The sequence below is a fragment of the Campylobacter sp. RM15925 genome (assembly GCF_012978775.1).
GTDB classification, from domain to species: Bacteria; Campylobacterota; Campylobacteria; order Campylobacterales; family Campylobacteraceae; genus Campylobacter_A; species Campylobacter_A canis.
Window position 1 is genome coordinate 1 of the sequence record NZ_LIWP01000011.1, and the last position, 56,748, is coordinate 56,748.

Below are 56,748 nucleotides of genomic sequence, written 5' to 3' on the forward strand. Positions count from 1 at the left end.
CCTTGTAAATTTAAAAGCTTGGCATTCTGTGATTTGTTATTTAAAAAGTTAAAAAATTCAACAAGACCGCTTTTGGTACTTTCTATATTCTTTATCAAATTTTTACCTATTATTATCGATATAACAAGAGGAATTATCAGACAAAAGGCTATCAAAACGGCACTTATCATAAGCTGATTATTGGCATTTTTTTCTATTGTGGAGGCTTGATTTTTCATGTTTTCAAGTAATTGTAATTCAAATTCTCTCATTTGATCTATTACCGCGGTAGCCTTTTCAAACCAAGCCGAAGGACTGTATTCAGGCGTGTATCCCGAGCTTATCTCTATAGTGTCTTTTACTATCTTGCCTACCTCTTTAAACTCACTTTTATCTCTTACTATTTGGTCAAATTCATCTCTAAAATTTTTAGGGTTAAAATCATCAAAATCCTTAGAAAATTTACCTATGACGCTATCAAGAGATACGACTTTATTGTAATCAATCTTGTCTATACTGCGCTTGGTAAATACTCCCACCAAAGTAGCGCGCAATATCCCGTAGGACTCTTTTATCTCGCCTATTATCAAACTTCTTTTAAGATCATCTACTAAATTCGGATCAATATGCGCACTATATCCGTTTATCGATATGATCTCATCTCTGATCATCTTCGTAAATTGCGCTAGCTGTCCTGCGTTTTGGCGACTATCTACACTTTTGCGAAGAGGCGTAAGCTTAGTTTGCATCTCGTCTTTTTCTTTAAGTCTTTCAAGTGCCGCATCGACAAGTTTTCTTTGCGCCAAGAGCTTTGCATTATCACCTCCTGCAAGCACTCCGGAGCTAAATCCGCGCTCTTTTTGCATCTCGTGAATAAGAGCGTTTTTATTTACGACTATATCAACAACTCGCTCGCTATATTCAGCTCTATCGCGCGTATCTAAAATCCCTTTAAAAAGATAAGCGCTTACGGCTATAAGCCCGATTAAACTGGCCACAACTATAGCCATTATCTTAAATTTTATCCTTATATTATTCAAAACCACTCCTTTTAGTTTTTAAACCCGCTAACTTTATCTTGCGCTTTTTTCCTGAACCCGCCTGATGAAATGTTTTGCGTTTTCAACAGGTATATCAGGTAAAATTCCATGCCCCAAGTTAAATATATGAGGCGCACCATTCATCACGCTTAAAATTTTATCAACTCCCTCATCAATCGCAGATTTTGAGTATAGTCTAGTCGGCTCCATATTTCCTTGAAGTACAAATTTCGGGCTTAGTTTTGCTTTAGCAAGCTCGATCGGAGTGCTCCAATCCACACCAAACACTTCAAAATTTCCATCTATCTTATCAAGATATCCGCTTATGCCCTTTGGAAATACGATCACCGGAATTTGCGGAAATTCGGCCTTAAGCGCATCAACTATAACCATGATATACTTCCAGCCAAACTCAAAATACGCACTCATCTCAAGCGCAGCCGCCCAGCTATCAAAAATTTGCACCGCATTTACACCCGCTTTAATCTGCTCTTTCATATAGCCGATAAGCGCAGCGGTAACTTTGGCTAAAATTTGATGCATAAATTCAGGATTTGAGTATAAAAGCTTCTTGCTAACGGCATAAGTTTTCGTCCCGCCGCCTTCAATCATATAAGTAGCTATCGTCCAAGGAGCGCCGCAAAAGCCGATTAACGCTTTATCCTGAGCCAAATTTTGGCGAGTTAGCTTGATCGTATCATAAACATAACTTAAATTTTTGATTGATTTTTGCACGTCAAGCCTGTCTAAATCCTCTTTTGTCTTGATCGGATCGCTAAAAATAGGCCCCTCGCCTTGCACAAATTTAAGATCCATACCCATTTCAAGCGGCACGACCAAGATATCGCTAAAAAGTATCGCCGCATCAACGCCTAAAATATCAACAGGCTGGATGGTTACTTCACTTGCCTTTTTATAGTCCTTGCAAAGTGATAAAAAATCTCCCGCCGACTTGCGAACCGCCATATACTCGGGCAGATAGCGCCCCGCCTGACGCATCATCCAAACAGGAGTATAAGGCGTAGGTCTTTTGAAACAAGCATCTACAAATATCATTAAATTTCCTTTAAATTTTTGCCGATTGTATCACATTTATTATTAAAGTATTTAAAATTTGACAATAAGCCGAGTATTATTTTTTCTGCGTATTTTAAAATTTCATTTACCAAATATTCATTCTATATCGGCGGTTTTAAAATTTAGTTTAACCTTATCTTGGTTGAAAATATTAACTTGCTAAAACAAAATTTTAAATCCCAAACTAAGAGCCTAAAACCCTTAGTTCGTCAAGTAAATTTTGTAAATTTATACAAGAGAGTTTGTTTTGCATAGCGTTTTGCGCAGCTAAAAAATGTCCGCTTAGCAAATTTTGAATTTGCCCGCCCAAAGGACAAGCGGCAGGGGATTTTTGATGTATTTTAAAAAGCTCTTTTTGATCCGAATTTACCGCGTTATAAATATCTAGTAGCGTAATTTCACTTGGCTGTTTTAGCAAGGATAGTCCGCCTACACCGGGAGAAGTTTTTATCAATTTAGCTTTTTTCAAAAGAGCAGTGATATTTCTTACTATTACGGGATTTACCCCTATACCTTCTGCCAGAAATTCGCTAGTGTTTTTATCCTCTTTAAAAAACTCGACACTCAAAAGAATATGAACCGCGATTGAAAATTTTTGCCCTATTTGCATTTTTACCTAAAAATATTTTTTCGTTATTCTAGCCAAAAATAGCAAATTTTACGGGCAAAAACATAAATTTCATCCACTTACCGCAGTTAGGCACCTGTTTATATGATTTTGGTTTTTTATCTCGTCGATTATCGCCAAGGCAAGGTCAGGATAGCTTATGTAGCTTTGGTTGTTTGAATTTAAAATAATCTTATCGCTTCCGATTTTATATTTACCCGTTCTAGCCCCGTTTTCATCGTAATTTAGAGCAGGCGAAACATAAGTCCAAAGTGTATCTTTTCTATCTTTTAGCTCATAAAACGATCCTGCGTCAGCCTTTGCTACATCTAGGTATTCAGTCGGGAAATCAGGCGCGTCCATTAGCATTACTTTGCGGTCGCTATCTACATAAAGAGTTCCCGCTCCGCCCACGATAAATAGCCTAGTTTTACTACTGCTAAGAAGATCGGCAAGATGCTTGGTGTGCTTTGCATGAAGATAAAAAGTCTCTTTAGTCCATACGGCAAATGCACTTATAACTACGTCAAATTCGCTTAAATCTTCTTTATTAAGCTCAAACACGTCTTTATAAACAATTTTCACTTTGTCGTTTTTATACTCTTTGTTTCGCACGATAGCGGTTACTTCATAACCTTGAAGCAAGGCTTCTTTGACCAACTCTTTGCCACTCTTTCCGTTTGCGCCTATGATAGCTATTTTTTTCATTCTAGATCCTTTAAAATTTTATTGTAATGTTTTTAATTACAACTTATGAGCGAAGTCTATCTAATTTTTATTGTAATGTCAATAGTTACAACTAATTTTAAATTTGACATCAAATTTAAAAGCCTATAAAATTTAGCTTAATTCAAACAAAGGAATTTCATGAAAAATAGCGCTTTTAAAACGCTAAAACTCATCGCCAAGCAAAATTTCAAAAAGCTATTTTTAGCATTTAGCTTGGTGCTTGCCGAAAATGGGCTGTTTCTTATATATCCACTGCTAGCAGGTATCGCCATAAACGCTATCATAGAAGGCAAAGTCTTGCTAGCGCTTACCTATTCGCTTATGGTGCTTATAGGTTGGTGTATAGGTACCGCAAGACGTAGGGTAGATACACAGGTCTTTACTAAAATTTATGCGGATCTTGCAGTAAAAGTCATAATGAGCGAGAAAAAAGACTCAAAAAACGACTCCGTAATAATAGCAAGAGCGAATTTGTCGCGGGAATTTGTGGATTTCTTCGAGCAGCATTTTCCTATGCTTTTTACTTCGGCGGTTTCTATTTTCGGCTCTGTGGCTATGCTATTTTTATCGAATTTTACGTGGGTCTAGCGACATTTATAGTAATCGTTATATTTGCTCTTTTGCTACCAAGATACATAAGCAAAAACGACAAACTCTACTTAAGACTAAACAACCAGATAGAAAAAGAGGTTAGCAGGATAAAAGAAGCTAGAGAAAACAAGCTAAAAAGGCACTACAAGCTACTTTCGCTGTTAAGAGTAAGGATATCAAACCGCTAAGCGATGAGCTTTTTAATCATCGGCATAAGTGCTGCTGTACTTTTTGGCCTAGCTATCATAACTCTTGCAAACAATAAAGCAACCGCAGGGCATATCTACTCGGTAATAACATACCTATGGACCTTTGCCATAAGCCTTGATGACGCGCCAAACCTCATCGAGCAGTTTTCAAAACTAAAAGATATAGGCAAGCGAGTAAATACTCAAATTTAGCGAAAAATAAAAGATTTTTTGGCAAAATAAGACAAATTTTAAACACAAGAGCAAATTTGAATGAAAAACATAAGAAATTTTAGCATCATAGCCCACATAGATCACGGCAAAAGCACTCTTGCAGACCGATTAATCCAAGAGTGCGGAGCGGTAAGCGACCGCGAGATGAGTAGTCAGATAATGGACACGATGGATATCGAAAAAGAGCGCGGTATCACGATAAAAGCTCAAAGCGTGAGGCTTGAACATAACCTAAACGGCGAAAAATATATCTTAAATCTAATCGACACTCCGGGACACGTTGATTTTAGCTACGAAGTAAGTAGAAGTTTAGCAAGCTGCGAAGGAGCCCTGCTTGTGGTTGATGCAAGCCAAGGAGTCGAGGCTCAAACCATCGCAAACGTCTATATCGCACTTGAAAACAACCTTGAAATCATCCCCGTGATAAATAAAATCGACCTTCCCGCGGCAGATGCCGAGCGAGTTAAAAACGAGATAGAGCACGTTATCGGACTTGACTGCGCAAATGCTATTGAAGTAAGTGCAAAGAGCGGCATAGGTATAAAAGAGCTCGCCCAAGCCATCATCACGCGAATTCCGCCACCGCACGGAGATATAAAAAGCCCGCTTAAGACGCTAATTTACGATAGTTGGTTTGACAACTACCTTGGTGCGCTGGCTCTTGTGCGCGTGTATGACGGCGAGTTAGCCAAAAACGATGAAATTTTGGTTATGGGCACAGGCAAAAAGCATATCGTGCTTGATCTTATGTATCCAAACCCAATCGCGCCGATTAAGACAAGCAGGCTAAGCGCGGGCGAAGTAGGCATAGTCGTGCTTGGACTTAAAAACGTAAGCGACGTGCAGGTAGGAGATACGATAACGCTTGCTAAAAATCCGCTTAAAGAACCGGTCGGTGGCTTTGAGCGAGCAAAGCCATTTGTGTTTGCAGGGCTTTATCCGATAGAGACCGACAAATTTGAAGATCTGCGCGACGCTCTTGATAAGCTTAAGCTAAACGACAGCTCCATAAGCTACGAGCCTGAGACTTCGGTCGCTCTTGGATTTGGCTTTCGCGTTGGATTTTTGGGACTGCTTCACATGGAGGTCATCAAAGAGCGTTTAGAGCGTGAATTTGACCTTGATCTGATAGCAACTGCACCGACCGTGACATACCAGGTTATCCAGACGGACGGGCAAATTTTAGAGATTCAAAATCCAAGCCAGCTTCCGCCTGTAAATAAAATCGAGATGATAAAAGAGCCTTACGTGCGCTCGACCATCATCACGCCGAGTGAATTTTTGGGCAATATCATCACGCTTTTAAACAACCGCCGAGCGATTCAGACCAAGATGGACTACATCACGCCAGAGCGTGTGCTACTTGAATACGATATACCGATGAATGAGATCGTAATGGACTTTTACGATAAGCTTAAATCAAGCACCAAAGGCTACGCAAGCTTTGATTATGAGCCTAGCGAGTACCGCGAGGGAGACCTAGTTAAGCTTGATATCAAGGTTGCGGGAGAAACTGTAGATGCGCTCTCTATCATCGTGCCCGAAAGCAAGGCGCAAAGCAAGGGGCGCGACTTCGTGAAAGCGATGAAGGAGATCGTGCCAAGACAGCTTTTTGAAGTGGCTATCCAAGCAAGTATCGGCAATAAAATCATAGCGCGCGAGACGGTCAAATCAATGGGCAAAAACGTCACGGCAAAGTGCTACGGAGGCGATATCACGCGTAAGAGAAAATTGCTTGAAAAGCAAAAAGAGGGCAAAAAAAGAATGAAAGCCATAGGCAAGGTAAATTTACCTCAAGAAGCGTTTTTAAGCGTACTTAAGATAGATTAAGGCTTAAATTCGGGCTAAATTTCGCAGGCGGAATAAAATTTGCTTTGATTAATATAAAATTTTAAGGATACAGAATGAAATTTAAGACGATTTTTTTGATGATAGCGGCGGCTTTTTTATTTTTAGGTTGCTCTTCAAAGACAAGCGATGGAGCTGTTGTAACCGGTAACTTTTCTAGCTCATCTTCAAGCGATGCTAAATTTCACTTCGAAGAGGTTATGAAAATTCCTATTGATTGCAGTTCTTGTAAAGGCTCAGGAAACACCGTAACTATAAACGGCACAAAATATAGAAGTGATGTTGCTATAAAATGTTGCCTCAAAAAAAATATGATAGACACAAAAGCCGCACTTAAAAAAGTATACATACACAGGATAACGGACGAGAGGGAAGATGCTCAAAGCATAAAATATATAAGACAAAACGGAAGCACTGTTGTATTTAATTCAAGCCCAAGACTTGAGCCACTATTTTATATGTTTTTAAAACAAGAGCTTCTTTCAAGAGGTATCCTTGTCGTAGAGAATCAAACATCTCCTTACACATATAGACTTGATTTTTCATTTACCGAGCTTAAAGGAGTTTATAGCAGAAGTCAAGAGCAGCTAAATTCACAACTTTTTGGAGTACTTAAAATTAAAAACATAAATTACGGCAGAATACTCAATATAACTACAAAACAAGAAGTAAAAAAGCTTGCAGTAAGCAGGACGGGACAATTTGACATATACGTATCTTTGCTAGTCAAACAAGCGGCCAACAAAGTCGCTGAAGAAATTTCAAAGCTATAAAGGAAATTCATGAAAAAATACATACTTATCGCCCTACTTCCTTTTTTATTTTTAGGTTGCGCACAACAAAGTTCGGTTCTTAATTTATCTCCTTATAACTCAACTTCAAATTCTTTAGGGTTTGCCAAACAGGTTCAGATAAACTCGGTCATAGACAATCGCCAAAACAAAAGCATAGTCGCAACGATAACGAATTCAAAAGGCGATGTTAGCGAATACGTTACACTTCAAAACGACATCTCCGTCTGGCTAAAAGACGCTCTTGAAAAGGAAATTTCAAGGCTCGGCGGGCAAGTTGTGAGCTTTTCTAGCGATATAATAGTTGATGTGCAGATCGTATGGCTTAAAGCGAATTTAAGCGGATATAGCACGGACAACCTAAAAGGCGAAGCAAAAGTAATGCTAACTATAAGGCGTGGCGATCAGACCATAACAAAAAATGTCGCACAAACGCAAACCAAATTCGCCCCTATCCAGACAAGTGGCGCATTTGACAAATTTATAGACGAACTTTTAAGCGATATCGTAAAACGAGCCGCCGTTCAAATTTTAAAAAGCTGATGAGGTGCGCAAATTGTGGGCGCTTAAGTATTAAAATTTTATGCAAATTTTGCGCCTTGCACCTTAAAAATTCATCTTTAAAAACAAGAATTTTAAAAGACGATTTTAAAATTTACAGCTTCTTTGACTACTCCGAAGTTAAAAATTTAATCCACTCCAAGCATAAATTTCACGGCAGATTTATATACAAAAGCCTTGCAAATTTGAGTCTCAAAAAATTTGCTCAAAATTTCAAATTCGGCTCAAAAATAAATGCCGTAGCGATAGATGATAGGGTTAAATTTGATTATTCTCACACGGCTATTTTGGCTCGCGCTCTTAAAAGCGATGAGATCAAGCCGCTTCATTATTGCCTTCATGCAAGCTCTGATGTAAATTATTCGGGCAAGGATTTAGCCTTTCGCATAAAGCATCCAAGAAATTTCAAGCTAAACAAAATTCCAAAATTCCCCGTTATCTTGGTTGATGATATAATAACTACGGGAACTACGATGATTGAAGCTAAAACAGCACTTGAAAAATTTGGCGTAGAGGTCTTGTTCGGACTTGTTTTAGCCGATGCGAAGTATTAATAGCTAAAGCCAAATTTGCCATACAGCTTTATTGTATAAGACCCAAGAGATATTTGATAGATCACAAATCATTTAATCAGCCTGTACAATAAAACATCAATACACAAGCTTTCTTTTACCGGATTAATTCAAAAAACATATCAAATTAATTTACCAATAAATGCTTAATAATCTACGTATCAAATTTCGCATTTAGCCATCTTTTATCAAATTTTAGCTAGAATCTATGAGTTAATTTTAAGGATACAAATGGAAAACATATTTGAAGCAAATCAAGATATCGAATCTATAGACATTGAAGACTCTATAAAAGCAAGCTATCTAGACTACTCTATGAGCGTTATCATAGGACGTGCATTGCCTGATGCAAGAGACGGACTTAAGCCCGTTCATAGAAGAATTTTATACGCTATGAACGATCTTGGAGTAGGCTCAAGAAGCCCTTATAAAAAGTCGGCTCGTATCGTAGGTGATGTCATCGGTAAGTACCACCCGCACGGCGATACAGCCGTATATGACGCGCTTGTTCGTATGGCTCAGCCATTTTCTATGAGATATCCAAGCGTTGACGGTCAAGGAAACTTTGGTTCGGTTGATGGCGACGGTGCGGCGGCGATGCGTTATACGGAAGCTAGAATGACAAATTTGGCTGAAGAGCTTCTTCGCGATATAGACAAAGACACGGTTGATTTTATTCCAAACTACGATGACAGCACCGTTGAACCGGATGTTTTGCCTAGTAGGGTTCCGAATTTGCTTTTAAACGGTTCAAGCGGTATAGCGGTAGGTATGGCTACAAACATCCCTCCGCATAGCCTTGATGAGTTGATAAGCGGACTTTTGTTGGTTCTTGATAATAAAAACGCAACTCTTGAAGAGGTTATGGAGCATATCAAGGGTCCTGATTTCCCGACAGGCGGTATAATATTTGGCAAAAAAGGCATTATCGAAGCTTACAAAACAGGTAGAGGTCGCGTAAAGATAAGAGCAAAAACCCATATCGAAAAAAAGCCAAACAAGGACGTGATAGTAATCGACGAGCTTCCTTACCAAACAAACAAGGCTCGCCTAATCGAGCAAATAGCCGATCTTGTTAAAGAAAAACAGATAGAGGGCATTAGCGAAGTGCGCGATGAGTCCGACAGAGACGGAATTCGCGTAGTTATCGAACTTAAACGCGATGCGATGAGCGATATCGTGCTAAACAATCTCTTTAAATCTACAACTATGGAGAGCACCTTTGGCGTCATAATGCTTGCGATAGATAATAAAGAGCCTAAAATTTTCGGTCTTATCGATCTGCTTAAGTTATTTTTAAATCACCGCAAGACGGTTATAATAAGACGCACTATTTTTGAACTTCAAAAAGCACGCGCAAGAGCACATATCTTAGAAGGTCTTAAAATCGCCCTTGATAATATTGATGAAGTAATAGAACTTATAAAAAATAGCCCTGATACGACTTCGGCAAGAGATGGATTGATGGCTAAATTTGGACTTAGCGAGCTTCAGTCAAATGCGATTTTGGATATGAGGCTAAGCAAGCTAACCGGTCTTGAGCGCGAAAAACTTGATAACGAGCTTCAAGAACTACTATCCGAGATAGCAAGACTTGATGAAATTTTAAAGAGCGAAACCTTGCTTGAAACACTGATTAGAGAAGAACTCATCGAAATAAAGAGCAAATTTAAAGTTCCGCGCGTTACAGAGATAGTGGATGATTATGACGATATCGATATCGAGGACTTGATACCTAATGAAAACATGGTCGTAACCATAACTCATCGCGGATATATCAAACGAGTGCCAAGTAAGCAATACGAGAAGCAAAAGCGAGGCGGTAAGGGCAAAGTAGCAGTAACTACATACGATGATGACTTCATCGAAAGCTTCTTTACGTCAAATACTCATGATACGCTGATGTTTGTAACCGATCGCGGACAACTCTACTGGCTGAAAGTATATAAAATTCCTGAAGGAAGTCGCACGGCAAAAGGCAAAGCGGTAGTAAATTTAGTCCAGCTTCAGCCTGACGAAAAGATAAAAGCGATCATTCCGACAACTGATTTCAACGAAAACAAGTCGCTTGCGTTCTTTACGAAAAACGGCGTAGTAAAACGCACAAATTTAAGCGAATTTAAAAACATACGCTCTATCGGCGTAAGAGCTATTACTCTTGATGAAAACGACGAACTGGTAACCGCACTGATCGTTGAGAGCGATGAAAATGAATTTATCCCGCCTATTAGCGATGATGAAAATACAACCTTAACTCAAGAGATAGAAATTCAAGATGAAAATTTAGACGAAAACGTAGATAGTGTAGCGGCAGGTAAAATGCTCTTTATCGTTACTAAAAAAGGTATGTGTCTTAAATTTAACGTTAGCAAAGTTCGCCAGATGGGAAGAACGGCTCGCGGCGTAACGGGAATTAAATTTAAAGAGCTTGGCGACGAGGTGGTAGGTGCGGCAGTAATTGAAAGTAACGATCAAGAGGTGCTTAGCATATCTCAAAAAGGTATCGGCAAGCGCACAACCGCTGAAGAGTACCGCTTAACAAATCGTGGCGGCAAGGGCGTAATCTGCATGAAGCTAACAAATCGCACAGGCGATCTGGTCGGAGTCTTAATGGTTGATGAAGAGCAGGATTTGATGGCTCTAACCTCAAGCGGCAAGATGATCAGGGTAGATATGCAAAGCATCAGAAAAGCCGGTCGCAATACAAGCGGTGTAATAGTCGTAAATGTCGACGGAGACGACGTGGTAAGCGTAGCGGCATGCCCTAAGGAAGAAAGTCCAAGCGAAGAAGGCGATGAGCAGAGCGAAGACGGCGGCAGTATTTTGGAATAAATTTTGCTTTAATGATTGGCAAATGAAATTTATAAAAAGGTTATAAAATGAAGAGTTTTTATGTTGCGATGATCGGCGTGGCGGTTATGGTTATGAGCGGTTGCTCTAGCAAAGACGCTAATTTAGGCATGGCACAGCAAGATGTCGTCATACAAAAGATCGACAAAGACGATATAAGAGATGTCATGAAGCAAGAAAAGATGATATATGACATAGCTCCCGTAGAAGCGATGTTTAGTGCAGTAGGTGAAGGCATAGCCCCTCTTAACACCGTCTCTCAAGCCCAATCTTTAGCTCTTGCCAAACGCGCAGCGATAGCTGACGCTCACAGACAGCTTGCAGAAAAGCTTTACGGAGTAAAGATCAACTCTCGCGATACCGTTAGAGATGCGATGCTAAAAGACTCAACCATAACAGCTCAAGTAAGCGGTCTTATCAAAAACGCTTCGATAGTCGAGCATGACTTCAAAGACGGTCTTTACCGCGTTAGAATGGAACTTAAACTAGATCAAAGCAAGTGGCAAGAAATTTTTGCATACTGATACTTCTGATATCAACTCTCTTTGGCTCAGAGGAATTTATCCTTTGGGCCAAAATTTCTACTAAAAATCACATTATAAACTACGAAAATTTAGCCATATCAAAAGCTATGGTTTTAACCAATATTCAAGATGAATTTTTATGCGAAATCAACGAAAAGAAAAATGAGCAAAATGACGCTTTAACCTATCTAAATTTGCACAAAGACAAGCTTTTTGAATGCTTCGTATCTTATAAATTTAAAGTTCAAGACTTCTACACTCACAGCCAGAATTCAAAGGGCGTAAATCTACACACAAAAACCGATGTAACGCTTTTGCCGATTCGATTTACAATTAAATTTAAGCCAAATTCTGCTATTATCGGCGTATTTAAGATAAAAGAGTAGGTTATGAATGTAGTCATTGTCGAAGATGACATAAATATGCGCAAATCCCTTGAAATAGCGCTTGGCGAATACGAAGAATTGCAAATCAAAAGCTACAAAAGCGCAGTTGAAGCTCTTAAGAAGCTAAGCGATGATACCGATCTTATAATAACCGATATCAATATGCCTACGATGGACGGACTTGAATTTATAAAAAAATTAGAGGGCAAATTTGACGTTATCATAATGACGGGAAACGCTACTTTAAACAAAGCCATTGAGAGCGTAAGGCTTGGAGTTAAGGACTTTTTAACAAAGCCGTTTGATATACAAACGCTTTATCAAGCCATAAAAAGAGTTGAAATTCTAAATCAAAAATTATCTAAAAAAATACAAAAACCAAGCGAAGTTAAAGCCACCCAATCAAGCGAATTTTACTCCACTTCGCCAGCTCTTGAAAAAACGCTTCATATAGCCAAAAAATCGGCTTTAACCGATGTTAGCATAATGCTTAGCGGCGAAAGCGGAGTAGGAAAAGAGCTCTTTGCAAATTTTATACACAAAAGCTCTCCTCGCGCAAACAAGCCTTTCATCGCGCTAAACATGGCGGCCATTCCTGAAAATCTCATTGAAAGCGAACTTTTTGGCTTTGAAAAGGGAGCGTTTACTGACGCTTCGGCTCAAAAAAAGGGTCAGTTTGAGCTCGCCGACGGAGGGACGCTATTTTTAGACGAGATTGCAGAGATGCCTTTAAATTTGCAACCAAAGCTTCTAAGAGCTCTTCAAGAAAGGGAGATAACGCGTCTTGGGGCTACTAAAAGCACTAAAATAGATGTAAGGATAGTTTGCGCGACTAACGCAAATTTGCAAGATTTGATAAAACAGGGCAAATTTAGGGAGGATCTTTTTTACAGATTAAATACTATTCCTCTTTTTATCCCGCCTCTTAGAGAGCGCAAAGAGGAAATTTTGCCCATAGCAAATCGCGCTCTTGAAAATTCCTGCAAAGAATTTGGCTTCAAGGCTAAAAAATTCTCCAAAGAAGCTGCAAAAGAGCTTGAAGAGTATGAATTCCCTGGCAACATAAGAGAGCTTATTTCCGTAGTTCAAAGAGCGGCTATAATGAGCGAAGGAGATCAAATTTCGGCTAGCGATCTGTTTTTACAATCAAGAAAGCCAAAGGATAAAGAAGTGATAAAAAAAGACCTTATAATCGACGTAATAAAAAGCGTGGACGGAAATTTAAAAGAGGCGTGCGAAATTTTAAATTTAAGCGAAGAAAATTTACGAGAGAATCTTAAAAAATATGGTATAAAGGAGGGTTTATGAGAAAGTTTAATGTCGCAGTAGTAGGCGCTACAGGTGCGGTCGGCGAGGAAATTTTCCGTGTGATGGAAGAAGTTAGCTTCCCCGTAAATGAGCTGTTGCCGCTTGCAAGCGCAAGAAGTGCCGGAAGCGAAGTTGAGTTTAACGGCAAGGCCTATAAGGTCGTAGAGCTTACTGAAAGCGTATTTGACGAGCATGAGATCGATATCGCATTTTTTAGTGCAGGCGGATCAATATCTGCGAAATTCGCACCCCTTGCAGCTCAAAGCGGAGCGGTCGTGATAGACAACACAAGCCACTTCAGGATGGATGAAGATGTGCCTTTGGTGGTTCCTGAGTGCAATCCGCAAGATATAGTCAAATGGGTAAATCGCGGCATCATCGCCAATCCAAACTGCTCGACCATCCAAATGGTGCAAGCGCTTAAGCCTCTTGATGACGCATACGGCATAACTCGCGTAGATGTCGCTACATATCAAGCCGCAAGCGGTGCGGGTAAAGAGGGTATGGAGGAGCTTGTCTTGCAGCTTCAAAAATTCTTTGAATTTAAGCTTGACGAGTGCGAACCAAAAATTTTCGCTCACCAACTGGCATTTAACCTCATCCCTCATATCGACGTGTTTTTAGACAACGACTACACGAAAGAAGAGATGAAAATGGTAAACGAAACCCAAAAGATTCTCCATAAAAATATCGAAGTAAGTGCGACCTGCGTGCGTGTGCCCGTGCTTAGAAGCCACTCCGAGGCTATCACTATACACTTTAGCCAAGATATCAATGCCGATAAGGCAAGAGAGGTACTAAGAGCCGCACCTAGTATCATCATAGAAGACGAACCGTCAAAGAAAATTTATCCCATGCCTCTAACCGCAAGCGATACTAACTACACTTATGTAGGCAGAATTCGCAAAGATAACTACCGAGATAACGTCCTTCATCTTTGGTGTGTAGCCGATCAAATTCGCGTAGGAGCGGCAACCAACGCAGTAAGAATCGCTCAAAAATGGGCGCAAATGCAAGAGTAATTTGCGGATTTTAAGCCGTGACTAAGGCTAAATTAATGGCTTAAGAGCATAAATTTAGCCTTTAAATCCTAAAATTTATATTATCCTCAAGAAAAAATGTCGCAATAAAGCTTCTGTCAAAGCTTAAATTTTACCAAGCATTGATCTGCGGGTAAAATTTAATAAAAACAGAGTCATAAATTTAAGAAAAAAACTGTAAAATACGAGCCAAATTAAAAATAAGGAATTTGATGTTTTCAAAAGTATTTGAAAAAATCTTGCTTGCAAGCAATAAATTTACTATACTTCCCGTTATATTCGGTCTGCTTGGGGCTATCGTGCTCTTTATCATAGCAAGTTATGATGTGCTTGTTATCATGAATGATGTTTGGAACTACTTCTTTAAAGGTATCCATCCTGATAATTTCCACTCGGATGTAGTGGGCGTTATCGTAGGAGCGATCGATCTATATCTCATGGCGCTGGTTCTTTATATCTTTAGTTTCGGTATCTATGAGCTCTTTATCTCAGAGATCGAAGCTCTTAAGGAGTCAAAGCAAAGCAAGGTTTTAGAGGTACACTCGCTTGACGAGCTAAAAGACAAGATCGGAAAAGTCATCATTATGGTCTTAATCGTAAATTTCTTCCAGCGCGTCTTGCACGCAAATTTTACAACTCCGCTTGAGATGACTTATCTTGCAGCGTCGATTCTTGCGCTTTGTCTTGGGCTTTATTTCTTGCACAAAGGCGAACACTAATTTAAGAGGTAATTTGCCTCTTAAATCATCTTTAAAAGCATAAATTTAAACTTTGCCTTATAGTCTTGCTAAATTTTACCAAACAAATTTGGCTAATTACTCTTGCTTTAAAAGCCCGTTTGCGGTAAATAAAAAGCATTGCGCCTCTTTGCTTAAAATTTCTTTTTTACTATGAGTTATTACCACAAAAGGCTTATTTTTGGCATTTAAATTTGCAAGCGTAAGAGCTGATTTCACATCATCAAGCTCATTAAAAGGCTCATCAAATAAATACAAATCAGCGTCTTTCATCAAAGCGCCCGCTATCGCCACGAGCCGTTTCTCGCCGCCTGAAAGATAGTAGATCGATCTATCTGCAAGATGAGAAATTTCAAATTTCTCAAGCATCTCGATAGCCTTTTGTTGTGCAATTTTGGGATTAACTCCACTAGCTAAAAGCGAAAAGGCGACATCTTCGATGACGGTTGGGGCTACGAATTGATCAAAGCTGTTTTGAAAAAGATATGAAATTTGCAGATTATCCTGTTTTATTATCTCGCCCAAATTTGGTGAAGCTATGCCTGCAAGAATTGACAAAAACGTGCTTTTACCGCTCCCGTTAGCTCCATAAATCACAATTCTTGAACTTGAAGAAATTTGCAAATTTATATTTTCAAAAAGCACGCTTTTGCCGTAACTAAAAGATAAATTCTTAGCCTCTACTAGCATATATCCTCTTTAGATAAAATTTTTATAAGCTCTAAAAATAGCCGTTAAAATAACAATTACAAACAGTAAAATTTCTGCCAAGCTTGCCCGCAAAGCGGGTAAAAACGCTATCTTTCCGCTATATCCTCGCACTTTCATAGCGTTAAATATGCCAAACGAGCGATCAAGCCCGCTAACGATAATCTTACCGATAAGGCTTGCATAAGCCTTAAAGAAAAAAAGTGAAATTTCACGTTTGACACCGCGAATTTTAAGAGTTTTTGGCATATCCTTGACCCACACTAAAAGCTCTTCAAAAACTTTAGCGTAAATCATCATTATGGCGATTAATTTTTGCGGTAAGTGCAAAGAAAAAAGAGCCTTAATAACAAAATAACTATCCTTGCCAAGAAGCAAACTTAAAACCAAAAGTAAGATTAAATTCGTCCTTATAAAAATGCTTTTTGCACTTGCAAAATCGCCGTTTAAAACGTAAGAAGCAACGATAAAAATCAAAAATATATTTAAATAAAGCAGCCAAACAAGAGCTCTTTTTTTATCTTTTTGAAATAGGATAAAGGCAAGCACGGGCGCTACAAAATCAACTGCATAAATTTCGCTCGCATTTAGCAAAAAGATATCATAAACGATAATGCTTAAAAGATAGCAAACCGGCCGACTCATAAGAAATTTGGCTTATAACGCAAGATAAAACGCAGTGCAAAAACCGATATCAGGCCCTCTATAAACATCAAAGGCAGATTAAAAATAAAAATCATATAAACAGCGTAATCAAGCCTTGCGCTGCTTATTAAAAGTATGGTGATAAGCAAGGCAACGCTTAGTAAAACAGGCGCAAATCCACCGATAAAGGAGATCAAATTCGGTTTTACACTTAAATGCGGTCTTAAAAAATACCACACCAAAACCGCAGGAGCCGCCATTATAAAGGTATTTACCCCAAGTACGCCTATACCTCCAAAACCGTAAAGCAGAGCTTGGAAAAATAGCGCTATCATAATGGCTAAAAACGCCTGCAAGCCGCCAAGCGCGCCGATAATGGCGTTAAAAAGCAGATGCACGCTACTTGGACCCACGGGGATATGCACAAAAGATCCAAGAAAAAACAGCGCCGTTAGCATAGCGACTTTCGGGATACTCTCAAAATCAAGCTTATAAAGCGCATAAGCGCAAATTCCGCCCGAGACAACCCAGCCCGCAACTAAAATTTCGCTATTTAAAATTCCTTCTGATATGTGCAAATTTCATACTTTTCTTGATTTAATAATAGCAATGATACCAAAAATACCAAAGATTATGCCTATGGAACTTAAAATTCCAAGATATTTTTGATAAACAGGCTCTTTATAACTATTAAGAGCCAGCTCATCGTTTGCATCGATATCAAATTCTTTCGTATGCTCGCCATGATCGCTACTTGCGGTAATCTTAACCCTATACGCTCCCTTGCGAGGCGGCAAAAATGCAAAATTCCCGCCGCTATCCATTGTGCTGGTTAATAGAGGTATAGCAGAGTCGCCCTCGTATATGACGATCTGGGCATAAGCGGCAGGAATTTTCTCTGTGAAATTTGCATTTATGATTATGGCTTTGCCCTCATGTGCGCTATAAAATAGCCCGTGAGCGCTTAAATTTAAGCATAAAGCCGCTATAAAAGCTAGAATTTTCACTACTTGACCTCAAATGATATTGAGCTTTGTATAAGCATTCTTTCAGCGCTTTCGTCGGTAAAAATAGGCTCTGAAGATTTAGCCGCGATGATGTTTAAGCCCTTTTCTTTAATAGGAATAAGAGCGATGCCAAATTCGTTCGTTACGTTATCTATATCATCTTTTGCCGTTTCAAAACCAACGTTTTTAGCAGGCTTGCCGTCTTTTAGAACAAGCACGGGCAAGCTCTCGCCTACTTTTATCTTAAACGGATCACTAAGCGCTATAACCTCGAGTTTAAGACCTATGGGCTTTAAGAAGTTTTCATTCCACGAAAAGTAGGTTTTGCCTATCTTCATGCTTCTAATAGCGTCAAAAACTATCCCTTTTGTCTTTGCTCTATCGCCCACGAGGTAGCCTTTATCCGTTTGCACCCAATGTCCTGCATCAAAGGTCATCGTAACTACGGCAGGCGATTTATCGGTCAAGATTTCAGGCAACTTCTTATCATCGTCGTAGTTATAAACTATACCTGTTTTGATTAGCTTTAAATTCTCGTCATAAGCCTTAGCGCCCAAAACTTGTTTTGAAGCGTAGCCTTCAAATTTATCGTGAGCCCAAAATTTAAGCTCAAATTTGTTTTTACCCACACTTTGAGCGACCACTTAGTGCGCCTGTGCACTCATTGTTAGAGCCGTAGCTATAAAAATAGCTTTTAATAACATTTTATTTGACATACTACTCCTTTAATAATAATTTATTACAATTAATATTATAGAGCCGAGGAATTTAATGTATTCTGAAATTTTATTAAGCGGATAAAGTATTTTATCAAACAGTATAAATTTTACACTTGATTAACGCAGGAAATATAAAATACGCCAACAAATTAAAACCGACAAGGAGAAAATATGAGAGTATTTAAAATTTTAGTCGTCGCTTTAGCGTTTGCGACCTTTTCATTTGCAGGAGAAGCTTTTAGTAAAGCTAAATTTGACGAGCTTATGAGCGAAGGCAAAGGTGTGGTGGTGCATATCCACGCTACTTGGTGCAGCACTTGCAAAAAGCAAGAAAAAGTTTTAGACCAAATCGCCAAACAAAACAGCGATAAAGCTAGCTTTTTAACCGTTGATTTTGATAGCCAAAAAGATGAGGTAAAGAGTCTTGGAGCAAACGATAGATCAGTTATCATAGTTTTTAAAGACGGCAAAGAGGTTTCAAGGACATTTTATGAAACCAACGAAGAGAAGATTAAAGAGCAAGTAAAGCTGGCGTTTTAAGAGAATTTTATGGATATCAGCGCTACCACACTGTTTTTTAGCTTTTTATCGGGGATTTTAACCACTTTAAGTCCTTGCGTTTTGCCGATACTGCCTATTATAGTCTCTTCGGCTCTTAGCAGATCAAAATTCGGACTTATAACGCTTGCGCTTGGTATGGCGCTATCTTTTAGCCTTATAGGCACTCTACTTTCCTCGGTAGGACTTGCGCTTGGGCTTGATAGCTCTACCATAAGAACCGTAGGCGGAATACTACTACTTTTGGTTGGAATTTGGCTTATTAGTCCAAAAATGCAAGAGCTAATAAGCTCTAAAACAAGCGGCTTTAGCAATCAAGCTCAAGGATTTTTAGCCAAATTTAATCCCGACAGCGCCAAGGGACAATTCATAGTAGGAGTTATGCTTGGAGCCGTTTGGTCTCCGTGCGTAGGGCCTACTCTTGGAGCGGCGATAGCTCTGGCTTCACGTGCAGAAAGCCTGCTAAACGTATTTATAGTTATGACCGTATTTGGAATTTCGGCAGTCATACCTCTCATAGCCATCGGGCTTGCCTCAAGACAGAGCTTTAAAAATAAAAGAGAGAAAATCGCAAATTTTGCAAGCAAAAGTAAAATCATCATGGGAATTTGCTTAATCGTAATTTCTCTTATGGTTTTAACGGGGCTTGATAAGGTAGTTGAAGGGTTTTTAGTAGAGATTAGCCCTGAGTGGCTAACCGATCTTACAACAAGATTTTAGGCTTTTGCCTAAAATCTTTTTAAATTTCTATCCAAATAGCGAATTTACGCTTTCGTTGTGATAGACACGTCTTATCACTTCTCCAAATATCGGCGCAACGCTTAGAACTTTTATCTTATCAAGTTGCTCTTTTAGCGGGATCGTATCGGTTATAACAAGCTCATCTAAAGCATCATCGCTTAAATTCTCATATGCCTTGCCCGAAAGCACCGCATGAGTACAGCATGCCATCACGCTAGTTGCACCTCTTTCTTTAAATACTCTAGCAGCTTTTACTATCGTGCCGCCTGTATCGATCATATCATCTACAAGTATCACGTCTTTGCCGTTTACGTCGCCTATGACGTTCATCACTTCGCTTTCGTTTGCTTTTTCGCGGCGCTTATCAACGATAACGATATCAAGGTCTAAATTCTTAGCCACACTTCTAGCACGCGCTACACCTCCGATATCAGGGCTTGCTATGATAGGGTTTTTCAGATGTTTGTTTTTGATGTATTCGTTAAATATTATCGAGCCGTAAAGATTATCCACCGGGATATCAAAAAAGCCTTGAATTTGCCCTGCGTGAAGATCGATAGTAACCACGCGGTTAATACCAGCCGTTTGTATCATATTTGCAACCAACTTAGCGGTAATCGGCACTCTAGGAGCGGCTTTTCTGTCCTGTCTTGCGTAACCGAAGTAAGGAATCACCGCAGTTATCGAGCTAGCGGAGCTTCTTTTAAGAGCATCCGTTAGTATCAAAAGCTCCATCAAATTTACGTTTGCAGGCGCACATGTCGGCTGAACGACAAAAATATCCTTACCGCGCACGCTCTCACCGATTTGCACGCTAATCTCGCCGTCGCTAAATCTCTTAATAGTAGCCTCGCTAAGCGGAAGCGAAAGATAGTGAGAAATTTTTTTGGAAAATTCGACGTTTGCGGTACCGGAGAAAATTTTATAACCTCTCATGAAATTTTACCTTTGTGAGTTTTTGGATGAGTTATTTTAGCAACAATGAACTTAAATTTGCTTTTGCGACTTAAAATTTAGCTTTGAGTAAAGAGCGATAAAAAGCTCAAGCGTAACGATTTTAGCGCAAATTTTAAGCTTACTTACAAATTTGAGCTTATATCAAGTCGGCTTATGATAAATTTTTTAAAATTTTAAAGGAGACACAGTGGTAATAATGCAGGTTTTATTTGATTATAAAGGCGGTTATGGCGAGCAAATGTATGAGCAGTGCCGAGAGTTAGCCGAGTCCATAACCAAAGAAAGCGGATTTATCTGGAAAATTTGGACCGAAAATGAAGAAAAAGGCATAGCAGGCGGAATTTATGCCTTTAACAGCGCCCAACAAGCCGAAACTTACGCCAAAATGCACGCTAAAAGGCTTGAGGAATTTAAAGTTGCTACAAATTTCAGATATGAAATTTTAGACGCTAATGAAAAATTAAGCGCAATTACAAATTTTAAATTAAAATAGATGAGATTTACGGGCGTTTTAAGTCTTGACTTGAAAAGGATAAAGCAGCAAATCAAGGAGTGAATTAAAACATCTAAAAGCTTAATTCACTCTGGCTAAATTCACATTTACGAAATGTAAATTTAAACTATAAACCCGCTTCCGATAACCAAATCATCTCGGTAAAATACCGCCAGCTGTCCGCTAGCTACGCCGTAAGCGCTATCTTTTAACTCTATATGTCCCGTTTGTCCGTCTATCAAAACACGAGCGCGCAAAGGCACGCTTCGGTATCTAACTTTCACATCACACTCAAATTCCCGCTCATTAATAAACATATTTATATCTTGTATCTTGATATCGCTACGCTCAAGCTCATCTTTTGAGCCGACAACTATCCGGTTGCTTTTACTATCTATGCTTAAAACAAAATGCGGCTCATGCGCGCCAAAGACCTCAAACCCTCGCCTTTTGCCGATAGTATAGTGCATATAGCCGCTATGTCTGCCGATTACTTTTCCGCTTTTATCAACCACGTCTCCCGGCAAATTCGTATCATAGTGGCGATTTAAGACATCTATATATGTGGTATCCACAAAGCAAATTTCGCTACTTTCCGCCTGCTCGCCAAATTCGCGCAAGCTCTCAACGCTCTTTGCAAGCTCTTTTATATCGCTTTTAAGCTTATCGCCAAGCGGAAAAATCATATCCTTAAGCACCTCTTGGGGCACCTGAGCTAAAAAATAACTCTGATCTTTATTAAGATCTTTTGCAGCCTTGATAAATCCGTCTTCAACCTGCACATAATGCCCTGTAGCAAGCTTATCGCAGCCTAAATTTTTAGCGAATTTCAGCAGCTCGCCAAGCTTTATAAATTTATTGCAAAGAGCACATGGATTTGGCGTGCGACCATCTTTATAAGTATCCACAAACGGCTGATATACGTATTTATCAAACTCATCTTGCAGATCAAGCACGTGCATTTTGATATCTAAAAACTCACAGGCCTTTTTTACTTTTTCAATGTTTTTTTCGTGATAACCGGGTTTTTTGTGTAGCTTCATATAGCAAGCTATTATCTCGTGTCCTTGCTCTTTTAGCATTTTCGCGCTAATCGTAGAATCAACGCCTCCGCTCATCGCCATTAAAATTTTCATTATTTTCCTTTTGTATACCCTATCGCGAATTTAAAACTACTTGAATACACCCGCAGACTTTAACATTAAAAATATCAAAAACGGGTTTAAGAGTATCTTTGAATAAAATTTGTGCGATTTTATAAAATAATTTTAAATTTGAGAAATTTCAGCTGCAATTTTTGATAAATCATCGCTGATTTCATAAAGATTCAGATCTTCGGCACTGATGGCTTTTTCCTCGATCAAAGTAGTTTTGATAAAATCGTCAAGCTTGCTCCAAAACTCGCTTCCGATAAGATAAATCTTAGCTCTTTTGTTGCGAATTTGAGCAAGAACCAAAATTTCAAAAAGCTCATCAAGCGTACCAAATCCTCCTGGGAAAATCAAAAACGCCTTTGATCTTTCAATAAGCGCAAATTTGCGTGCATTAAGGCTCTCAAATACGAATTTGCTAGTCGCATAAGGATTTGTCATCTGTTCAAAAGGAAGGACGATATTTAGTCCGATTGAAGGACTCTTGCCGCTATCAAAAGCGCCTTTATTAGCAGCCTCCATTATGCCTCCGCCTCCGCCGCTAACTATGGCAAAGCCGTCATTTGCAAGCGAGTGGGCAAGCTCGTAAGCCATCTTGCAAAATTTATTATCAAGCTCAAATCTAGCCGAACCAAAAAACGTAACGCTAGGATTTTTATACGCAGCAAAATCCCTAAATTTCGTTAAATCATTTAAAATTTTTTCCATTATTTCTCTTTAAGTCATATTTATAAGGCTTAAGCGGTAGATTAAGGCTTCTTTGCTCAAAAAAGCCTTCAATCGCTTAAGCGAGCGAATTACCTAAGCTGCTCCAAGCGCTCTTTTTTGCTTCCTATTTGCGTTATCTGGATACCGAAATTTCCATCCACGATAACGACTTCGCCAAGAGCTACGACTTTATCGCTGATTAATATCTCAAGCGGATCGTTTGCAAGCTGATTTAGCTCGATTACCGAGCCTATATCCATACTTAAAACATCCTTTAAAAGCATTCTTTTTGAGCCGATTCGCACCCGTATAGGCAGGCGAACGTCCATGATAAGACCGATATTTCGCATCTCTTCGGCACTAAATTCGCTTTTTGCGCCGTCATCTTGACTCTTTGAATTTGCATTGCTGTCTTTATGGTCTTTGTTAAAAAATTTAACGAAAGAAAAATCAACCACAACTCCGATTTGTTCTTGTATATCTTCGATATTTACGGTATATGCGTATAGTTTTTCAAATGAACTTATATCAAAATTTGAGCTTTCGTCTATGAAATTTACCTTTGAAATTTCAAAATTCAGCTTCGGCATATTTTTTTGCGCGCCAAGCGAGGTTGCAAAAGCGCCCATGATGTTTGAAAATATCTCTTTTGTAGCGTCAAGCTCATCTTCGCCAAGCTCATCGTTTCGCGAAATTTCCTCTTCTCCCATCATCCACTCGCTTACCGCACTCATTAGCACCGGTGTAGCTACGAGTATCATTTTAGCCGTTATATCGCCGCTTATATTTACGTTTGCTACAGCCAAAGGAGGCTTTACGCCCTCTTGATTTGGAGCGTCATATTCGGCTTTTGGACCTATATCTGGGGTTTTGCCGGTAAGTCCTTCGATGGTCGCTTTTACCTCATTTACAAATAACTTAAAAAATTCATTCATCATATTCGCTGCTTTCATCTAACATATTATCATCATATTCGTTATGCTCTTGTTCGTAACTCATAAGTTTTGCTTTGCGCTCTTCTTCATACTGCTCTAAGATATGCTTGATCTCGTCTCTATCGGTTCTGATAAGCTCTTCTATCTTGATTGATTTTCTAAATCTATGAAGTCCAACTTCTGCTAAAAAGACATCTTTTTTATCGATTGTTACGATAGCTTTATCATTAGCCGAGCGATCAAGACGAAGTATATCGCCCTCTTTTAAATTCAAAAACTCATCTACGCTTATATTTGCCTTGCCTAAAATCGCCTCATAAAGCACTTCGGCTCGTCCGATTAGGGTCTTAAGCTCTTTATTTCTGCTCTTTTTTGCGCTTGTTTCACCAAGCATTATATCGCGGTTTGCCAAACGGCTTAATATCGGCTCAAGATAGATGACAGGATAACATATATTTATCATACCGCTTGAATTTCCTACAATGATCTCCATAACGACCATGATAACGATTTCGTTTTGAGAGACTATTTGCACGACGTTTGGACTACTCTCTTTAGCTTCCACGTTTGGATACATGTCGGTTATCATGCTCCAGCTATCCTTAAGACGCTGCATCATCATTCTAAGGATCGCGTCAAGCAAATTTACCTCTATATCGGTTAGCTCTCTGCTAGTTTCAAATCCTTCGCCGTTACCGCCAAGCAAGCGATCTATCATCGGGAAAGCTATACTTGGATTTATTTCAAGAACGCAGTTTCCATCAAGCGGTTTAATGGAAAACACGTTAAAGCTGGTAGGACTTGGCAAGCTCATCAAAAATTCGCCGTATGTCATCTGATCAACGCTATGCAAGCGAATTTCAACGATACTTCGCATAACGCTTGAAATTTGACTTGCCAGATTTCGTGCAAGCTTATCGTGAATGCCTTTTATCGCGCGAAGTTGCTCTTTAGAAACGCGATTTGGACGCTTAAAGTCATAGATAATTATCTGTCTTTGATCTTCTTGCGATGAGCTTCCTATATCGCTTGTATCGCCGTCCTCATCGACAACTTCAAGCAGTGCGTCTATCTCTTCTTGACTTAAAATATCAGCCATTATCTACCCTCAAGCCTATCTCTAATCTTACTCATTAAACGTTTATGAATTTGCGAAATTCTCCCTTCGGTAATATTCAAAATTTCGCTAATCTCTTTTAAATTTAACTCTTCATAATAGTATAGCTGAATTATCAGCTGATCGCGCTTACTAAAAGTGGATAAAATTTGCTCGATATTTTCTATCATGTCCTCTTTTTCAACTCTATCAAGCACGTTTTCTTCGCTTAGAATTTGCATCTGATCATCTAAACTAAGAGTCATAACTACCGAGCTTACGTTTCTAGCATCGCGAATTTTATCTATATCTTCATCAAGAATGCTAGCTAAATACTCATCGCTAGGCTCTTCTTCGTGAGTATTGAAATATTCATCAACCAAGCTGTCAATGCTCTTTATAAGCGCTCTGCTGGCTCTGCTTACCACATCAAGGCTTCGCAAGAAATCAAGCATCGAGCCGTAAACTCTTTTTTTCGCATAGCCCCAAAACGAGTCGTTTTGCTCCTTATCATACTTGCGAGATAGCTTGATCATCTCTTCAAGTCCGGTGCTTATGAGGTCATTTACGTCTATGTGCGAAGGCAAGCGTTCTTTTAGGCGAAAAGCCATCGCGCGCAGTGCCGGCATGTACTGCAAGACTATATCGTCTTGCTCTTTTTTTATCGTTTGCGCATAAGCGTTAAGCTGCTTTTGCTTTGCTCTGTCCATGCTTTTTACTACTCAAGGTTTGCTTAATAAGCGCATTTTCCACCGCAAGCTTAGCAAGCAGGCTATCTATACGCTTTTCTCTTATACCAAGCTCGGATATGAGATAATCAGCCGTCTCTTCATACTCCTCTTTGCTGTGCCCTTTTAAAATTCTCTTAGCGTCGATGTAGTTCATGATGATGATGTGAATAAGCAGGTAAAAGACAAATGTTATAAGAAATGTATATACCATCATCTCGATAGGTTCGCTTACTTTTAAAGTAACAAACATAAGTCCTATGAAAAACCCGCACACCGTAAAAAACGCTATAAAATTTTCCGCTCTCAAAATTCGTCCTAAATTTAAAATTGCTCTATCAAACGTTTAAAAAAGCCCTTAAAGCTCCTGTTATCCGTCGTATCAAGCACTTTTCGTTCCAACCTGTAAAGTAGCCTTGAAGCGATATCCTTCATCTCGCCGCTACTTAAGCTAAATTCACTCTCCTGAGTAAAAAGCGTTCGCTGCTTTATGCTGCGCGATACGTTTTTATCATCACTTAAATAGCCCAAAAGCTCAAGCTTCAGTCCGCTTCCTATATTTGCGCGCGCTACTTTTTGGATATTTTCAAAAATTCTAACCGCCTCTTTTTCGTTTTTAACCATGTTAAAAACCATAAGCATGTTGTCTTTTATCTTTGAAGTTACTTTTATAACCGCGTAAGCATCGGTAATCGCCGCAGGATCAGGCACTGTTACTACTATCACCTCATCGGCGGCTTCTAAAAACATATGGGTATTTCCGCCTATGCCCGCGCCCGTATCGATGATGAGAAAATCAAGCCCGTCAAGCACGCTGGCCTCATCTAAAAATCTCTCATATAAAAACTGGTTGTTAAATTTTAAAATTTCATCGCCGCTTTCGCCAGGAATCAACGTCAAATTCGGCTTTATCTCGATTAAAACATCTTTTAGCGAACACTCGCCCTTTAGCACGTGAAGCAAATTTTTACTAGCACGCACATTGAGTATCACATCTAAATTCGCTAGCCCGATATCCGCGTCAAACAAAGCCACCTTATAGCCGTTGTTTGCAAGGATGTTTGCCAAATTTGCGCTTATCGTGCTCTTGCCCACACCGCCTTTGCCGCTTGTGATAGCCACAAAATGAGTGTTTTTGGCTCTTTTATTTGAAGCTACGAGAGATTTTAGTTTATCGGCTTGACTACTCATCGTTTGCTTCCTTTTCAAAGCCTTCCAGCACGCACTCAACTAAAAATTCGCTCTTAGCCACCATGATATCATCAGGCACCTCTTGTCCTACGGAAAAGAAGCTAACGGGCGTATTTGTTTCATAAATAAGCGAAAAGACGTTACCGAAAATTTTCGTCTCGTCAAATTTGGTGATAATTAAAGTATCTATATCAAGAAATGAAAATCCGTCGTAAATTTCAAGCAGATCTTCGACTTTTGAGCCCGCAGAAAGGACTAAATTCACATCTATCTGCGCATCTGCGCTCTTTAAAAACTTCTCAAGCCTAGCCAGTTTTTCCTTATCATACTGCGAATTTCCCGTCGTATCTATTAGTATCACGTCGCAGTGATTTAGCTGCTTTATCGCGCTTTTAAAGTCCTCAACCTCAATCACGTCAAGTATCGGCAGCTTCATCATCTTAGCATACTGAAAGAGCTGCTCAACCGCCCCGATCCTATAAGTATCAAGAGTGATAATGCCCGTTTTGTAGCGCTTCTCGCCGCTGTAAGCAAACCGCGCGGCAAGCTTAGCAAGAGTGGTAGTCTTGCCAACTCCCGTTGGTCCAACCAGCATCATTATCTTTTGTTTTTTGTTGTCTTGCTCGATCCTGCATGGAAGCATCTTGCGAAGCAGAGAATAAAAATACCGCTTAACGGCGTTTGGATTTGTTTTCATCGAAGTTGGCATATTTTGGGTTGTAGTTTGCATGATCGCTTCTAAGTGTTCTTCCTTCATACCGCTTTTTTTAGCCGCTTTATAGATACTTGCAAATTCAGGGGGTATGACGAGGTTATTTCTGCCGGGTGCCTTTTCGTCCCAGATCATGTCGGCTATCAAATTTACCTTATCGCTTAGCGCATTCATTTGCTTTGCTACATCATCGATTTTTTTGTTATAGCCTTCGGGATTGTCGTTTTGTATGCTTTGCATGCCGCTTGATTTAGTTATCTCACTTATCTCTTTTGCGGCTTTTGAGATATTTACAAGGATATTATCATCGCTTTTAAACTCGTTTTTAGCACGGGATTTACCAAAGAGCTCATCGTCCGAAACGGTAAAATCATCTCTTAAAGGAAGCTCTTCTATCTCAAATTTAGGTCTTTGTTCAAATTTGTTATTTTGGTTTTGAAATTTATCATATCCCTTTAAATTAACGCTCTTTGCGACTTGCTTTGGCTCATCTTCCTCTTCCACGCTTACTAAAATTTCATAAAGAGGCTTTTTGTTTATCGTTTTTGGTCGAATTTGCTTAGTGGTAACCAGCATAGCCCTCTCTCCGCACTGCTCCTGCGCCTTTTTAAGAGCTTCTATGCTACTTTCGCCCGTAAATGTATAAAGCTTCGTTGCCAAATTTACTCCTTACCTAACCCTTTTCATTAACCCAAGCGGCAAAATCACGCTTAACCTGCTCTTTGCTCCCACATGCGGAAGAGTAAGTCTCGCGTCATTTCTACTCGCTCCGCTAAAATATAAAATATCTATATCAAGCGTTCTTGGCGCATCCTTAAAGCTACGAATCCGCCCAAAACGCCTCTCTAAATTCGCCGTTACTTTAAGCAAATTTCTAGCACTTAGACCGGTTTGAATCAAAACCACCGAATTATAAAAATCCGTCTGCTCTTTAAACCCAAAGGCTTCATTTACTAAAATTTCAGAACTCTCTACGATATGTATCCGTTTATCGTTTTGTAAAGCTCTATAAAGCCTATCAAAACGCTTTTTAACCTCTCCGATATTACCGCCAAGTCCTAAGACGGCGACATTTTTAAAGCCGTGTTTGTAATTCAAAACTCTCGGAAAAAAAACGCTTTTTTCAAAACGTCTCATTCCGGCTAGCTTCATAAAATTTCAGCTCCGTCTTGGCGAACCACTACGACATCCTCGATCCTTACGCCAAATTCACCCTCGATATAAATCCCCGGCTCCACGCTAAAAACCATGCCCTCTTTTATAATCTCATTTGAGCGGGCAGAGATAAACGGAAGCTCGTGTATATCAAGCCCTACACCGTGTCCCGTAGAGTGAAAAAACTGCTTTCCAAAGCCTTGCTTGGCGATAAATTCACGCGCCGCCGCATCTATTTCGCAAGCTTTTTTACCGATTTGAACGGCTTTGATAGCTAAAATTTGAGCCTCTTTTACTATCTCGTAAATCTCTTGATACTTTGAGCTTTTAAAATTTTGCTCTTTTGAGAAGTTAAAATTTTCATCAAAGCACGCAGTTCTAGTTCTATCAGAACAGTAACGCTTAAATTTTACACCGGCATCAAGTAAGAGCAAATCGCCATGTCTTAGCTTCTTTTTGCTTGGCAAGGCATGCGCTTTAGCGGCATTTTCGTTTATCGCAACGATCGGGCTAAAGCTAAGCTCAAGCTCGCCGCGCTGCTTAAATATAAGCTCGGCATTAAAAAACAGCTCTTCTTCGCTCATTCCCTCGCCGTTTTGCCTTACAAACTGAGCAAATTCATCAAAGCACTTTGCTCCAAGAGTTGCTGCTTCTTTTAAAATTTTTATTTCATCCTCACTCTTTATCATGCGTGAAATTTGTGAGAAATTAGGCTTTGGCGTGAAATTTATCCTAAGATTTTTACTAAGCTCGCTAAATGCGCCGTAGCTAAAATCAAGCGGGTTAAAATCTATCTTTTTAACCCCCTTTTTACGCAAAAATAGCCTGGTATCTTTTATCAAAGAGCGCTCTATCTCAACGACATCGCACCCATTAGCAAGCTCTCTTGCTTCGATAGTGTATCTTGCGTCGGTCAGGAAAAATTTACGCCCGTTAATGCTTAAAAATATCGCATTATCACAGCTATATCCGCACTGCGCATAGATAGCGTTTTCATCTCTTAGGATAAAATTTCGCATTCTTACTCCGCTTTTTGAGCCGCTCTCATCGCTTTTACTTGCTCAAAAACTTGAAGCATGCCGATCATAGCCAGATGATATCCCACAGGTCCAAAGCCGATGATTTGACCTGCGGCAACAGGTGCTATCATGCTTTTTTGTCTAAATTCCTCTCTGCGGTGAATGTTGCTTATATGCACTTCAATAACCGGCAAATTTACCGCACTTAACGCATCTCTAATGGCGATTGAAGTATGCGTGTAAGCGGCAGGATTTATGATGATACCGTCAACCTCGCCAAAACACTCTTGAATTTTATCTACGATTTCACCCTCTAGGTTGCTTTGAAAAAATTCTATGTCTATGTTATTTTGCTCTGCAAAAAGCTTCATCTGAGAGTGTATGTCCTCCATCTTCATAATGCCGTAGATATTAGGCTCTCGTGTGCCAAGAAGGTTGATATTTGGACCTTGGATCACCATAATTTTGAAATTTCTTTCCACGTTTTATCCTTTTCGTAAATTTTAAATTTAGCTTTAATTATACATTTTTATTTCTTATATCATACTTCTATGGTTTGAGTTTTTTTGCTACAATCACACAAATTCGGAGTTAAAAAATGACAATTATAAAAGCCAAATTTATTATGCTCTGCGATAAGAATTTCACTATCTTAAAGGATAAAGCGGTAGCATTTGAGGATAGAATTTTAAAAACGGGCGAAGCAAGCGAGCTAATTAAACAATTTCCGCAGGCTGATTTCATAGACGCAAAAGACGCTATCATCGCTCCTGCATTTATAAATCCGCACGTTCATCTTGAATTTAGCGCAAATAAAACAAGCCTGGTTTATGGGGATTTTTTAGAGTGGTTAAGTAGCGTAATAGCCTCTCGCATCGAGCTTTCAAAAGAAGCGAACCAAGCGCTTATAGCAAAAACCATAAAAGAAATTCAAAGAAGCGGAGTGGGCACTATAGGCGCTGTTTCAAGCTTCGGAAGCGACTTTGAGCCTTGTGTGAAAAGCTGCGCGCGTATAATTTACTTTAATGAAATTTTAGGCACAAACGAGCAAATTTTAGAAACTAACAAGCAAAATTTCATCTCGCGATTTAAAAAGAGTAAAGAGGCGCAAAACGAGCTTTTTATCCCCGCGATTTCGGTTCATTCGCCCTACTCCACTCATCCAGAACTGGCAAATTTCGCACTTCAAATCGCCCGCGATGAAAATTTAATCGTATCGACTCATCTAATGGAATCAAACCACGAAAAAGATTGGCTTACGAAGGAGTCCGGTGGATTTAAAGAGTGGCTTGGCAAATTTAACAAATCAGCCACGCCTTTTTATGACGTAAATAGCTTTATATCGCTATTTTCCGGCATCAAAACGCTCTTTACACACTGCGTTTATCTTAACGACTTTAGCAAATTTGAGCGCGAATTTCATAGCGTTACGCATTGTGCCTTTTCAAACCGCTTGCTTAGTAAAAAGACACTGAATTTACAAAATTTAATTGACGAAAAAATTCCTTTTAATATCGGCACGGACGGACTTAGCTCAAATATAAGCCTGAATTTTTTTGATGAGTTAAGAGCTAATTTATTAATCCATAGCGAGTTTAATCCTCAAAATTTAGCCCAAATTTTAATCCTGGCCTCAACTTCAAACGCAGCAAAAGCTTTAGGGCTAAATTTAGGAGAGATCGCTACCGGCAAAATCGCTGATATAGCTTTTTATAAAGGGTTTGGCGAGATCAAAGAGAGCGAACTTGCACTCATGCTTTTGCTTCACACTAAAAATTGCCAAAGTCTTTATATAAACGGCAAAATTTGCGAGCTTTAAAATTAAATACATGGCAGGATTTTGATTAAATTTATGAGCGAATTTTCATAAATTTGATACAATCTTTGTCAAATTTATGAAAATTAAAATACAAAAAAGGAAATTTATGGGATTTTTAAAATTGATATTTTCGCCTATCATCGCGATTTTAAAATTTATAAACACTTATTTTAAGGCGATGATATTTCTGCTGATCTTATTTTTGATATTTTCAAGCGGCGACAATAATGGCGTAAATGCGCCAAATTTAGCCCAAATAAACATCTCAGGCGCGATCAGAGACAGCTCAAAAACGCTTGAAGAGATACACGCCGCAAGCAAAAACGATCAGATAAAAGGCGTCTTGCTATTCATAGATAGTCCAGGCGGCGCACTTGCTCCAAGCACAGAGCTTGCAATAGCGGTTAAAAATTTAAGAGCTAAAAAACCGGTCATTGCCTACGCAAGCGGATCAATGACAAGCGGAAGCTACTATGCCGGAGTAAACGCAAATAAAATTCTAGCCAATCCGGGCTCGTTTATCGGCTCCATCGGCGTCATCTTGCAAGCGCCCGACATAAGCGAACTGGCAAGCAAGATCGGAGTGGCGCAGCAAGTGGTAAAAGCGGGTGAATTTAAAGAGGCCGGAACGTTTGCCAGAAAGTGGAATGAAGCCGAGCGTACCGAGCTTGAGCGCTTGGTCAAGCAGTCTTATAATATGTTTGTAAGCGATGTTGCGGCGGCTAGAAATCTTGATATAAACGCTAGCGATAAATGGGCAAACGCACGGGTATTTTTAGCCAGCGAAGCAAAAAATATGGGCTTAATCGATGAACTAAGTGACTATTATTCGGCAAGAAAAGAGATAGAAGAGCTAAGCGGTGTGAGCGATCCTACTTGGAAACAAAAGCCTAAAATCGAGAAATTCTTAGACGAGTTTTTGCAAAAAAATGTAAATAGCTTTTTGGATATGTTTTTGAATACGAGCGTAAGATAAAGATAGGCTCTGTAAAATAAAACATTGACATTTGCTAAAAACCAAACATTAATTGCTCTATCCGTAAAGTACCAGATGTGCATCCTGAAAAATTAAAGGAAGTGGCTGTGCTAGATTGCTACTTTCGGACTACGTGTGGTATTTTTTGTGCAAGTTTTAGTTGTGCTTTTTGAAGTCAAAAATCTCATAATAAAAACTTTATCTCAATAAAACTATAAAATATTTTTGGGTTTTTTTGAATTTAGTATCCAAAGGCGCTTGATATAATTCAAAGGGTTTTGTAGCCATATAAAACTGAATAGGAAAAGCGTGTATAGTGATTGCTTTTTTATTTGCAATAACAATCGTGCCAAATATATTTAATTAATAATTTTTGATAATTATAAAGATAAAATAAAAAATAATAATAAATAAACTAATTTTAAATTTTAAATTTATATAATTATATTGTGGGTCTGAGACAAAACATCCCTTCCCTTTCTTTCCCTTCCCGTGTAGTCTCAGACCTTACAAATTCGTCATTTTAGACCACATAATCAATTTTACTTAATTTAATTCTTTATTATTTAATTTAATTTATCAGTATAAATAAATAGTTGTTTGTTATACAATCTAAGTAAAGTCTTACCGCCAAAAGCATTATGAACTCATATGGTATAAAAATCAAGCTAGAAATAAAATAGTTGAGTTTAAAGATTAAAATACATTTTGCGTATTCTTACAAAATCTTAAAAACGTAAATTTATATAAAGAAAGATTACTACGATTGATTTTTGCAGGCTAAAATATAGAGGTCAAATTCTTTTAAGCCAAGTATAGCTGTCGCTTGCAAAATTTGAGCTAAAAAGCTTTTTTAATTTTAAATTTAGCCTTGCATTAGGCGCGTTTTTAAACTCGCTTGATTGATATATCAAAATCCATTTAACACGCTCGTCAAGATTTTTTAAGAAATTTTCTCCACCCTCAAACATTACCAAAGGCTTTTTAAAAGCATTTTCCAAGCTATCTGAAATCTCAACATTGCGGTTTTTAACATTAAAAAGAGGGATGCTTTTATCGAAATTTTTATCTCTTGAATATATCAAAATATCAGGATTTTTGCCATTTGAGATAAGTCTAGTATCAAGCGTAGGGCGATCGATCCTAACCGTATTTCCGCCGATTACCAACATACCGCACACGCTTCTAAGCTTATGGGAATGAGTTCTGCTAAGTTCGTTTGATATTATTCCTCCACTTGTTACTCCGTTTGCGCTAAGGGCGAGTTTAAAAAAGCTAAAATTTCCGCTTTGCCAAGCTAAAAAAGGCTCTATAAGTTCATCTGCAGCCTCTTTTAAAACGCCAAATTTTACTTTTATTCCGCTAGCTTTTAAAATTTCAGCACCGCCGGAAGCGATTTTGTTTTCATCTATTCTTGCGATGATAACTTCGCTAAACCTAAGCTCTTTTAGCAAATTTGCGCAAGATGGGGTTTTGCCCTCGTGAGAGCATGGCTCAAGAGTAACGTAAGCCTTAGCATGCTCTAATAAATTATCGTGGTTTTTAAGTATAAATTCGTAAGTAAATTTGGGCTCTAAATCGGCATTTTCAAGATCTAAAATATCGCTAAAATTTAAGTTAAACTCGCGGTTATACTCTCTTAAAAATTTAGCTAAAAAATCTTTATTGAGGGTACAAAGTGCAAAAAATACAGCTAAAGGTTCGGCATGTAAAAAGCCTGCTTTTTTATGAGCTTCTATAGCTAAAATTCGTCCGTTTTTATCTAGTATAACACACCCTACAGCCGGGTTTGGATAGGTTAAAAGCTGAAATTTCCAAGCCTTTTTTATAGCAAGAGACATATAAAATTCATCGTTTATCATTGATAGTCCAAGAATTTGAGATAATCAAAATTTAAGCGAAAATATCATGAGAAAATTTTTAATGCCGTGAAGAAAATTTAAATCAAGATAAGGCAAATAACCTATCACCGATTTAAATTTTCAAACTCATTAAAAAGAGCTCACAAAAATTTTAAAATCTTTGGCCGATGGTAAATTCAAACGTACTCGTCTTATCTCCAGGCTTTTTGCCTATCGGTTTAGCAAATATCAGCTGCAAAGGACCTATAGGCGTAATCCACTCTATGCCGCCACCTGCACTATATCTTGTTATCTCGTTTAAGCTGCTTTCGCCTATCTTGCCGTAGTCAAAGAAGCCAAATCCACGCATTTTAACGCGGTCTATCAAAGGAAAGCTAAGTTCTGCGGAGTTGTTAAATGAAATTCCGCCACCGATCTCATCGCCATAAGCATTTTTCGGAGTAACCGTTCTCGAATCATATCCGCGCAGGTTTCTGATGCCGCCTAGATAAAGCTTTTCGTTGATAGGCACATAGCCTCTATCCCAAATTTTGCCAAAGCTTGCTTTGTATCTTAGGATAAGATCATAATCAATCCACTCTCTTAAGCCTAAATACCAGTTAAAATTCGTTCTGCTCTTTAAAAATTTCTCATCTCCGCCAACGCCAGCGAATTCAAGACTGGTGCTTGCCATGATGCCCTTTCTAGGAAGGTAATAATCATCGGTGCTATTATAGCTTAAAGCAGGTATTAAAGCGCTCTTTATGCTTTTACCCTCTCTGTAGCCGGTTCTAAGAAGAGTTTCGCTAAGTCCTTTGATGTCGCTTTGTTCTATAACATAAGAAAGTGAAGCACTTAAATTTCTAGTGATCTTTCTACCAAGCGTAGTAGTAAAACCGTATGATTTCTCTTTATAGTTATTCCAATCGTAGTCATTGGCATAAAGCGTGCCGCCAAGGCTGTATTCCGAATCAAAAATTCTAGGATTTGTAAGTCCTATCTGACCTGAGAGCTCATTATCGCTTCTATCTACGCTTATAACACCCTTTAGTCCTGAACCAAAGACGTTGGTGTCAGAAACGCTTGCATTTAATAGCAATCCGTCCGAGCTTCCATATCCTATACCGCCACTTATAGAGCCTGTTGAAGCCTCTTTAACATCTACCAAAAGATCAACTTCATTTACGCCGACTCTTTCTTCTTTTATCTCGACATCTTCAAAATAACTCGTTCTTTTAAGTGCTGACTTGCTATCTTCAAGATCGGTTCTATTATACAAATTTCCTTCGGTAAGATACATCTCTCTTCTTACTACCCTATCGATAGTTCTGTCATTTCCTGAAATTTGCACGTTTCTTATATATGCTTTATCTCCGGGAACTACTTCGTAAGTAATATCAACCGTATGCTCGTCTGAATTTTTGAACGTCTGAGGTATAACTCTTACAAACGCATAGCCCTGATCGGCTATCATATTTTCAAGCTTTTGGATATCTGATCTTAAGCGAGCCGAATTCATTCTATCTCCGGCTTCAAGCTTAAATTTCTTAACCACTTCTCTTTCGTCAAGCTCAAGAAAATCAGGCGCCTCTATACTCACATTTGATACGGTATATGGCTCTCCTTCGGTTACGTAGTAAGTAAGATCCGCCATATAGTTATCCATATAGGCGTTAAGATAAGGAGTTGAAACCGTAGCGTCCAAATAGCCTTTTTGGAAGTATTTATCTTGAATTCTCGCAGAGTCGTTAGGCAGTTCAAAGAGCTTAACCTTACCGTCGTTTCTGCCCCACATCCAACCCATAAATTCACGCTGCTTATTGGCTACGACAGGCTCTATATCGCCGTAATCAAAAACCTTAGCGCCTATTAAATTTACCTTTTGGATTATCATATTTTCGCCACGGTTGATATTAAGAGTTACAAAGAGGCTACTCTCGCTTCCCGCAACCGGCTCTTTTTTCACGTCTATAACGGTATCAAAATACCCCTTTGACTCGTAATACTGCCTGATACGCTCTTTGGCTCTATTTATGGCAAGCTCGTCATACATATGACCTTGTTTTATGCCGATAAGTCCGTCTATCGCCGTTTTATCGTTTGTAACGACGCCTTTTATATCAAGTCTTGCTATGCTTGGTTTTTCTTTCACCACTACAAGGATATCGCCGTTGCTCTCCTCGATATAAATATCATCAAAATAATTTTGCCTAAATAAATTTGATATGGCTCTATCGGTGCTATCGCCAGTCAGCACATCGCCCACTCTAAGCCCCATGATCTCCTTGGCAACTTCAGGAGAAAGATGCAAAAGACCCTTAAAATTTATAGACTTTATCTCGGTAGCGCCGCTAAAACATACCGCAGCAAGTAGTAAAAAAACGCTTTTTTTCATTGAATTTAACCTAAAAATGAGTATTAGGCGGTATAATAACACATTTTAATTTTAAACAATATAAATTTAATAATTTCATAAAGGCAACACTATGAAAATCGGAATTATAGGGCTTGGGCTTATCGGAGGCTCGCTTGGACTCTGTCTTAAAAACGAAAAGCTAATCTCTTGCGTTAGCGGTCTTGATATAAGCAAAGAGCACGAAAGAAAGGCTCTGGAGCTAGGCCTTGTGCATGAAATTTTATCTCTTGAAGAGATGAAAAAGAAGTGTGATATCATATTTCTTGCAATCCCTGTCGAAGCGATAATCAATATAGTAAAAGAATTTGAAGACATAGACGAAAATACAACCATAATCGATCTTGGAAGTACAAAACAAAAGATCATAGAAGCGGTTCCTGAAAAGATAAGAGCGAATTTCGTCCCGGCTCACCCTATGGCGGGCACTGAATATTCAGGTCCTACGGCTGCATTTTCAGGGCTTTTTAACGGAGCGGTTGTTGCCATTTGTGATTTTAAAGAGAGTAGCGAAAAACATGTAAAAAGATCAGTCGAGCTATTTTCTCACCTTGGAATGAAGATTATATTTATGGGTGCAAAAGAGCACGATCACCACGTAGGGCTTATCTCTCACCTTCCTCACGCCATAAGCTTCTCGCTTGCGGCAGGAGTTTTAAAAAAAGAGAACAAAAAAAACATCATCGCCCTTAGTGGCACGGGTTTTAACGGAATGATAAGAATCGCTAAAAGCTCGCCCGTAATGTGGAGTGATATATTTAAGCAAAACAAAGACAATCTAATAAGCTCTATTGAAATGTTTAAAGACGAACTTGCCGTGTGCGAAAATTTGGTGCGCGAAGAGAGGTGGGACGAGCTTAGAGATTGGATGAGCGAAGCCAGAAAGATACGCGAAATTTTATAAATTTACTTGAAATTTATAGCTTTTTAGTAAAATTCAGCAAAAATTAAAATTAGGAAAATTTATGAGAAGACGCGGAAGAAATTCAAATTTTATAGCTTACGGCATTATTGTCGTTTTGCTTGCGGTAAGCGGATTTTTGCTTTTTACATCAAATACGTTTGAGCGAGAAGCTCCACAAATCGGTATTGAAGATGAAATTTATTGGAATCTAAAATCCCCTTTGCAGGTTAAGATAACCGACAACGTTGCCGTAAAATCAGTAAAAATAGTTATGAATGACGGAGCAAACGATATAGTCTTGTCAAATCAAAAATTTGACGCTCCAATCGGTTCGCTTGATCTGAATATAACTTTTCCAAAGACGGGATTTGCCGCGCAAAAAGATCTTTATACTCTCAAATTTGAAGCCGTAGATACGAGCAGATGGGGCTTTTTCTTTGGCAACAAGGAGAGCAAAGAGGTAAAAGTAACGGTAGATAGCAAAAAACCCAATCTTCACATCCTAAATCACTCCTACGCGATAAACAAAGGGGGCACCGCCACAGTCGTATTTAAGGCAAATGACGAGAGATTAAAAGATGTCTATATCGAGTCAAATTTCGGCAAAAAATTCATACCTACCAAATTTTATCAAGACGATCACTACGCGTCTTTAGTGGCTTGGCCGGTAGATGAAAGTTCATTTAGCGCCGATGTGGTAGCGGTTGATCTTGCAGGAAACGAAAGCAGAAGCAAGATAAGGTTTTTTTACCAAAACCGAAGCTACCGCGTTTCTAAAATAAAACTGGATAATCAAAATAGATTTTTAAATGAAAAAATCCCAGATCTTGCGCAACAATACGCAAAAGATTATGAAAGCATGTCAAACGTAGAAAAGATGAAATTCGTAAACGAAACCCTAAGAGCGGCGAATGAAAAGCTCATAGCCGACGCTACGTCTAAAATTTCAACCGATACGATAAGCGAATTTGGTCTTAAGAAATTCTACCCGCTTAAAAACGGCAAGGCGGTAGCGAGCTTCGGCGATCATAGATACTATACCTTAGGCGATCAAGAGATAAGCGAATCTTGGCACATGGGAATAGATCTTGCTTCTACCCAACGAGCAAACATAGTTTCAAGCAACGACGGCATAGTAGAATTTGCAGGAGAAAACGGTATCTACGGACAAAACGTGATCATAAATCACGGATTTGGCGTATTTTCGCTTTACGGACACTGCACCTCTTTGACGGTAAAAATAGGCGATGAAGTAAAAGCCGGCGATATAATAGGCACAACGGGAGTTAGCGGGCTTGCAATGGGAGATCATTTGCATTTTGGAATGATAGTGCAAGGCATAGAGGTAAGACCTGAAGAATGGATGGATACGGGCTGGATGAAAGATAACGTTTCGGGCGTGCTAAATTCGGCAAAAAAAATGATAAGTGGCAAATAACTAGAATTTGTTACCAAAAATATGTATAATTAGAAAAAATTTTATGAATTTTAAGGGAAAATTTTGCAACAAACAACGATAAAAAGAGCTGTTGAAAGCGTCGGTATCGGGCTTCATAAAGGCGAGCCAATAAAAATAACGCTAGAGCCAACAAGCGCAAATACGGGCATAGTTTTTTATAGAAAAGATCTTGGCGTTAGCTACAAAGCAGAACCGAAAAACGTGATCAATACTCAAATGGCAACGGTCATAGGGGGAAAAGAGGGCTATATATCAACGATCGAGCACTTATTAAGCGCTATTAGCGGGTACGGCATAGACAACATCCGCATAGTTCTTGACGCCAACGAAGTGCCAGTAATGGACGGAAGCGCGATCAGCTACTGCATGATGCTTGATGAAGCGGGAATTCAAAAGCTTGAAGATCACAAGCGCGCCATAATCATCAAAAAAGAGGTTAAAGTAACAAAAGGCGAAAAATTTGCCAAAGTAACTCCGTCAAAAAATCCTAAATTTGACTTTACTATCAAATTTGATCACCCAATTATAGGCGAACAAAGATATGTTTTTGAATTTAGCAAAAGTTCTTTTATAGAAGAGATTGCAAGAGCGAGGACTTTTGGATTTTTAAAAGATGTCCAGATGCTTCGAGCAAACAACCTTGCCCTAGGCGGAAGCTTAGATAATGCCGTAGTAATCGATGATACTCGCATACTAAATCCTGAAGGCCTTAGATTTGAAAACGAATTCGTGCGCCACAAAATTCTTGATGCGATCGGCGACTTAAGCCTTATAGGAGCGCCCTTGATGGCTGATTATACTTCATTTGCCGGAAGCCATGAGCTAAATCACGAATTAACCGTAGCTATTTTAAGCGATGTTAAAAACTATGAGATTGTTACTCTTAAAGGTGATTTGGCACTTGAATATCAAAAGGTATTTGCATAAAACATATCCAAATTCTCGTAGTTGCGCTATCCTCCCCGATTATCGTCGGAATTTATGATAATGACGGCAAATTCATACAAAAAATGATAAGCGATAAAAAATCCGACGAATCGCTTATCGAAATTCTTAATGAACTTACCAATGAGCAAAAATTACAAATTTCAAAGATTATTTACGCAAATGGACCGGGAAGTTTCATGGGGACAAAAGTCTCTTATATAGTCTTAAAAACTTTTAGCATGGTTAAAGAGTGTGAATTTTACGCTATAAGCGGATTTGAATTGAATGGAAACGGAGCAATAAAAGCAAACAAGTCCTTAAGCTTCGTAAAAACAGGAGATAAAATTTTACTTCAAAAAGCAGAGCCTAAAGAATTTGAATTGCCGTTAAATTTAGATGTTTTAAATCTAAATTTAGATACTCTACCAAACTACGTAATTCAAGCGGTTTAGGAGATAATTTGGTCATAAAAGTTCCTGCAACAAGTGCAAATTTAGGACCCGGTTTTGACGCGTTAGGGCTTGCACTAAGCTTATATAACGAGGTTGAAGTAACGAGAGCTAAATTCTCTTCTATAGCGATTTTTGGAGAGGGTGAGGATAATATAAAATTAAAAAAAAATAACTTATTCTTATCCGTTTTTAACGAAATTTACTCAGAACTTACAGGCAAAAAAGATACTTTTCGTATAATCTTTAAAAACCAAATTCCTTTTTCAAGAGGCCTTGGCAGCTCTTCTGCGGTTATAACTTCAGCAATTGCGGCAGCTTATGCGACAGCTGAATTTAAAGTCGATAAAAACATAATTTTAAATAAAGCGCTGATCTATGAAAATCATCCCGATAATATAGCTCCTGCAACGCTTGGCGGATTTGTAAGTTCGGTAGTAAATAAAAATCAAGTAGCGCACATCAAGAAATTCATCAAAGATGATATAAAAGCCGTTGTAGTGATTCCTGATAAACCGATGAGCACTAAAGAATCGCGCACAAAGCTACCTAAGAGTTATCTTATGAGCGAATGCGTAAATAATCTCGCTCACGCTTCGTTTTTGACGGCTTGCTTTTTTGAAGAGAGATATGAGCTCTTAAAAGTTGCGGCAAAAGATATGATGCATGAAGATATCAGGATGAAGTCACTTCCCGAGCTATTTGACGTAAGAAAAACAGCCTATGAAAACGGAGCTTTGATGAGCACTCTTTCAGGAAGCGGTTCAACCATGCTAAACATATCTTATAAAAATGACGCATCAAATTTGAAAGAGAAGTTAAAAGATAAATTCAAAAGCTTCAGAGTTGAAATTTTATCCTTTGACAACCATGGATTTATAATAAAAAGCTAAAAAAAAGCAAACAAAAGATATAATAATGACTCAAAATTATATTCCTATCAGGATGTGTGCGGTATGCAAAACTCGCTTTAGTCAAGCAAATTTACGCAGATACCGCATAATCGACTCTTCACTTTTTCATGGCAAAGGAAACGGTAGAAGCTTTTATATATGTGAAGATTGTTTGATAAAAGATGAGAAAATTTTAAAAAAATCGCTCGGTAGAGTGGCGGGGAATTTTATCGCTACTCTGCAAAATGGGCAAAATTTAAAGGAGATACTCTTAAATGGCGAATATTCGGATTTCAGAGATAGCAAATGAACTTGGCTACAGCAGCAAAGAGGTGCTGGAAAAAGCTATCGAACTAGGACTAAAAGTCAAAACTCACTCAAGCGGAGTTACGCCTGAAGAGGCTGAAGCGCTGTATACTTTTGTTCAAACGGGAGAAATTCCTGAAAGCTTTCAGCAAAAGCCCGAAAAGAAAAAAGCAGAGCCTAAAAAATCAGCATCAAAAGCGCCAAAAGAGAGTAAAGAGACAAAAAAAGAGACAAGTAAAACAGAGAAAAAAGATACTAAAAAAGAAGAAAAGCCAAAAGAAAACAAGAGTGAAGATAAAAAAACAGAAGCCCCAAAGAGCCAAAAACCTAAAAAACCGGAGCCTGTAGCGGCAAAAGAAGAGATCGAAGAACAGTCAAAAGAGAAGGAGGCTACAAAACAAGATCCTATAACAGCTCCTCAACCTAAAGAGAGCTTGGCTGACGTAAGCTTACAAAAAAGACGCGGGCTTATGATAGTTAAGAAAAAAAGAGATGAAGCTCCTGCACCAAAACCTGCAAGAGAGGTAAAAGAGCCGAGCGAGCCTGCTAGAAATTTAGAAAGTATGTTTGCTTTTAGCGACGGCGAGAGCATAAAAAAGAAGAAAAAAGAGAAAAAGCCTGTAATTGCAACCAAAAAAGACGGCGCTCAAAAAGTTGATTTGCTCGGCGACAGAGATCTTGGCGATATAGTTTTAGAGGATGAAGATGTAGTGGTATTGCCTGATTTTTCGGTAAGAACTCCAGCCCCTCAACCTACTCAAAAGACCAAACAAACCAATACCTTTAAACCTGCGTTAAACAACTCAATCGGTTCATTTTTAGAGCAAGGTATCGGCAGACGTCCAAGAAAGAAACACAAAAAGTCATCGCGCGATAACTCAAATAAAGAGATAATCGACTCGGTAAATATCCCAAAAGAGATTCGCGTATATGAATTTGCAGAGAAGATAAACAAACAGCCAAGCGAAATCATCGGCAAGCTGTTTATGCTAGGCATGATGACTACTAAAAACGACTTTTTGGATGAAGATGCGATCGAAATTCTAGCCGATGAATTTGGAATTGAAGTAAATATCGTAGATACCCAAGAAGAATTTGACTACGTAAAAGCTTACGAAGAGCAAGTCGATGATACGAATTTAACTGAAAGAGCTCCGGTTATAACGATCATGGGACACGTTGATCACGGTAAAACTTCGCTTCTTGACTACATTAGAAATTCACGAGTCGCATCGGGCGAAGCGGGCGGCATAACTCAGCACGTCGGCGCTTATATGGTAAATAAAAACGGCAAAAATATCACATTTATAGACACTCCGGGACACGAAGCATTTACGGCTATGCGCGCAAGAGGAGCCAAGATAACCGATATAGTTATCATCGTAGTTGCAGCAGATGACGGCGTAAAACCTCAGACCAAAGAGGCTGTAAGTCACGCAAAAGCAGCAGGTGTTCCTATTATAATCGCCATAAATAAAATGGATAAAGAAACCGCAAATCCAGATATGGTAAAAACCGAGCTTGCAAATCTTGATATACTCCCGACCGACTGGGGCGGAACGTATGAATTTGTACCGATATCTGCTAAAACAGGTATGGGTGTTGAAGATCTGCTTGAAATCGTACTTTTGCAAGCGGAAATTTTGGAGCTTAAGGCTAATGCAAAAGCTAATGCAAAAGCAACTATCGTAGAAAGCTCTCAACAAAAAGGTCGCGGTTCGGTCGCAACCGTCATCGTTGAAAACGGTACGTTAAAAGTTGGAGATACTGTTGTAGCAGGCGTTGCTTACGGAAAGATAAGAAGCCTGCTTGATGACAAAGGTAGAAATTTAAAAGATATCAAACCGGGAGAATGCGGTGTTATTATAGGACTTAGCGAAATTCCGGAAGCCGGTGAAACTTTAATAAGCGTAAAAACAGATAAAGAGGCGCGAGAATACGCTCAGAAAAAAGCCGAATACTTACGCCAAAAAGAGCTTTCAAAATCAACGAAAGTTACTATCGAAGAGCTTAGCGAAAAGATAGCCGAAGGCGAGTTAAAAACACTTCCTGTTATCGTAAAAGCCGACGTTCAAGGTTCGCTTGAGGCTATTAAAGCAAGTCTTGAAAAGCTTAGAAATGACGAGATAAAAGTAAATATCATACACTCAGGCGTAGGCGGTATAACTCAAAGCGATGTAGCCTTAGCTCAAGCAAGTGAAAACTGCGTGATTTTAGGATTTAACATCCGTCCAACAGGCGAGATAAAAGACAAAGCCAAAGAGAGCAAAGTCGAGATAAAAACATACAACGTAATTTACAATCTACTCGATGATATAAAAACACTTCTTGGAGGTCTTATGTCGCCGATCGTTCGAGAAGAACAGCTCGGTCAGGCTCAGGTTCGCCAAGTTATCAATGTACCTAAAATCGGTACTATCGCAGGCTGCTTAGTAACCGAAGGCACTATCAACAGAGGTGCTAAAATCAGACTTATCAGAAACGGCGTAGTCGTTCATGAAGGCACAGTAAGCTCGCTAAAACGCTTTAAAGATGATGTTAAAGAGGTAGCCAAAGGCTATGAATGCGGTGTTGGCATCGAAGGCTATAACGACATAAGAGAAAACGACTATATCGAAAGCTTTAAAGAAGTAGAGGAACAAGCCACTCTATGAATCCGACCGAGATAAAACGACTAAGAACTCAAAGCGTACTTAAAGAGCTAATCCCTGAAGCTCTTGCCACTCTTGAAGATAGTATTTTGCGTGGTTTATGCGTAACGGACGTAGAGTGCAAAAAGGGCAGATACGACGCATTTGTATATCTTGACAAGATGGCTTTTGACGAGCACGAGCAGGCTTACGTTTTAGAACATCTAAAAAAAGTTTCAAGATATCTGCAAAATCACTGTATGGCGGCTGAAGGCTGGTATCGATGCCCGAATTTTCATTTCAAATTTGACGATAGGCTGGAGTATCAAAATCATATAGATAGTCTTTTTGATAAAATTTCAAAGGATTTAAACAAAAATGCAAAATCTTGAAAAATTAATAAAAGAGTGCGGTGTAGAACTTTACGATACTGAAGTTGCAAACGAAAACGATAGAACCATTTATAGAATTTACATCACAAAACAAGGCGGAGTAAGCTTGGATGATTGCGAAAAAGTCTCTAGATTACTATCTCCGATATTTGACGTAGAGCCTCCGATAAGCGGGAATTACAACCTTGAAGTTAGCAGTCCCGGACTTGAAAGAAAACTTGAAAAACCAAGCCACTTCATCACAAGCGTTGGGGAACTAGTCAAAATTTCAGCCACAATAGGCAGCGAAAATAAGAAGCTAAAAGGCAAATTATTATCCGCAAACAGCGAAGATATAGAGCTTGAATGCGAAGATCAAAAGTTCAAAATCAAAATTTCAGACATAAAAAAAGCCAAAACATATTTTGAGTGGTAAATTAAAATTTGCTGCTCAAATTTAAATTTACACTTTCAACTTTACAAACATTCTAAATTTACATAAAAACAACCCTAAAACACTTAAACATAAGCAAACACAATGTTAAATTTGGATATAATCGCATAATTTTCATATATAAAGTAGGTAAAAATGAGCTTTTTAGATATTTTCTCCAAAACCAGAAAAAAACAATCAGCTCCGAGCGAAGCTCCTGCACACTGGATCAAATGCGATAGCTGCCACTCGCTTATGTATTATAAAGAGGTTGAAGCGTGCTTTAACGTATGCCCAAAATGCGGCTATCATATGCGCCTAAAGCCTGAAAGAAGGATAGAGATGCTCTGCGATGCAGGCAGCTTTGTAGAATTTGATACTGAGCTAAGACCTGTCGATCCTCTTAAATTCGTGGACAAGAAGTCATATAAAAAGCGCATAAGCGAAAGCGAAGAAAAGACAGGCAGAAGTAGCGCCGTGATATGCGGTGAAGCCAAAATAGACGGCATGGACGCTCAACTAGTAGTCTTTGACTTTAGCTTTATGGGTGGCAGTCTTGGCTCGGTTGAAGGCGAAAAGATAGTAAGAGCCATCAAGCGCTCACTGGATAAAAGGCAACCGCTCATAATTATCTCCGCTTCAGGCGGCGCAAGAATGCAAGAAAGCACATTTTCTTTAATGCAGATGTCAAAAACCTCAGCGGCGTTAAAACTGCTTGATGAAGCCAAAATCCCTTACATTTCAATTCTTACCGATCCTACCATGGGTGGAGTTAGTGCCAGCTTTGCGTGGCTTGGCGACATCATTATAGCCGAACCTGGCGCACTTATCGGCTTTGCGGGTCAAAGAGTTATAAAGCAAACTATCGGTTCTGATCTACCTGAAGGATTTCAAAGATCTGAGTTTTTACTAGAGCACGGTCTTATAGATGCGATAGTTGAAAGAAGAGAGCATAAGCAGTTTATCGGCGATATGATTAGGCTACTTACGGATATCAAGCCCGAGCAAAAACAACCGCAAGATGCCCAGATAATGCAAGAGGACGAGGTGGAGGAATAAGGCTTGGAAATTTCGGTATTTTCCATACAAAAATCCAAGCAAGATAGCTTTGAAAGCGAGATAAAAGAGTATATCAAGATGTCGTCTAAATTTGCCAAAATTACCGATACCGTCATATTTAACGAAAAAATCGCAAAAGCTCAAAGCAAAAGCAAAGAAGAGTCGTTAAAAGCTTACGATGAAGCATATGAGCCAAATTTAAAGGGCTTTTGTATCGCACTTGACGAAAGAGGAGAGCAGATGAAAAGCGAGGAATTTGCCAGAATTTTTGCCAACAACTCTCAAATTTCACTTTTTATCGGCGGAGCTTACGGATTAAGCTCAAATTTTAAGCAAAAAGCCGACAAAGTAATCAGTCTGAGCTCTATGACAATGGCTCACAAGATAGCTAAACTTATGCTCTTTGAGCAAATTTTCAGAGCGCTTTGCATAAATGCAAATCACCCATATCACAAGTAAAGGAAATAGATGCGCAAAAACGATTTAGAGTTTTTTAAAGCACTTTTAGAAGAGAGAAAGATACAGATAAGTAAAAATATAATCGATGCAAGCAACGAGATCGCAGGGCTTAGAGGAAGTGGCGTAAGCGATGAATTCGATATCGCTTCGGTAAATGCCGATCAACTCATAGAGCAATCAATAAACGCTCAACAAAGACAAGAGCTTATCGAGATAGATCTGGCGCTTAGTAAAATTTTTAATAAAACCTACGGTGTTTGCGAGATGTGCGAAGAAGATATAGGTCTGGCTCGCCTTAAAGTAAAACCTCACGCTAGATACTGCATAGTTTGCAGAGAGATAGTGGAAAAAACATCTAAAAAATAAGGAATCATCATGAAAACAAGACGTTTTATAGTATATAGCGTGATATATATAGTCTTACTTGGCATTTTGGTGTATTCAATCGACTCTTCTGATCATACTTTCGGGCTTCTTGGCTACTCGTTTACTATGCCGCTTGCGCTTTGGGTAGTACTGCCGGTGGCGTTTTTTGCGATTCTTTGCATAGCACATATCGCATATCACGGCTTTGAAATTTATATGTTTAAACGCTCCATAAAACGCGATGAAACTCTTTACAAAGAGCTTGCCAGAGAGGTTTTGCTAGGGCTTGATACAAATAAAGATTTTAAAACAGAGCTTTACAAAGCTCCTTCGCAAATTACTAAAATTTTATCTCCTTGGAGCAAACACAAAGACGAAGCTATTAGCGACGACGAGCTTGAAAGCGTTGCAAAAACAGTAAAAAACATAATAAATGGAGAAGTTGTCGATCTTAAGAAATTTAGACTGCAAAGCACAAATTCGCTCTTTATACAAAACGAGCTAAATAAAATAGAAAAAAATTCCACCTATTTCCTTGATGTGCTTAAAGACTACAAAGAGATAAACGATGAAATTTCTAAAAAAGCCAATGAAAAGCTTATTACAACCGGCAGTTTCGCAGACATCAAGAAATTTAATTTCGCAAAGAGCGCAGAAGAGACCATGACTCTACTTGAGCGCTTCGTAAAAGATGAGATTGTTATAAGCAATGATGAAATTTACGAGCTTCTTGATAACTTTAAAATTTCAAAAGCTCAGTATAATAACTCTGCAAAAATTCTGATAGGCAAGATAACTCCTGACGCTCTTATAAATATATTTGAGAAGCTAAAATCATCTCATGCCGATGCCGAAGAGGCGTATTTGTATCTGCTATTTGAGTTTCAAATGCTTGATAAAGTGCGTGAAATCACAGAAAATTCGGACGCAAGCGAATATCAAAACATCAAAATTTTGATGTATCTTAGAGAAAACGGCAAGCTAGTGCCTGAAAATTTGCTCTTTAGATGATAGACTTTAGCTTAAAGCCTATCTTTTTAGCTCCTTTGGCAGGTTTTTCCGATCTGCCTTTAAGGAGCGTGGTTAAGCGTTTTGGATGCGATGTAACGGTTAGCGAGATGATAAGCGCAAACGCACTTGTCTATGAAAGCTCGGACAAGACTCTTGAAATGCTTAAAAAATCCCCCGAAGAAACTCCGTATATCGTTCAAATCGCAGGAAGCGATAGAGAGATCATCAAAAAAGCTGTCGAGATTATAAATAAATTTGAAGGAATAGACGGCATAGACCTAAACTGCGGCTGTCCCGTGCCAAAAGTAATCAAGCAGTGCGCAGGCTCGGCACTTCTAAAAGATATAGATAATCTCAAAAAGATAGTAGAAACGATAAAAAAAACTTCAAATAAAAATATGCTAAGCGTTAAAATGAGGCTAGGATTTGACGAGAAAATTCCTGAAATTTTAGCTTTAGCGGCTGAAGATGCAGGGGCTGATTATATAGCTTTTCACGGGCGAACAAGAGCTGGCGGATATACGGCAAAAGTTGATTATGAGGCTATAGCAAGAGCCAAAAGTGCGGTTAAAATTCCGCTAATCGCAAACGGAGATATCAGCGAGAAAAACGCCGAGCAGGTTTTTAAACTAACAAATTGCGACGCTATAATGATAGGCAGAGCCTGCATAGGCAAGCCTTGGGTATTTCACGAGATCAAAAGCGGCCAAAGCGTAACTAACGAGCTAAAGCGCGAGATAATCCTAGCTCACTTTGACGCTATGCTCTCTCACTACGGCGCTCACGGAGTGTCGATATTTCGCAAGCACTTGCACCAGTACTCAAAAGGCATAGATGGCGCAAGCGCATTTAGAGACGAGATAAACCGCATCAGCGACGCTTTTACAATGCGCGAAAAGATAGAAGACTTCTTTAAAATTTAAATTATGCAAGGCTACATAATCCACACGCAAAAAGCCAAAGAAGAAGACCTTATCGTCTATATCCTGACAAAAGATCTGCTTATAAAGTGCTACCGATTCTACGGAGCTCGCCACGCTAGTGTCATGCAAGGCTTTAAGATAGATTTTGAGCTAAACGAAAGTGCAAATTTTCTCCCGCATCTTAGAAGCGTGCTACATCTTGGCTTTAACTGGCTTGTCGTGCGCGAACGTCTGCTCATATGGCAACAGTTTATGCGCCTGTTTTACGCGCATTTAAAAGATGTCGAGCATATAGACGAGATATATTTTAACCAAGCTGAAATTTGTGCGCAGAGATTTCTAAAGCAAAACCCAAAACGCTTAATCATCGAAAGCTATGTGCGAATTTTAGAGCACGAAGGAAGACTTCATGACGAGCTTGCTTGCTTTATCTGTGATGAAACGATCGAAGATAGCCTATCTTTAACTCGCGGATTTTTGCCGTCTCATACGCATTGTTCGGGAAATTTTAGCTTTGAAGCGGAGAAAATAGCTCATCTTTTTAAAGATAAATCAACCATCCTGCTAAGCGATGAGGAAGTTAACGAACTATACACCATCATCTTGCAAGGGTTTTAATTAAATCAAACGGTTAATTTCCGATAGGCAAACCGTCCTTTATGCTAAAATTTGACAAATTAATAAGGAGATAAATTTGAATAACTTTAGATACATCCTAATCCCCCTTACAATATCCATCATAGCTCTTATATCCATCTTTTATCTTTCTGATATTAAATTTAGTTCAAAGAAGCCAAATTTCACCACAACCCAAGACACCAAGATAGATCCAAACTCCGAGTTAGCTAAATATGTAACCCAAGAAGAGATAGACGACTTTGCATTTAGATACTGGGATATAGATGATGAAATACAGTATTCAAATAAATACCAAACAGAAAACGAGACATTTAAAAAACTAAGACTTCTTTTAAAAGCTAAAGATACAAAGGGTGTTTTAAACTTTATAAGAGATAATAACTTAAGCGTAGATCTTAATATGACATATAATCTTACTCCTTTGATGTATAGCTCATTTTATGACGATGATATAACTGCCAAAGAGCTTATAAACTTAGGAGCTAATATAAGAGCAACGGATAGATATAAGCTAAGTCCTTTAGCTTATGCTATTGAAAACAACTCAACTAAGACAGCTAAACTGCTTTTGGATAGCGGGGTAAAGGTTGATGAGATAAAGGCACTTCAGTTTTATATAACTCCACCTTTTTATAATAATATAGATAAACTGATAATAAGCGGAGATGATATAAAGATTATCTTTCAAGATAACTATGTAAGAGATGATCAGTCAAAAGATGCTATGAATCCTATGGAATATGTTGTAACTTGCAACTACATTGAACTAGCCCAAATGATACTAGAAAGCGGATATGTCCCAAAACTAAGCAAAGAACCTATCGATGGCTTGCCCGGCATTAAAGAGGGCTCCGATGTAAAGCGTTCGGTATATCACATACTTGATGATATTCCAAACCATGGGAGTATGCTTGAGCTTCTTTTAAAATACAATGTAGTAGGACAACCTACTAAAGAGGAGTTAAAGGGGGCTTATGAGGAGTGTTATAATACTTATCTGTGGTATAAACAAAGATGGATAGACGGAGATAATATAAATAAAAAAAGACCGTTTTATGTGGATATGCCGATAAGGCACCTTGAGAAATATTGTATTGATACGAATGGGAAATTTCAAGATGTCAGAGAATTTTTTGCTTGGGCGAATAAATATAGATTATTTAACGAAATAGTCGAAGAAGTAGATAAGCAAGACAAAGTGATCTTTAAAAATCCAACCGATACGATTTATAATAACATTAAAACCATCAAGGAGTAAAAGTGTCAAATTTCAACAAAGAAAAGTTTATACAAGATAAATTTATAAACACTTTTCACTTACTGACTGTGGTGTTTAGCAAATTTTACTAATCAAATTTGCAGATAAGATAAAAATTCACTCAACAAATTTAAAAAACGTGTCCGAATGAATATTTTCAAACGCCGATTTTAACGAAACGAAAAATTTCGGATTTTCGCTCTCTAAATTTGCCAGCATTGCTTTAGTTTCGGCTCTTGCGCGAGGCGATTTACCGCCATATTGTTTAGCAGGACAACTCTCCTCTTCGTTCATTATAGGAAGCTCGTTTTTGATCGCACAATCGCGAATTTGACGCTCACGCACAAGTATAAGAGGTCTAATTATATCAAGTCCGTTTTGGGCCTTATATCTTGGAGCCAAAGTCCTAAGAGCGCCGTTATAAGTAAAATTCATGAAAAAACTCTCTGCTGCGTCGTCAAGATGATGCGCAATGGCGATTTTATTAAAGCCGTTTTCAAGAGCATAAGTGTAGAGATAGCCCCTACGCATACGACTGCAAAAGCTGCAAAATGTCGTATTTTCACGAATTTTTTCTCTACCGAATTCAAAAATTTGTGTGTCAATGACTTTGTAAGGAATTTCATGCAGTTTAAAATGCTCTTTTATAGGCTCAAGATTTTCGCCTATACCGTAAGTTACGGTAACGGCTTCAAACTGCCAATTCAGCGGACTTACCGAGCAAAAATGCTTAAGCAGATGAGCAAGTGTCATGCTATCCTTGCCGCCGCTTAGGGCGAGTAAAATTTTATCGCCCTCCTCAAACATCTTGTATTTCGCATTCGTCTGACCTACTATGCGAAGGAGCTTTTTGCTAAGCTCTATCATAACTCCTCAACCATAGACAGCACAAAATCTGCGCTTACATTGGCTGAGCTTTGCAAAAACTCATCAAAGTCAAATTCGGCACCACCGCCCGCCTCATCGCTGATCGCACGAAGGATAAAAAACGGCACGCCAAGGCTTTCACAAACTAAAGCCACACTAGCGCCTTCCATTTCAGTCGCATCGGCTTTAAAAGTGGTTTTGATCCACTCTTTACGCTCGCCACTGCAAACAAACTGATCGCCTGTAGCTATGACACCTTCGAGCAAATTTATGCCCTTTTCTTTGGCGATTTTGGCTGCAAGAGCATTTAAATTCGCATCACTTTTCACAAAGATACTAGTGCCGGGCACATAGCCGTAAGGATGACCAAATGCCGTGATATCAAGGTCGTGCTGTACAAGTGAGCTGGCATAGAGCATGTCGCCTATCTTTAAATTTTCATTCAGCGCGCCGGCAACTCCGGTAAAAAGAAGCTTAGTAGCGCCAAATTTCTCAATCATCACGGTAGCGGTCAAGGCTGCATTTACCTTGCCTATCTTTGAATAAGCGATAACCAGCTCTTTGCCTTTAAAATTTGCCAGATAAAACGTATTGTTTGCGTGCTTAACCTCTTTATAGTCGCCCAAAACCTTTAAAAGCGGAGCGATCTCCTCTTGCATAGCCCCTAAAATCGCTATCATTTACTCTCCAAAATATTTATAATCTCATCTAAGCTTTTCATATCCGTAACCGAGTATGTCGGCTTGTCGGTTATCTTTTTGTTTATGCCTTTTAGTACGCTTGAGCCAAATTCGATGAAAATTTCAACCTCATCTTTGAAATTTTCTATACTTTGCTTATAAAGCACAGGTTTAACCAGCTGATCTTTAAGTAAATCAAGGGCTTCGTCTTTGCTGCTGTAAGCCTTGGCCGTAACGTTTGAAATGACATCGGTAAAATTTGGCTTTAAAGCAGCTTGCAAGTAAGAAACCAATCCCTCGCTAGCGCTTTTTAGGATTGGGCAGTGACTAACTACGGACATATTAAGAGGCATAACTCGCTTTGCACCGGCATCTTTAAATGCGTTTTCAAATTTAGCCAAATCCTCTCTGAGCCCCGCCACGACGATCTGCCCGTCACAGTTGTAGTTGGCTGCGTAAATTTGAAAGCCGTCTTTTTGCCCGTTAGTGCAAATTTCTTCTACAACTTCATCTTTTAATCCTAAAATAACAGTCATTGAAACGTCTTTGCCCGCACAAGCTTCCTGCATGAGTTTGCCGCGAATATTTACAAGCTTAATCGCATCCACATAATCAAAAGCCCCATTTACAGCCAGTGCGCTAAATTCACCAAGAGAATGTCCAAGACTAAATTTAGACTGTGAATTTAGACGCGAAGAAAAAGCCATATAGCACATCAGTGAGTTTAAAACTATGGCAGGTTGAGTAAATTCGCTCTTGCTTAAAAGTTCATTTTTACAAAAAAGCAAATTTGCAAAATCTATCTTAAGCGTATCGCTTGCATTTTGCAAAAGCTCTTTTGCACAGCTAAAATTTTCATAAATTTCTTTGCCCATCCCGGTGGCTTGAGAGCCTTGTCCCGGGAATATAAAAGCCGCTTTCACTACTATTTCTTAATGATGTTTTCCGCAGCAACCGCCACCATGCTCATCGTGATGAGCTCCACCGCAGCACTCATCATCCTCATGATGGTGACCGTGACCGCCGCAGCAACCGCCTTCGCCGTGATCGTGGTCATGATGTCCGCCTCCGCAGCAACCGCCACTTTTTTTACCATGACTTCCGCAACCGCAAGCGTGCGCTTGAGCTACTACTCCCGTTGCGATTTCATCCTCGGTAGCATCTCTTACTTCGGTAACTTCAACATTAAACTCAAGATCTTTACCCGCATAAGGATGGTTAAAATCAACCGTAACGTCATCCTCTCCGATTTTAGATACGATTACGCGAACGTTTGAGCCGTCTTCGCCTTGACCGAAAAGCTCCATGCCTTCTTTTAGCTCAATTCCTGCAAATTGCTCTTTCGGTAACGTTTGAAGCGCCTTTTCATCATACAATCCGCAAGCTTCGGTAGCTTCAATAACGATATTTTTTCTATCGCCTGCTTTAAGAACACTGACCTCTTCTTCTAATTTCGGGATGATATGTCCGCGTCCTGTCAAAAATGAAATTTGACTTCCTGTTTGCATGTTTGATTCTAAAATTTCGCCTGTTTTTGCATCTTTTAGCTCATAAAACATAGATATAACTTGATCTTTCACATTTTCTCCTACAAATAAAATAAATGTGATTATACCTGAATTTTATTAATCTAAATTGACTTATCTATTAGGCGAAGCTTTAGCTTCCTTGCTCTCTGGATATCCTAGTTTAAGAGCTTTGTAGAAACGATTTGCGCTTGCGGTATCGCCGATCTTATCAAAGCTGATTGCGGTATGATATAGCAACCTTGGAGTGTAATCAGCCTTATCGTAAAGCGATATACTTTGCTGATAGTATTTTATAGCGTTATTGTAGGCTTTTTGTTGGTATGAAATTTCGCCAAGGTAGAAATTTGCAGCGGCAGGCTTATGGTTTTTGGTTATCAAAAACTCATACCTATCTTTTGCGTCCTCAAGTTTGCCTGCATCAAACATCTTCTTTGCGTCTGTAGCGACATCTTGAATTTTTTGTTTAGTAAAGTCTGATTTACTAGAAGAGCCGGCTGAATCTTTACTTTCGCTTGATTGCTCTTTTTCAGCACTCTTTGAGCCGGTTTTACTAAGCTCAGATTTTGAGACATAGTTTGAATTGATCTTGTCTATAAGAGCACTTAGATCTTTTAAGGCTTTTGTTATTTTTTGATTGTTAGCTTCTTGTATTTTGCGACTCTCTTCAACGTATTGTCTAAGAGATTCTAAGCTAACGCCTTCACCGCCTTCCTCGCCTACTACTTTACTTTGAAGTTCATCTAAGCGTTTTTCGACTTTAGTTATGCGAGAATTCATCCCGTCCATGATGCTTTGAATTCCTTCTATTCGCTCTTGAGCACCGCTTAAGGTTGATTCTACGTCATTCATATTTCTACTTAAATTTTCGACTTTTTGTTTATTTTTAAGTAGAGCCTTTTCACCGTCGGTTAAACCATAAGGATTTGAACTATCTAAATTTCCGGCATCAAATACCGAAATTTCAGCAGAGTAAGCAAGAGCGGCTCCTATAAAAAGAGCCGCTAAATTTTTAAAATTTGTCATAATTGATTATGGAAGAACTTTAAATTCAGCACGTCTGTTTTGCGCGTCGCAAGCTTTTGTTTTATCTGAGCACACAGGATTGCTCTCGCCGTAGCTCACAACCATAATTCTATCGGCTGAAACACCTTGTTTTACAAGAGCGTCTTTAGTAGCTTTAGCTCTTTTTAGACCAAGAGCGTAGTTATACTCGTCTGTTCCCCATTCGTCGCAGTTACCTTCTACTTTGATAGTTAGGCTTTGAGCTTCTGATTGGTTAAACAAACTTGCATTTGTATTTACGACCGGTTGCATATCGCTTTTGATATTAAATTTATCAAAATCGAAATACACAGTCTTTACTTGCCCTTCTATCGCAGACAGTAACTGTTGCAATCTATCACTAGAGCTCATCATAGTATCAGTAGATGAACCCATCATACCCATGTTTTGATTTGAGTCTGCGCTCATATCTACTTCAGGGTTTTTAGAGCTACAACCACTCATAAATAGCGCTGCAACAACAGCGGAAGCTAAAACTACTTTTTTCATATTAATCCTTTTACAAAAATTTCGGTGATTATATCATAAATTTTAAAATAAACTTTAACGAACCTACCAATCAATTGATTGAATTTTTCCTATTTTTAACGGAAATTGAAAACTTTTATTTTCATTGACACGAATTATACCAAGAGAACTCTGCCCGCCAAGCTCTTTGATAAATACTACACTTTGTCCGTCACTTGAAAATCTCGGATACAAATTCTTGCCACTTGCGGTAAGTTGTCTTATATATTCTGTCTTTGTCGAGATAAGATAGATATTAAAGTCTCTAGTTCCAAATTCACTCTTAGCATCCTCTCTGCTTGAATAAACTACATAGTTTTGATATGCGCTTACGGAGTTGTTGTTTTTGCCGTGATATACCATCTGCTCAACCGCTCCGCCATTTACATTTTGAGAAAAGATATTTGGATAACCTAATCTATCCGATACGAAAACAACCTTGCTATCGTGATCGACAAAATTTCCGTTTACGTCAATACCGCTGTAGTTTGTTATCTGCTTAAGCTTTTTTGAATTTAGATCATAGATGTAGATATCGGGCTGATCTTGTGGAGCCATAGTAAGAAGTAGCTTATCCCCGCTCTCGCTCACATCAGAAGCCACAAGCATGCCGCCTGAAGTCTCTAAAATTTTAGTTTTTTTGCCTGTTGCCAGCTCAAATTTATAAAGTACTAGCTTTGTACCGCTGTAGTCAGAGTAGTAAAACGCACTTTGATCGGCTCCCGACCATTTAGGAAATATATTTAACCCGCCGCGAACAATTACTTTTTGATATGTTAGAGTATAGTCGGCCACTACGATTTCGCTTTGTTTTGAGCCTGTTCCTTTGGCAAATACGATAAATTTCTCCATCCAATTTACAGGAGGCATTTTTAGCTCATTTACAAGCTCGACTATAGCTTTATGCGCCAAAAACGGAAATTTGGCTCCGTCGTCCATAGTGTAAGCACGCTCATATTGTGTAGTAGCGGTTTTGGCATTTATCAGCTTTACTTTGAGTCTAAGCGGAGTTGAAGGGGAGCCTTCAAGTGCGTATCTAAAAATCAGTTGTGCGCCCTTTTCGCTCATCACGTTTGTGTTCAAATCCCCTTCGTAGCTGCTTTGGATGTATTCATCAACCACTTCAAAATCAGAACTTACCTTTAAATCTCCAAGCATGATCTTGTGAAATCTGCTTTTAAACGCTTGATCGCTAACCATAGTTGTCGCATCTTGCAAAACGATTTTAGGAAGCGCAAGCCCTTTATTTACGATGGCTATCGTTGCATCTGCAGCAAATAAGCCGATAGCTAGGCTTAGTAATAATACAATCTTTTTCATCTATCCTCCGTTGTTTAATTTTCTATTTTATCCAATAATGTTGTTTCAAAAACAAATGGCCT

Annotated in this window: 63 protein-coding genes and 1 pseudogene (1 of these 64 only partly in view); 33 read left to right on the top strand and 31 right to left on the bottom strand. The window is 38.9% G+C overall.

Annotation, left to right across the window (positions count from 1 at the left end; all coding sequences use genetic code 11):
* The 4 genes from CDOM15925_RS07325 to CDOM15925_RS07340 form a co-directional block, all read right to left on the bottom strand.
* The coding region (locus CDOM15925_RS07325) for a nitrate- and nitrite sensing domain-containing protein (protein WP_169942620.1) at positions 1–1,019 on the bottom strand (1,019 nt) is incomplete at its 3' end.
* A gap of 33 nt (positions 1,020–1,052) precedes the next feature.
* Positions 1,053–2,075 carry a uroporphyrinogen decarboxylase gene (gene hemE, locus CDOM15925_RS07330; RefSeq protein WP_169942622.1) on the bottom strand — a complete coding sequence of 341 codons (1,023 nt, stop codon included), beginning with the start codon at positions 2,073–2,075 and terminating at the stop codon, positions 1,053–1,055.
* Between the two features lie 205 nt (positions 2,076–2,280).
* The gene (locus CDOM15925_RS07335; protein WP_169942624.1) at positions 2,281–2,706 is read right to left on the bottom strand and encodes an Rrf2 family transcriptional regulator; all 426 of its coding nucleotides are present in this window, start codon (positions 2,704–2,706) and stop codon (positions 2,281–2,283) included.
* 69 nt (positions 2,707–2,775) lie between these two features.
* The gene (locus CDOM15925_RS07340; protein WP_169942626.1) at positions 2,776–3,411 is read right to left on the bottom strand and encodes an NAD(P)-dependent oxidoreductase; all 636 of its coding nucleotides are present in this window, start codon (positions 3,409–3,411) and stop codon (positions 2,776–2,778) included.
* A 159-nt stretch (positions 3,412–3,570) separates the two neighbouring features.
* Between CDOM15925_RS07340 and CDOM15925_RS07345 the strand changes: the two are divergent.
* From CDOM15925_RS07345 to CDOM15925_RS07395, 12 genes and pseudogenes are all read left to right on the top strand, one after another.
* Positions 3,571–4,211 (top strand): annotated as a pseudogene (locus CDOM15925_RS07345) (ABC transporter six-transmembrane domain-containing protein).
* A 3-nt stretch (positions 4,212–4,214) separates the two neighbouring features.
* Positions 4,215–4,424: a hypothetical protein gene (locus tag CDOM15925_RS10105; RefSeq protein ID WP_249934710.1), complete on the top strand. Its 210-nt coding sequence runs from the start codon at positions 4,215–4,217 to the stop codon at positions 4,422–4,424.
* Between the two features lie 60 nt (positions 4,425–4,484).
* Positions 4,485–6,275 (top strand): translation elongation factor 4, encoded by a 1,791-nt coding sequence (lepA, locus tag CDOM15925_RS07350; RefSeq protein WP_169942628.1) that lies wholly within the window; start codon positions 4,485–4,487, stop codon positions 6,273–6,275.
* A gap of 74 nt (positions 6,276–6,349) precedes the next feature.
* The gene (locus CDOM15925_RS07355) at positions 6,350–7,066 is read left to right on the top strand and encodes a hypothetical protein (RefSeq protein ID WP_169942630.1); all 717 of its coding nucleotides are present in this window, start codon (positions 6,350–6,352) and stop codon (positions 7,064–7,066) included.
* A gap of 9 nt (positions 7,067–7,075) precedes the next feature.
* Positions 7,076–7,627: a YajG family lipoprotein gene (locus tag CDOM15925_RS07360; RefSeq protein WP_169942632.1), complete on the top strand. Its 552-nt coding sequence runs from the start codon at positions 7,076–7,078 to the stop codon at positions 7,625–7,627.
* A complete protein-coding gene (locus tag CDOM15925_RS07365) occupies positions 7,627–8,199 on the top strand; it encodes a ComF family protein (protein WP_169942634.1) in 573 nt (190 codons plus the stop codon). Before CDOM15925_RS07360 ends, CDOM15925_RS07365 begins: the two co-directional genes overlap by 1 nt.
* A 249-nt stretch (positions 8,200–8,448) precedes the next feature.
* The gene (gene gyrA, locus CDOM15925_RS07370) at positions 8,449–11,049 is read left to right on the top strand and encodes a DNA gyrase subunit A (RefSeq protein WP_169942636.1); all 2,601 of its coding nucleotides are present in this window, start codon (positions 8,449–8,451) and stop codon (positions 11,047–11,049) included.
* Between the two features lie 47 nt (positions 11,050–11,096).
* Positions 11,097–11,591, top strand: a complete 495-nt coding sequence (locus CDOM15925_RS07375; RefSeq protein WP_169942638.1) for an LPP20 family lipoprotein — start codon at positions 11,097–11,099, stop codon at positions 11,589–11,591.
* Positions 11,567–11,977: a hypothetical protein gene (locus CDOM15925_RS07380; protein WP_169942640.1), complete on the top strand. Its 411-nt coding sequence runs from the start codon at positions 11,567–11,569 to the stop codon at positions 11,975–11,977. Before CDOM15925_RS07375 ends, CDOM15925_RS07380 begins: the two co-directional genes overlap by 25 nt.
* A gap of 3 nt (positions 11,978–11,980) precedes the next feature.
* Positions 11,981–13,285, top strand: coding sequence for a sigma-54-dependent transcriptional regulator (locus CDOM15925_RS07385; protein ID WP_169942642.1), 1,305 nt, complete (start codon positions 11,981–11,983; stop codon positions 13,283–13,285).
* On the top strand, positions 13,282–14,307 hold the full coding sequence (locus tag CDOM15925_RS07390; protein ID WP_169942644.1) for an aspartate-semialdehyde dehydrogenase: 1,026 nt from the start codon (positions 13,282–13,284) through the stop codon (positions 14,305–14,307). Before CDOM15925_RS07385 ends, CDOM15925_RS07390 begins: the two co-directional genes overlap by 4 nt.
* A 230-nt stretch (positions 14,308–14,537) precedes the next feature.
* Positions 14,538–15,044, top strand: a complete 507-nt coding sequence (locus CDOM15925_RS07395; protein ID WP_169942646.1) for a YqhA family protein — start codon at positions 14,538–14,540, stop codon at positions 15,042–15,044.
* A gap of 96 nt (positions 15,045–15,140) precedes the next feature.
* Here CDOM15925_RS07395 and CDOM15925_RS07400 read toward each other — a convergent pair whose 3' ends face one another.
* The 5 genes from CDOM15925_RS07400 to CDOM15925_RS07420 are packed head-to-tail and all read right to left on the bottom strand — an operon-like array spanning position 15,141 to position 18,066.
* On the bottom strand, positions 15,141–15,752 hold the full coding sequence (locus CDOM15925_RS07400) for an energy-coupling factor ABC transporter ATP-binding protein (protein WP_169942648.1): 612 nt from the start codon (positions 15,750–15,752) through the stop codon (positions 15,141–15,143).
* Positions 15,753–15,761: 9 nt separating this feature from the next.
* Positions 15,762–16,415: a CbiQ family ECF transporter T component gene (locus CDOM15925_RS07405; protein WP_169942650.1), complete on the bottom strand. Its 654-nt coding sequence runs from the start codon at positions 16,413–16,415 to the stop codon at positions 15,762–15,764.
* A complete protein-coding gene (cbiM, locus tag CDOM15925_RS07410; RefSeq protein ID WP_169942652.1) occupies positions 16,412–16,993 on the bottom strand; it encodes a cobalt transporter CbiM in 582 nt (193 codons plus the stop codon). Before cbiM ends, CDOM15925_RS07405 begins: the two co-directional genes overlap by 4 nt.
* 3 nt (positions 16,994–16,996) lie before the next feature.
* Positions 16,997–17,422: a carboxypeptidase-like regulatory domain-containing protein gene (locus tag CDOM15925_RS07415; protein ID WP_169942654.1), complete on the bottom strand. Its 426-nt coding sequence runs from the start codon at positions 17,420–17,422 to the stop codon at positions 16,997–16,999.
* Positions 17,422–18,066 carry a DUF4198 domain-containing protein gene (locus tag CDOM15925_RS07420; RefSeq protein WP_169942656.1) on the bottom strand — a complete coding sequence of 215 codons (645 nt, stop codon included), beginning with the start codon at positions 18,064–18,066 and terminating at the stop codon, positions 17,422–17,424. Before CDOM15925_RS07420 ends, CDOM15925_RS07415 begins: the two co-directional genes overlap by 1 nt.
* 246 nt (positions 18,067–18,312) lie before the next feature.
* On the opposite strand from CDOM15925_RS07420, the gene CDOM15925_RS07425 reads away from it, so the two are divergent.
* Positions 18,313–18,681: a thioredoxin family protein gene (locus CDOM15925_RS07425; RefSeq protein ID WP_169942658.1), complete on the top strand. Its 369-nt coding sequence runs from the start codon at positions 18,313–18,315 to the stop codon at positions 18,679–18,681.
* Between the two features lie 9 nt (positions 18,682–18,690).
* Positions 18,691–19,419: a cytochrome c biogenesis CcdA family protein gene (locus tag CDOM15925_RS07430; protein WP_169942660.1), complete on the top strand. Its 729-nt coding sequence runs from the start codon at positions 18,691–18,693 to the stop codon at positions 19,417–19,419.
* Positions 19,420–19,446: 27 nt separating this feature from the next.
* Here the strand turns inward: CDOM15925_RS07430 and CDOM15925_RS07435 are convergent, their stop codons facing one another.
* Positions 19,447–20,376 carry a ribose-phosphate pyrophosphokinase gene (locus CDOM15925_RS07435; protein ID WP_169942662.1) on the bottom strand — a complete coding sequence of 310 codons (930 nt, stop codon included), beginning with the start codon at positions 20,374–20,376 and terminating at the stop codon, positions 19,447–19,449.
* A gap of 217 nt (positions 20,377–20,593) precedes the next feature.
* Here CDOM15925_RS07435 and CDOM15925_RS07440 point away from each other — a divergent pair, with 217 nt between their 5' ends.
* On the top strand, positions 20,594–20,890 hold the full coding sequence (locus CDOM15925_RS07440) for a monooxygenase (protein ID WP_169942788.1): 297 nt from the start codon (positions 20,594–20,596) through the stop codon (positions 20,888–20,890).
* Positions 20,891–21,012: 122 nt separating this feature from the next.
* On the opposite strand, the gene mnmA is transcribed toward CDOM15925_RS07440, so the two are convergent.
* The 11 genes from mnmA to aroQ form a co-directional block, all read right to left on the bottom strand.
* Entirely contained in the window at positions 21,013–22,056 is a 1,044-nt protein-coding gene (gene mnmA / locus CDOM15925_RS07445) for a tRNA 2-thiouridine(34) synthase MnmA (protein WP_349644341.1), read from the bottom strand.
* Positions 22,057–22,158: 102 nt separating this feature from the next.
* Complete coding sequence (locus CDOM15925_RS07450) at positions 22,159–22,752, bottom strand: LOG family protein (protein ID WP_349644342.1); 594 nt, start codon at positions 22,750–22,752, stop codon at positions 22,159–22,161.
* Between the two features lie 86 nt (positions 22,753–22,838).
* The gene (gene fliY / locus CDOM15925_RS07455; protein WP_169942668.1) at positions 22,839–23,687 is read right to left on the bottom strand and encodes a flagellar motor switch protein FliY; all 849 of its coding nucleotides are present in this window, start codon (positions 23,685–23,687) and stop codon (positions 22,839–22,841) included.
* Positions 23,677–24,783, bottom strand: a complete 1,107-nt coding sequence (fliM, locus tag CDOM15925_RS07460) for a flagellar motor switch protein FliM (protein ID WP_169942670.1) — start codon at positions 24,781–24,783, stop codon at positions 23,677–23,679. The genes fliY and fliM overlap by 11 nt, the downstream gene beginning before the upstream one ends.
* The gene (locus tag CDOM15925_RS07465; protein WP_169942672.1) at positions 24,783–25,490 is read right to left on the bottom strand and encodes an RNA polymerase sigma factor FliA; all 708 of its coding nucleotides are present in this window, start codon (positions 25,488–25,490) and stop codon (positions 24,783–24,785) included. The genes fliM and CDOM15925_RS07465 overlap by 1 nt, the downstream gene beginning before the upstream one ends.
* On the bottom strand, positions 25,462–25,818 hold the full coding sequence (locus tag CDOM15925_RS07470) for a hypothetical protein (RefSeq protein WP_169942674.1): 357 nt from the start codon (positions 25,816–25,818) through the stop codon (positions 25,462–25,464). Before CDOM15925_RS07470 ends, CDOM15925_RS07465 begins: the two co-directional genes overlap by 29 nt.
* Before the next feature lie 14 nt (positions 25,819–25,832).
* Positions 25,833–26,699 carry a MinD/ParA family protein gene (locus CDOM15925_RS07475; protein WP_169942676.1) on the bottom strand — a complete coding sequence of 289 codons (867 nt, stop codon included), beginning with the start codon at positions 26,697–26,699 and terminating at the stop codon, positions 25,833–25,835.
* Complete coding sequence (gene flhF / locus CDOM15925_RS07480) at positions 26,692–28,071, bottom strand: flagellar biosynthesis GTPase FlhF (protein ID WP_169942678.1); 1,380 nt, start codon at positions 28,069–28,071, stop codon at positions 26,692–26,694. The genes CDOM15925_RS07475 and flhF overlap by 8 nt, the downstream gene beginning before the upstream one ends.
* Positions 28,072–28,080: 9 nt before the next feature.
* Positions 28,081–28,563, bottom strand: coding sequence for a 2-amino-4-hydroxy-6-hydroxymethyldihydropteridine diphosphokinase (gene folK, locus CDOM15925_RS07485; RefSeq protein WP_169942680.1), 483 nt, complete (start codon positions 28,561–28,563; stop codon positions 28,081–28,083).
* The gene (locus CDOM15925_RS07490; protein WP_169942682.1) at positions 28,560–29,585 is read right to left on the bottom strand and encodes a M24 family metallopeptidase; all 1,026 of its coding nucleotides are present in this window, start codon (positions 29,583–29,585) and stop codon (positions 28,560–28,562) included. The genes folK and CDOM15925_RS07490 overlap by 4 nt, the downstream gene beginning before the upstream one ends.
* Positions 29,586–29,587: 2 nt before the next feature.
* Positions 29,588–30,046, bottom strand: coding sequence for a type II 3-dehydroquinate dehydratase (aroQ, locus tag CDOM15925_RS07495; protein WP_211436707.1), 459 nt, complete (start codon positions 30,044–30,046; stop codon positions 29,588–29,590).
* Positions 30,047–30,183: 137 nt separating this feature from the next.
* On the opposite strand from aroQ, the gene mqnF reads away from it, so the two are divergent.
* Positions 30,184–31,404, top strand: a complete 1,221-nt coding sequence (gene mqnF, locus CDOM15925_RS07500) for an aminofutalosine deaminase family hydrolase (RefSeq protein ID WP_169942686.1) — start codon at positions 30,184–30,186, stop codon at positions 31,402–31,404.
* 106 nt (positions 31,405–31,510) lie between these two features.
* A complete protein-coding gene (gene sppA, locus CDOM15925_RS07505) occupies positions 31,511–32,380 on the top strand; it encodes a signal peptide peptidase SppA (protein WP_169942688.1) in 870 nt (289 codons plus the stop codon).
* A 794-nt stretch (positions 32,381–33,174) separates the two neighbouring features.
* Here the strand turns inward: sppA and ribD are convergent.
* Positions 33,175–34,242 (bottom strand): bifunctional diaminohydroxyphosphoribosylaminopyrimidine deaminase/5-amino-6-(5-phosphoribosylamino)uracil reductase RibD, encoded by a 1,068-nt coding sequence (ribD, locus tag CDOM15925_RS07510; RefSeq protein WP_169942690.1) that lies wholly within the window; start codon positions 34,240–34,242, stop codon positions 33,175–33,177.
* A gap of 151 nt (positions 34,243–34,393) precedes the next feature.
* Positions 34,394–36,616: an outer membrane protein assembly factor BamA gene (bamA, locus tag CDOM15925_RS07515; protein WP_169942692.1), complete on the bottom strand. Its 2,223-nt coding sequence runs from the start codon at positions 36,614–36,616 to the stop codon at positions 34,394–34,396.
* Positions 36,617–36,707: 91 nt separating this feature from the next.
* On the opposite strand from bamA, the gene CDOM15925_RS07520 reads away from it, so the two are divergent.
* The 16 genes from CDOM15925_RS07520 (at position 36,708) to CDOM15925_RS07595 (ending at position 50,721) form a co-directional block, all read left to right on the top strand.
* The gene (locus CDOM15925_RS07520; protein WP_169942694.1) at positions 36,708–37,538 is read left to right on the top strand and encodes a prephenate dehydrogenase; all 831 of its coding nucleotides are present in this window, start codon (positions 36,708–36,710) and stop codon (positions 37,536–37,538) included.
* 61 nt (positions 37,539–37,599) lie between these two features.
* The gene (gene pgp6, locus CDOM15925_RS07525) at positions 37,600–38,976 is read left to right on the top strand and encodes a peptidoglycan metallopeptidase Pgp6 (RefSeq protein ID WP_169942696.1); all 1,377 of its coding nucleotides are present in this window, start codon (positions 37,600–37,602) and stop codon (positions 38,974–38,976) included.
* 63 nt (positions 38,977–39,039) lie between these two features.
* Positions 39,040–39,924, top strand: a complete 885-nt coding sequence (lpxC, locus tag CDOM15925_RS07530; protein ID WP_169942698.1) for a UDP-3-O-acyl-N-acetylglucosamine deacetylase — start codon at positions 39,040–39,042, stop codon at positions 39,922–39,924.
* 83 nt (positions 39,925–40,007) lie between these two features.
* The gene (locus CDOM15925_RS07535; protein WP_169942700.1) at positions 40,008–40,376 is read left to right on the top strand and encodes a glycoprotease; all 369 of its coding nucleotides are present in this window, start codon (positions 40,008–40,010) and stop codon (positions 40,374–40,376) included.
* 8 nt (positions 40,377–40,384) lie between these two features.
* Positions 40,385–41,266, top strand: coding sequence for a homoserine kinase (gene thrB, locus CDOM15925_RS07540; protein WP_169942702.1), 882 nt, complete (start codon positions 40,385–40,387; stop codon positions 41,264–41,266).
* Positions 41,267–41,291: 25 nt separating this feature from the next.
* A complete protein-coding gene (locus CDOM15925_RS07545; protein ID WP_169942704.1) occupies positions 41,292–41,576 on the top strand; it encodes a YlxR family protein in 285 nt (94 codons plus the stop codon).
* Positions 41,542–44,226, top strand: a complete 2,685-nt coding sequence (gene infB, locus CDOM15925_RS07550; RefSeq protein WP_169942705.1) for a translation initiation factor IF-2 — start codon at positions 41,542–41,544, stop codon at positions 44,224–44,226. Before CDOM15925_RS07545 ends, infB begins: the two co-directional genes overlap by 35 nt.
* Positions 44,223–44,594: a 30S ribosome-binding factor RbfA gene (rbfA, locus tag CDOM15925_RS07555; RefSeq protein WP_169942707.1), complete on the top strand. Its 372-nt coding sequence runs from the start codon at positions 44,223–44,225 to the stop codon at positions 44,592–44,594. Before infB ends, rbfA begins: the two co-directional genes overlap by 4 nt.
* On the top strand, positions 44,581–45,009 hold the full coding sequence (gene rimP, locus CDOM15925_RS07560) for a ribosome maturation factor RimP (RefSeq protein ID WP_169942710.1): 429 nt from the start codon (positions 44,581–44,583) through the stop codon (positions 45,007–45,009). The genes rbfA and rimP overlap by 14 nt, the downstream gene beginning before the upstream one ends.
* Positions 45,010–45,162: 153 nt before the next feature.
* Positions 45,163–46,065 carry an acetyl-CoA carboxylase, carboxyltransferase subunit beta gene (gene accD / locus CDOM15925_RS07565; protein WP_169942712.1) on the top strand — a complete coding sequence of 301 codons (903 nt, stop codon included), beginning with the start codon at positions 45,163–45,165 and terminating at the stop codon, positions 46,063–46,065.
* 3 nt (positions 46,066–46,068) lie between these two features.
* Positions 46,069–46,524 carry a 23S rRNA (pseudouridine(1915)-N(3))-methyltransferase RlmH gene (locus CDOM15925_RS07570; protein WP_169942734.1) on the top strand — a complete coding sequence of 152 codons (456 nt, stop codon included), beginning with the start codon at positions 46,069–46,071 and terminating at the stop codon, positions 46,522–46,524.
* Between the two features lie 9 nt (positions 46,525–46,533).
* Positions 46,534–46,890, top strand: coding sequence for an RNA polymerase-binding protein DksA (dksA, locus tag CDOM15925_RS07575; protein ID WP_169942736.1), 357 nt, complete (start codon positions 46,534–46,536; stop codon positions 46,888–46,890).
* A gap of 9 nt (positions 46,891–46,899) precedes the next feature.
* Positions 46,900–47,901 (top strand): LapA family protein, encoded by a 1,002-nt coding sequence (locus CDOM15925_RS07580; RefSeq protein WP_169942738.1) that lies wholly within the window; start codon positions 46,900–46,902, stop codon positions 47,899–47,901.
* Positions 47,898–48,824, top strand: coding sequence for a tRNA dihydrouridine synthase (locus CDOM15925_RS07585; protein ID WP_169942740.1), 927 nt, complete (start codon positions 47,898–47,900; stop codon positions 48,822–48,824). The genes CDOM15925_RS07580 and CDOM15925_RS07585 overlap by 4 nt, the downstream gene beginning before the upstream one ends.
* A gap of 3 nt (positions 48,825–48,827) precedes the next feature.
* On the top strand, positions 48,828–49,442 hold the full coding sequence (gene recO, locus CDOM15925_RS07590; RefSeq protein ID WP_169942742.1) for a recombination protein RecO: 615 nt from the start codon (positions 48,828–48,830) through the stop codon (positions 49,440–49,442).
* A gap of 76 nt (positions 49,443–49,518) precedes the next feature.
* Positions 49,519–50,721, top strand: a complete 1,203-nt coding sequence (locus CDOM15925_RS07595) for an ankyrin repeat domain-containing protein (protein WP_169942745.1) — start codon at positions 49,519–49,521, stop codon at positions 50,719–50,721.
* Between the two features lie 117 nt (positions 50,722–50,838).
* Here the strand turns inward: CDOM15925_RS07595 and CDOM15925_RS07600 are convergent, their stop codons facing one another.
* The 8 genes from CDOM15925_RS07600 to CDOM15925_RS07635 all read right to left on the bottom strand — a co-directional run.
* On the bottom strand, positions 50,839–51,588 hold the full coding sequence (locus CDOM15925_RS07600) for a tRNA 2-thiocytidine biosynthesis TtcA family protein (protein ID WP_169942747.1): 750 nt from the start codon (positions 51,586–51,588) through the stop codon (positions 50,839–50,841).
* Positions 51,585–52,268: a 5'-methylthioadenosine/adenosylhomocysteine nucleosidase gene (locus tag CDOM15925_RS07605; protein ID WP_169942749.1), complete on the bottom strand. Its 684-nt coding sequence runs from the start codon at positions 52,266–52,268 to the stop codon at positions 51,585–51,587. The genes CDOM15925_RS07600 and CDOM15925_RS07605 overlap by 4 nt, the downstream gene beginning before the upstream one ends.
* A complete protein-coding gene (fabD, locus tag CDOM15925_RS07610) occupies positions 52,265–53,191 on the bottom strand; it encodes an ACP S-malonyltransferase (protein ID WP_169942751.1) in 927 nt (308 codons plus the stop codon). The genes CDOM15925_RS07605 and fabD overlap by 4 nt, the downstream gene beginning before the upstream one ends.
* A 9-nt stretch (positions 53,192–53,200) precedes the next feature.
* Positions 53,201–53,848, bottom strand: coding sequence for an FKBP-type peptidyl-prolyl cis-trans isomerase (locus CDOM15925_RS07615; RefSeq protein WP_169942753.1), 648 nt, complete (start codon positions 53,846–53,848; stop codon positions 53,201–53,203).
* Between the two features lie 60 nt (positions 53,849–53,908).
* Positions 53,909–54,820: a tetratricopeptide repeat protein gene (locus CDOM15925_RS07620; RefSeq protein WP_169942755.1), complete on the bottom strand. Its 912-nt coding sequence runs from the start codon at positions 54,818–54,820 to the stop codon at positions 53,909–53,911.
* A gap of 6 nt (positions 54,821–54,826) precedes the next feature.
* Positions 54,827–55,348, bottom strand: coding sequence for an OmpA family protein (locus tag CDOM15925_RS07625; protein ID WP_169942757.1), 522 nt, complete (start codon positions 55,346–55,348; stop codon positions 54,827–54,829).
* A 63-nt stretch (positions 55,349–55,411) separates the two neighbouring features.
* On the bottom strand, positions 55,412–56,686 hold the full coding sequence (gene tolB, locus CDOM15925_RS07630; protein WP_169942759.1) for a Tol-Pal system protein TolB: 1,275 nt from the start codon (positions 56,684–56,686) through the stop codon (positions 55,412–55,414).
* Between the two features lie 14 nt (positions 56,687–56,700).
* Positions 56,701–56,748, bottom strand: the 3' end of a protein-coding gene (locus CDOM15925_RS07635) for a TonB C-terminal domain-containing protein (protein ID WP_169942761.1). 786 nt of this gene lie beyond the right edge of the window; only the last 48 of its 834 coding nucleotides appear in the window; its start codon lies beyond the right edge, outside the window; it ends in the stop codon at positions 56,701–56,703.

Excerpts from the sequence above, each read along its gene's own strand:
- pgp6 (WP_169942696.1), top strand. The coding sequence starts at position 37,600 with ATGAGAAGACGCGGAAGAAATTCAAATTTTATAGCTTACGGCATTATT.
- rimP (WP_169942710.1), top strand. The coding sequence starts at position 44,581 with ATGCAAAATCTTGAAAAATTAATAAAAGAGTGCGGTGTAGAACTTTAC.
- CDOM15925_RS07435 (WP_169942662.1), bottom strand. The coding sequence starts at position 20,376 with ATGAGAGGTTATAAAATTTTCTCCGGTACCGCAAACGTCGAATTTTCC.
- accD (WP_169942712.1), top strand. The coding sequence starts at position 45,163 with ATGAGCTTTTTAGATATTTTCTCCAAAACCAGAAAAAAACAATCAGCT.
- CDOM15925_RS07545 (WP_169942704.1), top strand. The coding sequence starts at position 41,292 with ATGACTCAAAATTATATTCCTATCAGGATGTGTGCGGTATGCAAAACT.
- CDOM15925_RS07365 (WP_169942634.1), top strand. The coding sequence starts at position 7,627 with ATGAGGTGCGCAAATTGTGGGCGCTTAAGTATTAAAATTTTATGCAAA.
- rbfA (WP_169942707.1), top strand. The coding sequence starts at position 44,223 with ATGAATCCGACCGAGATAAAACGACTAAGAACTCAAAGCGTACTTAAA.
- CDOM15925_RS07600 (WP_169942747.1), bottom strand. The coding sequence starts at position 51,588 with ATGATAGAGCTTAGCAAAAAGCTCCTTCGCATAGTAGGTCAGACGAAT.
- fliY (WP_169942668.1), bottom strand. The coding sequence starts at position 23,687 with ATGATGAATGAATTTTTTAAGTTATTTGTAAATGAGGTAAAAGCGACC.
- recO (WP_169942742.1), top strand. The coding sequence starts at position 48,828 with ATGCAAGGCTACATAATCCACACGCAAAAAGCCAAAGAAGAAGACCTT.
- CDOM15925_RS07355 (WP_169942630.1), top strand. The coding sequence starts at position 6,350 with ATGAAATTTAAGACGATTTTTTTGATGATAGCGGCGGCTTTTTTATTT.
- CDOM15925_RS07620 (WP_169942755.1), bottom strand. The coding sequence starts at position 54,820 with ATGACAAATTTTAAAAATTTAGCGGCTCTTTTTATAGGAGCCGCTCTT.
- mqnF (WP_169942686.1), top strand. The coding sequence starts at position 30,184 with ATGACAATTATAAAAGCCAAATTTATTATGCTCTGCGATAAGAATTTC.
- CDOM15925_RS07465 (WP_169942672.1), bottom strand. The coding sequence starts at position 25,490 with ATGGACAGAGCAAAGCAAAAGCAGCTTAACGCTTATGCGCAAACGATA.
- CDOM15925_RS07375 (WP_169942638.1), top strand. The coding sequence starts at position 11,097 with ATGAAGAGTTTTTATGTTGCGATGATCGGCGTGGCGGTTATGGTTATG.
- CDOM15925_RS07625 (WP_169942757.1), bottom strand. The coding sequence starts at position 55,348 with ATGAAAAAAGTAGTTTTAGCTTCCGCTGTTGTTGCAGCGCTATTTATG.
- CDOM15925_RS07405 (WP_169942650.1), bottom strand. The coding sequence starts at position 16,415 with ATGAGTCGGCCGGTTTGCTATCTTTTAAGCATTATCGTTTATGATATC.
- tolB (WP_169942759.1), bottom strand. The coding sequence starts at position 56,686 with ATGAAAAAGATTGTATTATTACTAAGCCTAGCTATCGGCTTATTTGCT.
- CDOM15925_RS07390 (WP_169942644.1), top strand. The coding sequence starts at position 13,282 with ATGAGAAAGTTTAATGTCGCAGTAGTAGGCGCTACAGGTGCGGTCGGC.
- CDOM15925_RS07605 (WP_169942749.1), bottom strand. The coding sequence starts at position 52,268 with ATGATAGCGATTTTAGGGGCTATGCAAGAGGAGATCGCTCCGCTTTTA.
- sppA (WP_169942688.1), top strand. The coding sequence starts at position 31,511 with ATGGGATTTTTAAAATTGATATTTTCGCCTATCATCGCGATTTTAAAA.
- CDOM15925_RS07360 (WP_169942632.1), top strand. The coding sequence starts at position 7,076 with ATGAAAAAATACATACTTATCGCCCTACTTCCTTTTTTATTTTTAGGT.
- CDOM15925_RS07400 (WP_169942648.1), bottom strand. The coding sequence starts at position 15,752 with ATGCTAGTAGAGGCTAAGAATTTATCTTTTAGTTACGGCAAAAGCGTG.
- lepA (WP_169942628.1), top strand. The coding sequence starts at position 4,485 with ATGAAAAACATAAGAAATTTTAGCATCATAGCCCACATAGATCACGGC.
- CDOM15925_RS07580 (WP_169942738.1), top strand. The coding sequence starts at position 46,900 with ATGAAAACAAGACGTTTTATAGTATATAGCGTGATATATATAGTCTTA.
- CDOM15925_RS07335 (WP_169942624.1), bottom strand. The coding sequence starts at position 2,706 with ATGCAAATAGGGCAAAAATTTTCAATCGCGGTTCATATTCTTTTGAGT.
- CDOM15925_RS07490 (WP_169942682.1), bottom strand. The coding sequence starts at position 29,585 with ATGCGAAATTTTATCCTAAGAGATGAAAACGCTATCTATGCGCAGTGC.
- fliM (WP_169942670.1), bottom strand. The coding sequence starts at position 24,783 with ATGGCTGATATTTTAAGTCAAGAAGAGATAGACGCACTGCTTGAAGTT.
- CDOM15925_RS07395 (WP_169942646.1), top strand. The coding sequence starts at position 14,538 with ATGTTTTCAAAAGTATTTGAAAAAATCTTGCTTGCAAGCAATAAATTT.
- aroQ (WP_211436707.1), bottom strand. The coding sequence starts at position 30,046 with ATGGTGATCCAAGGTCCAAATATCAACCTTCTTGGCACACGAGAGCCT.
- CDOM15925_RS07475 (WP_169942676.1), bottom strand. The coding sequence starts at position 26,699 with ATGAGTAGTCAAGCCGATAAACTAAAATCTCTCGTAGCTTCAAATAAA.
- dksA (WP_169942736.1), top strand. The coding sequence starts at position 46,534 with ATGCGCAAAAACGATTTAGAGTTTTTTAAAGCACTTTTAGAAGAGAGA.
- CDOM15925_RS07585 (WP_169942740.1), top strand. The coding sequence starts at position 47,898 with ATGATAGACTTTAGCTTAAAGCCTATCTTTTTAGCTCCTTTGGCAGGT.
- ribD (WP_169942690.1), bottom strand. The coding sequence starts at position 34,242 with ATGATAAACGATGAATTTTATATGTCTCTTGCTATAAAAAAGGCTTGG.
- CDOM15925_RS07385 (WP_169942642.1), top strand. The coding sequence starts at position 11,981 with ATGAATGTAGTCATTGTCGAAGATGACATAAATATGCGCAAATCCCTT.
- gyrA (WP_169942636.1), top strand. The coding sequence starts at position 8,449 with ATGGAAAACATATTTGAAGCAAATCAAGATATCGAATCTATAGACATT.
- infB (WP_169942705.1), top strand. The coding sequence starts at position 41,542 with ATGGCGAATATTCGGATTTCAGAGATAGCAAATGAACTTGGCTACAGC.
- folK (WP_169942680.1), bottom strand. The coding sequence starts at position 28,563 with ATGAAGCTAGCCGGAATGAGACGTTTTGAAAAAAGCGTTTTTTTTCCG.
- bamA (WP_169942692.1), bottom strand. The coding sequence starts at position 36,616 with ATGAAAAAAAGCGTTTTTTTACTACTTGCTGCGGTATGTTTTAGCGGC.
- hemE (WP_169942622.1), bottom strand. The coding sequence starts at position 2,075 with ATGATATTTGTAGATGCTTGTTTCAAAAGACCTACGCCTTATACTCCT.
- CDOM15925_RS07430 (WP_169942660.1), top strand. The coding sequence starts at position 18,691 with ATGGATATCAGCGCTACCACACTGTTTTTTAGCTTTTTATCGGGGATT.
- CDOM15925_RS07440 (WP_169942788.1), top strand. The coding sequence starts at position 20,594 with ATGCAGGTTTTATTTGATTATAAAGGCGGTTATGGCGAGCAAATGTAT.
- CDOM15925_RS07535 (WP_169942700.1), top strand. The coding sequence starts at position 40,008 with ATGATAAGCGATAAAAAATCCGACGAATCGCTTATCGAAATTCTTAAT.
- CDOM15925_RS07520 (WP_169942694.1), top strand. The coding sequence starts at position 36,708 with ATGAAAATCGGAATTATAGGGCTTGGGCTTATCGGAGGCTCGCTTGGA.
- CDOM15925_RS10105 (WP_249934710.1), top strand. The coding sequence starts at position 4,215 with ATGAGCTTTTTAATCATCGGCATAAGTGCTGCTGTACTTTTTGGCCTA.
- CDOM15925_RS07340 (WP_169942626.1), bottom strand. The coding sequence starts at position 3,411 with ATGAAAAAAATAGCTATCATAGGCGCAAACGGAAAGAGTGGCAAAGAG.
- CDOM15925_RS07425 (WP_169942658.1), top strand. The coding sequence starts at position 18,313 with ATGAGAGTATTTAAAATTTTAGTCGTCGCTTTAGCGTTTGCGACCTTT.